Origin of the sequence: Leuconostoc sp. S50 (assembly GCF_016624925.1) — a bacterium.
Classification (GTDB): Bacteria; Bacillota; Bacilli; order Lactobacillales; family Lactobacillaceae; genus Leuconostoc; species Leuconostoc pseudomesenteroides.
The window spans coordinates 1-56,188 of sequence record NZ_JACVUE010000007.1 but is presented as its reverse complement, the minus strand read 5'-3'; the positions used below and the strand labels follow the sequence as shown (position 1 = coordinate 56,188).

General features: G+C 37.5%; 68 protein-coding genes and 1 pseudogene. 18 read left to right on the top strand and 51 right to left on the bottom strand.

What is annotated here, in order from left to right:
- Window positions 1-29 precede the first annotated feature (29 nt).
- Together IAE53_RS07125 and IAE53_RS07120 are read right to left on the bottom strand one after the other, a co-directional pair.
- Window positions 30-380, bottom strand: a complete 351-nt coding sequence (locus IAE53_RS07125; RefSeq protein WP_147651523.1) for a type II toxin-antitoxin system PemK/MazF family toxin — start codon at window positions 378-380, stop codon at window positions 30-32.
- Entirely contained in the window at window positions 370-597 is a 228-nt protein-coding gene (locus tag IAE53_RS07120; RefSeq protein ID WP_147651525.1) for an antitoxin of toxin-antitoxin stability system, read from the bottom strand. The genes IAE53_RS07125 and IAE53_RS07120 overlap by 11 nt, the downstream gene beginning before the upstream one ends.
- A gap of 353 nt (window positions 598-950) precedes the next feature.
- Between IAE53_RS07120 and IAE53_RS07115 the strand changes: the two genes are divergently transcribed.
- Entirely contained in the window at window positions 951-1,520 is a 570-nt protein-coding gene (locus tag IAE53_RS07115) for a hypothetical protein (RefSeq protein WP_200136157.1), read from the top strand.
- A gap of 478 nt (window positions 1,521-1,998) precedes the next feature.
- On the opposite strand, the gene IAE53_RS07110 is transcribed toward IAE53_RS07115, so the two are convergent.
- The 11 genes from IAE53_RS07110 to IAE53_RS07060 all read right to left on the bottom strand — a co-directional run bounded on the left by IAE53_RS07110 (window position 1,999) and on the right by IAE53_RS07060 (window position 9,926).
- Complete coding sequence (locus tag IAE53_RS07110) at window positions 1,999-2,295, bottom strand: hypothetical protein (RefSeq protein WP_200136158.1); 297 nt, start codon at window positions 2,293-2,295, stop codon at window positions 1,999-2,001.
- A complete protein-coding gene (locus IAE53_RS07105; protein ID WP_200136159.1) occupies window positions 2,288-2,875 on the bottom strand; it encodes a hypothetical protein in 588 nt (195 codons plus the stop codon). Before IAE53_RS07105 ends, IAE53_RS07110 begins: the two co-directional genes overlap by 8 nt.
- The gene (locus IAE53_RS07100) at window positions 2,875-3,480 is read right to left on the bottom strand and encodes a hypothetical protein (RefSeq protein ID WP_200136160.1); all 606 of its coding nucleotides are present in this window, start codon (window positions 3,478-3,480) and stop codon (window positions 2,875-2,877) included. The genes IAE53_RS07105 and IAE53_RS07100 overlap by 1 nt, the downstream gene beginning before the upstream one ends.
- A gap of 4 nt (window positions 3,481-3,484) precedes the next feature.
- Window positions 3,485-3,904, bottom strand: a complete 420-nt coding sequence (locus tag IAE53_RS07095) for a thioredoxin family protein (RefSeq protein WP_200136161.1) — start codon at window positions 3,902-3,904, stop codon at window positions 3,485-3,487.
- 4 nt (window positions 3,905-3,908) lie between these two features.
- Window positions 3,909-5,153, bottom strand: a complete 1,245-nt coding sequence (locus tag IAE53_RS07090) for a phage tail tip lysozyme (RefSeq protein WP_200136162.1) — start codon at window positions 5,151-5,153, stop codon at window positions 3,909-3,911.
- A gap of 12 nt (window positions 5,154-5,165) precedes the next feature.
- Complete coding sequence (locus tag IAE53_RS07085) at window positions 5,166-5,414, bottom strand: hypothetical protein (RefSeq protein WP_200136163.1); 249 nt, start codon at window positions 5,412-5,414, stop codon at window positions 5,166-5,168.
- A 311-nt stretch (window positions 5,415-5,725) separates the two neighbouring features.
- Window positions 5,726-6,163 (bottom strand): hypothetical protein, encoded by a 438-nt coding sequence (locus IAE53_RS07080; RefSeq protein WP_200136164.1) that lies wholly within the window; start codon window positions 6,161-6,163, stop codon window positions 5,726-5,728.
- Window positions 6,160-6,597, bottom strand: coding sequence for a hypothetical protein (locus IAE53_RS07075; protein ID WP_200136165.1), 438 nt, complete (start codon window positions 6,595-6,597; stop codon window positions 6,160-6,162). The genes IAE53_RS07080 and IAE53_RS07075 overlap by 4 nt, the downstream gene beginning before the upstream one ends.
- Before the next feature lie 351 nt (window positions 6,598-6,948).
- Window positions 6,949-8,919 (bottom strand): type IV secretion system protein VirB4, encoded by a 1,971-nt coding sequence (locus IAE53_RS07070; RefSeq protein ID WP_200136166.1) that lies wholly within the window; start codon window positions 8,917-8,919, stop codon window positions 6,949-6,951.
- Window positions 8,916-9,569 carry a hypothetical protein gene (locus IAE53_RS07065; protein ID WP_200136167.1) on the bottom strand — a complete coding sequence of 218 codons (654 nt, stop codon included), beginning with the start codon at window positions 9,567-9,569 and terminating at the stop codon, window positions 8,916-8,918. Before IAE53_RS07065 ends, IAE53_RS07070 begins: the two co-directional genes overlap by 4 nt.
- Window positions 9,570-9,926, bottom strand: a complete 357-nt coding sequence (locus tag IAE53_RS07060) for a hypothetical protein (protein ID WP_200136168.1) — start codon at window positions 9,924-9,926, stop codon at window positions 9,570-9,572.
- Window positions 9,927-10,265: 339 nt separating this feature from the next.
- On the opposite strand from IAE53_RS07060, the gene IAE53_RS07055 reads away from it, so the two are divergent.
- Genes IAE53_RS07055 through IAE53_RS07045 form a run of 3 tightly spaced genes read left to right on the top strand, consistent with a single transcriptional unit; the run spans window position 10,266 to window position 12,185 of the window.
- Entirely contained in the window at window positions 10,266-11,051 is a 786-nt protein-coding gene (locus tag IAE53_RS07055; protein ID WP_200136169.1) for a ParA family protein, read from the top strand.
- The gene (locus tag IAE53_RS07050) at window positions 11,041-11,922 is read left to right on the top strand and encodes a Fic family protein (RefSeq protein ID WP_200136170.1); all 882 of its coding nucleotides are present in this window, start codon (window positions 11,041-11,043) and stop codon (window positions 11,920-11,922) included. Before IAE53_RS07055 ends, IAE53_RS07050 begins: the two co-directional genes overlap by 11 nt.
- A complete protein-coding gene (locus tag IAE53_RS07045; RefSeq protein ID WP_200136171.1) occupies window positions 11,919-12,185 on the top strand; it encodes a hypothetical protein in 267 nt (88 codons plus the stop codon). The genes IAE53_RS07050 and IAE53_RS07045 overlap by 4 nt, the downstream gene beginning before the upstream one ends.
- Window positions 12,186-12,264: 79 nt before the next feature.
- Here the strand turns inward: IAE53_RS07045 and IAE53_RS07040 are convergent, their stop codons facing one another.
- From IAE53_RS07040 to IAE53_RS11425, 3 genes are read right to left on the bottom strand one after another with little or no spacing between them, the layout of a single operon-like run.
- On the bottom strand, window positions 12,265-14,535 hold the full coding sequence (locus IAE53_RS07040) for a DEAD/DEAH box helicase (RefSeq protein WP_200136172.1): 2,271 nt from the start codon (window positions 14,533-14,535) through the stop codon (window positions 12,265-12,267).
- A complete protein-coding gene (locus tag IAE53_RS07035; RefSeq protein WP_200136173.1) occupies window positions 14,532-16,271 on the bottom strand; it encodes a site-specific DNA-methyltransferase in 1,740 nt (579 codons plus the stop codon). The genes IAE53_RS07040 and IAE53_RS07035 overlap by 4 nt, the downstream gene beginning before the upstream one ends.
- Window positions 16,272-16,445: a hypothetical protein gene (locus tag IAE53_RS11425; RefSeq protein WP_234456354.1), complete on the bottom strand. Its 174-nt coding sequence runs from the start codon at window positions 16,443-16,445 to the stop codon at window positions 16,272-16,274.
- 397 nt (window positions 16,446-16,842) lie between these two features.
- Here IAE53_RS11425 and IAE53_RS07025 point away from each other — a divergent pair, with 397 nt between their 5' ends.
- Entirely contained in the window at window positions 16,843-17,415 is a 573-nt protein-coding gene (locus IAE53_RS07025; protein WP_200136174.1) for a TetR/AcrR family transcriptional regulator, read from the top strand.
- A 150-nt stretch (window positions 17,416-17,565) separates the two neighbouring features.
- Here the strand turns inward: IAE53_RS07025 and IAE53_RS07020 are convergent, their stop codons facing one another.
- The 6 genes from IAE53_RS07020 to IAE53_RS06995 are packed head-to-tail and all read right to left on the bottom strand — an operon-like array spanning window position 17,566 to window position 27,703.
- Complete coding sequence (locus tag IAE53_RS07020; protein WP_200136175.1) at window positions 17,566-19,758, bottom strand: pLS20_p028 family conjugation system transmembrane protein; 2,193 nt, start codon at window positions 19,756-19,758, stop codon at window positions 17,566-17,568.
- A gap of 13 nt (window positions 19,759-19,771) precedes the next feature.
- Entirely contained in the window at window positions 19,772-22,798 is a 3,027-nt protein-coding gene (locus tag IAE53_RS07015; protein ID WP_200136176.1) for a type IV secretory system conjugative DNA transfer family protein, read from the bottom strand.
- Entirely contained in the window at window positions 22,788-24,680 is a 1,893-nt protein-coding gene (locus tag IAE53_RS07010; RefSeq protein WP_200136177.1) for an AAA family ATPase, read from the bottom strand. The genes IAE53_RS07015 and IAE53_RS07010 overlap by 11 nt, the downstream gene beginning before the upstream one ends.
- Entirely contained in the window at window positions 24,658-25,194 is a 537-nt protein-coding gene (locus tag IAE53_RS07005; RefSeq protein ID WP_200136178.1) for a hypothetical protein, read from the bottom strand. Before IAE53_RS07005 ends, IAE53_RS07010 begins: the two co-directional genes overlap by 23 nt.
- A gap of 12 nt (window positions 25,195-25,206) precedes the next feature.
- Entirely contained in the window at window positions 25,207-27,450 is a 2,244-nt protein-coding gene (locus IAE53_RS07000) for an ArdC-like ssDNA-binding domain-containing protein (RefSeq protein WP_200136179.1), read from the bottom strand.
- Entirely contained in the window at window positions 27,428-27,703 is a 276-nt protein-coding gene (locus IAE53_RS06995; protein WP_200136180.1) for a hypothetical protein, read from the bottom strand. Before IAE53_RS06995 ends, IAE53_RS07000 begins: the two co-directional genes overlap by 23 nt.
- A gap of 500 nt (window positions 27,704-28,203) precedes the next feature.
- Between IAE53_RS06995 and IAE53_RS06990 the strand changes: the two genes are divergently transcribed.
- The 8 genes from IAE53_RS06990 to IAE53_RS06955 all read left to right on the top strand — a co-directional run bounded on the left by IAE53_RS06990 (window position 28,204) and on the right by IAE53_RS06955 (window position 32,067).
- Window positions 28,204-28,578 (top strand): single-stranded DNA-binding protein, encoded by a 375-nt coding sequence (locus IAE53_RS06990; protein WP_200136181.1) that lies wholly within the window; start codon window positions 28,204-28,206, stop codon window positions 28,576-28,578.
- A gap of 149 nt (window positions 28,579-28,727) precedes the next feature.
- A complete protein-coding gene (locus tag IAE53_RS06985) occupies window positions 28,728-28,892 on the top strand; it encodes a DpnD/PcfM family protein (protein WP_200136182.1) in 165 nt (54 codons plus the stop codon).
- Window positions 28,849-29,169, top strand: coding sequence for a hypothetical protein (locus IAE53_RS06980; protein ID WP_200136183.1), 321 nt, complete (start codon window positions 28,849-28,851; stop codon window positions 29,167-29,169). The genes IAE53_RS06985 and IAE53_RS06980 overlap by 44 nt, the downstream gene beginning before the upstream one ends.
- Before the next feature lie 46 nt (window positions 29,170-29,215).
- The gene (locus tag IAE53_RS06975) at window positions 29,216-29,497 is read left to right on the top strand and encodes a type II toxin-antitoxin system RelB/DinJ family antitoxin (protein ID WP_200136184.1); all 282 of its coding nucleotides are present in this window, start codon (window positions 29,216-29,218) and stop codon (window positions 29,495-29,497) included.
- Window positions 29,497-29,814, top strand: a complete 318-nt coding sequence (locus IAE53_RS06970) for a hypothetical protein (protein ID WP_200136185.1) — start codon at window positions 29,497-29,499, stop codon at window positions 29,812-29,814. Before IAE53_RS06975 ends, IAE53_RS06970 begins: the two co-directional genes overlap by 1 nt.
- Before the next feature lie 235 nt (window positions 29,815-30,049).
- Window positions 30,050-30,490 carry a hypothetical protein gene (locus IAE53_RS06965; protein ID WP_200136186.1) on the top strand — a complete coding sequence of 147 codons (441 nt, stop codon included), beginning with the start codon at window positions 30,050-30,052 and terminating at the stop codon, window positions 30,488-30,490.
- 16 nt (window positions 30,491-30,506) lie between these two features.
- A complete protein-coding gene (locus IAE53_RS06960; RefSeq protein ID WP_200136187.1) occupies window positions 30,507-31,283 on the top strand; it encodes a DUF1828 domain-containing protein in 777 nt (258 codons plus the stop codon).
- Window positions 31,284-31,722: 439 nt separating this feature from the next.
- Window positions 31,723-32,067: a hypothetical protein gene (locus IAE53_RS06955; RefSeq protein WP_200136188.1), complete on the top strand. Its 345-nt coding sequence runs from the start codon at window positions 31,723-31,725 to the stop codon at window positions 32,065-32,067.
- On the opposite strand, the gene IAE53_RS06950 is transcribed toward IAE53_RS06955, so the two are convergent.
- Entirely contained in the window at window positions 31,982-32,482 is a 501-nt protein-coding gene (locus IAE53_RS06950; protein WP_200554209.1) for a hypothetical protein, read from the bottom strand. The genes IAE53_RS06955 and IAE53_RS06950 overlap by 86 nt on opposite strands.
- Window positions 32,483-33,657: 1,175 nt before the next feature.
- Here IAE53_RS06950 and IAE53_RS06945 point away from each other — a divergent pair.
- The 3 genes from IAE53_RS06945 (at window position 33,658) to IAE53_RS06940 (ending at window position 37,032) form a co-directional block, all read left to right on the top strand.
- Window positions 33,658-36,453 carry an SEC10/PgrA surface exclusion domain-containing protein gene (locus tag IAE53_RS06945; RefSeq protein ID WP_200136190.1) on the top strand — a complete coding sequence of 932 codons (2,796 nt, stop codon included), beginning with the start codon at window positions 33,658-33,660 and terminating at the stop codon, window positions 36,451-36,453.
- Window positions 36,446-36,571 carry a hypothetical protein gene (locus IAE53_RS11560; RefSeq protein ID WP_255527360.1) on the top strand — a complete coding sequence of 42 codons (126 nt, stop codon included), beginning with the start codon at window positions 36,446-36,448 and terminating at the stop codon, window positions 36,569-36,571. The genes IAE53_RS06945 and IAE53_RS11560 overlap by 8 nt, the downstream gene beginning before the upstream one ends.
- Before the next feature lie 173 nt (window positions 36,572-36,744).
- Window positions 36,745-37,032, top strand: coding sequence for a hypothetical protein (locus tag IAE53_RS06940; protein ID WP_200136191.1), 288 nt, complete (start codon window positions 36,745-36,747; stop codon window positions 37,030-37,032).
- Window positions 37,033-37,395: 363 nt separating this feature from the next.
- On the opposite strand, the gene IAE53_RS06935 is transcribed toward IAE53_RS06940, so the two are convergent.
- From IAE53_RS06935 to IAE53_RS06850, 19 genes are all read right to left on the bottom strand, one after another.
- Window positions 37,396-37,809, bottom strand: a complete 414-nt coding sequence (locus tag IAE53_RS06935) for a hypothetical protein (RefSeq protein ID WP_200136192.1) — start codon at window positions 37,807-37,809, stop codon at window positions 37,396-37,398.
- Window positions 37,810-37,968: 159 nt separating this feature from the next.
- Window positions 37,969-38,859: a hypothetical protein gene (locus tag IAE53_RS11555; RefSeq protein ID WP_200136196.1), complete on the bottom strand. Its 891-nt coding sequence runs from the start codon at window positions 38,857-38,859 to the stop codon at window positions 37,969-37,971.
- A gap of 2 nt (window positions 38,860-38,861) precedes the next feature.
- Window positions 38,862-39,431 carry a relaxase MobL gene (gene mobL / locus IAE53_RS11550; RefSeq protein ID WP_200136193.1) on the bottom strand — a complete coding sequence of 190 codons (570 nt, stop codon included), beginning with the start codon at window positions 39,429-39,431 and terminating at the stop codon, window positions 38,862-38,864.
- Entirely contained in the window at window positions 39,424-39,729 is a 306-nt protein-coding gene (locus tag IAE53_RS06920) for a hypothetical protein (protein WP_188353558.1), read from the bottom strand. Before IAE53_RS06920 ends, mobL begins: the two co-directional genes overlap by 8 nt.
- Before the next feature lie 3 nt (window positions 39,730-39,732).
- Window positions 39,733-40,422: a hypothetical protein gene (locus tag IAE53_RS06915; protein WP_188353557.1), complete on the bottom strand. Its 690-nt coding sequence runs from the start codon at window positions 40,420-40,422 to the stop codon at window positions 39,733-39,735.
- 202 nt (window positions 40,423-40,624) lie between these two features.
- A complete protein-coding gene (locus IAE53_RS06910) occupies window positions 40,625-41,056 on the bottom strand; it encodes a hypothetical protein (RefSeq protein ID WP_188353556.1) in 432 nt (143 codons plus the stop codon).
- A gap of 210 nt (window positions 41,057-41,266) precedes the next feature.
- Window positions 41,267-42,259 (bottom strand): hypothetical protein, encoded by a 993-nt coding sequence (locus IAE53_RS06905; RefSeq protein WP_200136194.1) that lies wholly within the window; start codon window positions 42,257-42,259, stop codon window positions 41,267-41,269.
- Window position 42,260: 1 nt separating this feature from the next.
- Window positions 42,261-42,686 (bottom strand): single-stranded DNA-binding protein, encoded by a 426-nt coding sequence (locus tag IAE53_RS06900; RefSeq protein ID WP_188353643.1) that lies wholly within the window; start codon window positions 42,684-42,686, stop codon window positions 42,261-42,263.
- A 17-nt stretch (window positions 42,687-42,703) separates the two neighbouring features.
- A complete protein-coding gene (locus IAE53_RS06895) occupies window positions 42,704-42,868 on the bottom strand; it encodes a hypothetical protein (protein ID WP_188353642.1) in 165 nt (54 codons plus the stop codon).
- On the bottom strand, window positions 42,846-43,115 hold the full coding sequence (locus tag IAE53_RS06890; RefSeq protein ID WP_188353641.1) for a hypothetical protein: 270 nt from the start codon (window positions 43,113-43,115) through the stop codon (window positions 42,846-42,848). Before IAE53_RS06890 ends, IAE53_RS06895 begins: the two co-directional genes overlap by 23 nt.
- A 38-nt stretch (window positions 43,116-43,153) precedes the next feature.
- Window positions 43,154-43,414: a hypothetical protein gene (locus IAE53_RS06885; protein WP_188353640.1), complete on the bottom strand. Its 261-nt coding sequence runs from the start codon at window positions 43,412-43,414 to the stop codon at window positions 43,154-43,156.
- Window positions 43,377-43,568 (bottom strand): hypothetical protein, encoded by a 192-nt coding sequence (locus tag IAE53_RS06880; protein WP_188353639.1) that lies wholly within the window; start codon window positions 43,566-43,568, stop codon window positions 43,377-43,379. Before IAE53_RS06880 ends, IAE53_RS06885 begins: the two co-directional genes overlap by 38 nt.
- Window positions 43,569-43,583: 15 nt before the next feature.
- On the bottom strand, window positions 43,584-44,645 hold the full coding sequence (locus tag IAE53_RS06875) for a replication initiator protein A (protein ID WP_188353638.1): 1,062 nt from the start codon (window positions 44,643-44,645) through the stop codon (window positions 43,584-43,586).
- Window positions 44,646-44,676: 31 nt separating this feature from the next.
- Entirely contained in the window at window positions 44,677-44,916 is a 240-nt protein-coding gene (locus IAE53_RS06870; protein ID WP_188353637.1) for a helix-turn-helix transcriptional regulator, read from the bottom strand.
- Between the two features lie 212 nt (window positions 44,917-45,128).
- Window positions 45,129-45,422 carry a hypothetical protein gene (locus tag IAE53_RS06865; protein ID WP_233610693.1) on the bottom strand — a complete coding sequence of 98 codons (294 nt, stop codon included), beginning with the start codon at window positions 45,420-45,422 and terminating at the stop codon, window positions 45,129-45,131.
- Between the two features lie 10 nt (window positions 45,423-45,432).
- Complete coding sequence (locus IAE53_RS11415) at window positions 45,433-45,891, bottom strand: hypothetical protein (protein WP_233610695.1); 459 nt, start codon at window positions 45,889-45,891, stop codon at window positions 45,433-45,435.
- Window positions 45,891-47,561, bottom strand: a complete 1,671-nt coding sequence (locus IAE53_RS06860; RefSeq protein WP_233610696.1) for a hypothetical protein — start codon at window positions 47,559-47,561, stop codon at window positions 45,891-45,893. Before IAE53_RS06860 ends, IAE53_RS11415 begins: the two co-directional genes overlap by 1 nt.
- Before the next feature lie 14 nt (window positions 47,562-47,575).
- A complete protein-coding gene (locus tag IAE53_RS06855; RefSeq protein WP_233610697.1) occupies window positions 47,576-47,869 on the bottom strand; it encodes a hypothetical protein in 294 nt (97 codons plus the stop codon).
- A 422-nt stretch (window positions 47,870-48,291) separates the two neighbouring features.
- Window positions 48,292-49,107: a hypothetical protein gene (locus IAE53_RS06850; protein ID WP_200136195.1), complete on the bottom strand. Its 816-nt coding sequence runs from the start codon at window positions 49,105-49,107 to the stop codon at window positions 48,292-48,294.
- A gap of 391 nt (window positions 49,108-49,498) precedes the next feature.
- Here IAE53_RS06850 and IAE53_RS06845 point away from each other — a divergent pair, with 391 nt between their 5' ends.
- Window positions 49,499-50,014 carry a nucleoside 2-deoxyribosyltransferase gene (locus IAE53_RS06845; protein ID WP_147651527.1) on the top strand — a complete coding sequence of 172 codons (516 nt, stop codon included), beginning with the start codon at window positions 49,499-49,501 and terminating at the stop codon, window positions 50,012-50,014.
- A gap of 78 nt (window positions 50,015-50,092) precedes the next feature.
- On the opposite strand, the gene IAE53_RS06840 is transcribed toward IAE53_RS06845, so the two are convergent.
- From IAE53_RS06840 to IAE53_RS06810, 7 genes are all read right to left on the bottom strand, one after another.
- Entirely contained in the window at window positions 50,093-50,728 is a 636-nt protein-coding gene (locus IAE53_RS06840) for a YitT family protein (protein WP_147651528.1), read from the bottom strand.
- Window positions 50,729-50,859: 131 nt separating this feature from the next.
- On the bottom strand, window positions 50,860-51,426 hold the full coding sequence (locus IAE53_RS06835) for a hypothetical protein (RefSeq protein ID WP_233610698.1): 567 nt from the start codon (window positions 51,424-51,426) through the stop codon (window positions 50,860-50,862).
- A gap of 33 nt (window positions 51,427-51,459) precedes the next feature.
- A complete protein-coding gene (locus tag IAE53_RS06830) occupies window positions 51,460-51,768 on the bottom strand; it encodes a hypothetical protein (protein ID WP_233610699.1) in 309 nt (102 codons plus the stop codon).
- A 121-nt stretch (window positions 51,769-51,889) separates the two neighbouring features.
- Window positions 51,890-52,045: a hypothetical protein gene (locus tag IAE53_RS06825; RefSeq protein WP_370568037.1), complete on the bottom strand. Its 156-nt coding sequence runs from the start codon at window positions 52,043-52,045 to the stop codon at window positions 51,890-51,892.
- 26 nt (window positions 52,046-52,071) lie between these two features.
- Window positions 52,072-53,016 (bottom strand): NADP-dependent oxidoreductase, encoded by a 945-nt coding sequence (locus tag IAE53_RS06820; RefSeq protein ID WP_147651530.1) that lies wholly within the window; start codon window positions 53,014-53,016, stop codon window positions 52,072-52,074.
- 10 nt (window positions 53,017-53,026) lie between these two features.
- A complete protein-coding gene (locus tag IAE53_RS06815; protein WP_147651532.1) occupies window positions 53,027-54,370 on the bottom strand; it encodes an NAD(P)/FAD-dependent oxidoreductase in 1,344 nt (447 codons plus the stop codon).
- Window positions 54,357-54,839, bottom strand: a complete 483-nt coding sequence (locus IAE53_RS06810; protein WP_010294468.1) for a MarR family winged helix-turn-helix transcriptional regulator — start codon at window positions 54,837-54,839, stop codon at window positions 54,357-54,359. The genes IAE53_RS06815 and IAE53_RS06810 overlap by 14 nt, the downstream gene beginning before the upstream one ends.
- Window positions 54,840-55,148: 309 nt before the next feature.
- Between IAE53_RS06810 and IAE53_RS06805 the strand changes: the two genes are divergently transcribed.
- On the top strand, window positions 55,149-55,406 hold the full coding sequence (locus tag IAE53_RS06805; RefSeq protein WP_031941341.1) for a hypothetical protein: 258 nt from the start codon (window positions 55,149-55,151) through the stop codon (window positions 55,404-55,406).
- 120 nt (window positions 55,407-55,526) lie between these two features.
- Here IAE53_RS06805 and IAE53_RS06800 read toward each other — a convergent pair whose 3' ends face one another.
- A complete protein-coding gene (locus tag IAE53_RS06800; protein ID WP_139968702.1) occupies window positions 55,527-55,847 on the bottom strand; it encodes a MazG nucleotide pyrophosphohydrolase domain-containing protein in 321 nt (106 codons plus the stop codon).
- Between the two features lie 16 nt (window positions 55,848-55,863).
- Window positions 55,864-56,118, bottom strand: a pseudogene (locus IAE53_RS06795) (hypothetical protein).
- Window positions 56,119-56,188 lie beyond the last annotated feature (70 nt).

Genomic DNA, 56,188 nt, shown 5'->3' with positions numbered 1-56,188 from the left:
TCTTTCATTAAATTTAGTAAATATTAGATCTATTGGCTGACTATTTGATCATGACGAAGAACGACTTCAGCAAATGTCGCATCATCTATTAAACCACCTGCAAACTGAACATTTCGTCCCTTAATAGAAAAAGTATGAAACTGCAAAGGGTTAATATATCCTTCAATATCGAAATTTGTTTTGATGGGAATAAATAGCTCTTGCAGCCTATTGTTAGCCGCATGAGTTATGGGTGATACTGCCACTAAACCTGTTAATCTAGAATAACCAGAATTGCTTAAAACAACAGCTGGATGCCGACCACGTATTTCATTGAGTTTCGATGGTTGAAAATCAACCCAAACAACGTCTTGACGTTCAGGCACATAGTTAGAACTCATCGTTTAATAAGTCCCCGTTATTGAGTGTCTCTGCCAGTTCAGTCGCATGCTCTTTAATAAATTTTTCGTCATGAAAGGGGTTAGCCCGTTTTGGCGTATACACAATCGAGCCATTTCTACCCGAAAAGACTTCGAACTCAGTTGTCGTGTGTTGAATTGTTTTTGGAACAGTGAGTACTTCTGATGTTCCTACTTTACGAATTTTAATGATTGGCATATTCTGACCTCCTATATATATTATATGTATATACGTTATTTAAGTCAAATTCAACGTTTGCTAATTCCTCATAATTATCTTATGACGATTAATATATCATTTAATTTTGATCTTTCATTAAATTGATAAAAATAGCAATGAAATGTTGCTATCTTTGAATTTAAACAGTCCCTAGAGTATAATGATTTTAAAGTAAAAAAAAGAACGATGTGTCGTTCCTACTTTGGCGAGCTGGAACACATCGAACTAAAAATAATTTTTTAATTTGTACTGTAATTATAACTAAATTTAGTCTAAAATACAAATCAAAATAATTTGCTTAGCTCCTGCACATCGGTGTGAAGGAGCTTTTTATGTCAAAATTACCTTTGAAAGTCAAAACCGGTCTAATACTAGCACTTATCATTAGTACCTATTCACTGTTTTACCTCTTTTTAATTAAGTATCCAGAACAATTTGACAAATATATAACCGTTATATTTTTTTATCCCATTGGGATAATAACAATTTATTCAGTTGTCTATACTATTCTTAATAGCAATGCTTTAATTCAGAGCATTTCGATTGTTGTTTCAAGCCTACTAAATAGTTTTGTTTCCTCATTCCTTTCAATGATGACAATGATTATATGGGTAACATTTCAAGCACCTAATGCGTCAAAAGACAATCTATCTCATATTCATATATTGTATGGAAATTTTGTACCCGATTTCAAAAACAGTATGGGCGATTTAATCAATCAGCTTCAAATTGCAGGTTCACATGGATTATCGTATTTATCTTTGGGTCTTATTGTAGTGCCACAAGTTTTAATTTGTCTGCCAATTTTTTCGAATAGTTCAAAAAAAATAATAGTTTGGGAGTGCTTAATAACATTAGTTCTTGGAATTGCGCTATTTATCGCGCACTACTTCGCTTCATGAACCCCTCGTTAATGTTAAAAGGTATACTGTTGTGCTCATTAACAATTGTATAAAGATCATAAGAACAAAGGTGCCACTAAGTTTTTCAAAATTACTACAATTCAAAAATATAATTAAACTAATTTGAACAATTAACATTAACAAAAGAAATTTAGTGAGATGTTTTGACAAACACCATAGCAGTGACGACAGTGCCCCCACGGAGAGACAAGGCAACACAAAATATACAAACAGTAAACGTTGATTAAACAAATTTCCATGCTTTGTTGAAAAAATTATTCCCTGCATAAAAAATAGACTTATATACAGAATTTCTTTAGATGGTAACTGTGGATATGACTCCATTCGCTTAGAACAAAATGTTTTCATAATTCTCCTTCTTTTAGATTAAATGCCATCATATATCAAAACTAAAGTACTTGTTTTTGATGACATTGATCAATGATTTCACAAAGTGCAACTAATATTCTAAATATAATTACACCTTCTTGCTTTTTTTATACATCAAGAAATCCAAACATATCTTGCCTGCTATCAACAACCAAGCTATTGCGATTGGAAGCCAAAATAATATGTGCCAGGCCATGATTGAAATACGAATCGATTGGTGTATTTGTCCAGTAGTAATGTGCTCAATTTGTTCTACTTTCAACGAGGTGTCCATTGAAATGATCGTTAGAGCAATCATGAAGTAAATTGTGGCCGCTATTACAGAACAATAGCCAACAAAACTGATGATGTATTTTTTAATTAATTGAAGGTGTTTCTTATTCATCGTGTTCTCCTTGTGTGTCACCGGTGACAACAAACTCGCCCTGCCGATCTAGTTGAGTAATTAATTTGCTGCTGGGATTGTAGGCAACGTCATAGATATACTTTGTAGTGGCTGATTGTTGTCCGTTATTGTTAGAGTTAATTCTTACAACGGCTTTGCCAGCAACATTATCCTGATCAGCGACAGACGGCAAGAAAACTACTGAGTCAAACGACACCATGACCCCAGTTTGTGCCACCGTTTTATGAGAATCGGCTTGTAAATCAAGCGCATGCTGATACACATTGGCGGTTACTAACGGTTTTAATGTGGCACGTTTTGCATCAATGGCCGCTTGATCGTTAAAAGTCCAATCTATCATAAACACCTTAGTTAGAGCATCATTGGCTTTCGTGACTAAAGGCTGTTTTTGTGTTGTCATCTGATTTAACTTGCTTTGATATTGATTATTTTTAGCTTCTAGTTTTTGATTCGCTAGTTGATATGGCTTGCTATTATGGCTGGCTGTAAGGCCTAGACCCCAGCAGATAAATCCAACGACAAAAACAAGCCACATCATTATTTTGATGAGAATTTTCATTAGGATTGGCACCCTTGATTAATTGGTTTGAAGCTGCCAATTTGCAGTCTTGTCACAGTTACTTTGCCATGCTGTTGATTCATTTCAACATAAACATTGATACTTTGTGACTTGGATCCTGTTTGATAGTTAATCGTGCCATATCCCTTAGCTATCCCATCTAGACTGACAGACCACTGAATGTCATCCTTGGTAAACAACCAGCTTGGCTTTTCATATTGAAAATCATAGCTGCTCATTTGATCAAAAAGCAATTGTTCAACTGCTTTATTGCTAAGACTTGTTCCAGTAATCTGATTCGCATTTAAATCGCTAATCACATGTTTTACAAATTGGTCTAAGGCTGATTGATAAGACTTCGGATCTGGCAACTCATTGATTGGCTGGGCCTGTGTATCATTGTACTGGTAGTAGAGCTTGATTTGATTTTGTTGTAAAGTATCAACTTTTTTCATATTGGCATTTAATGTCTGATTAGTTTGCAACATGTAGTTAGCGCCAGTTAGCGTAAAAATTAATAACGCCCCGCCCACAAGAGGAAACACCCAACGATGCTTTAAAATAATTTTTGTTTCTTCATCGTTTTGTACTTTTTTCAAAGTCATCCTTTCACCTACTTTCAACACTCAAAAGCTTGATAATGTTACGACGATCAAGGCCACTGTATGAGCCAACGATTTTACCCTTTTTTGACACCATGATAGTGGGAACATTGGTCACATTATACTGTTTGAAGTAATTGTGGGTTTTTGGATCAGCATAGTTCATCACAATATAATGCCGTTCGGGGTGTTGACGGATTGTTTTTGTGACCAATTTTTTTATGTTTTGACAATCAGAACAACCTGTTTTATGAAAAACTAAAATCTTAGTGCCATGATTGACGGTACGCATTTCCTGCGCCAAATTAACCGTGTCTGGGTAATCATTGGCATGTTGGTAATATAAGCCAACTAGTAGACTAATAATTGTTACTAGAGAAGTGCCTAACAAAATAACTCCTATTTTATTTTTTTTAATCAATTTCATCATCTTACTCCCATGTTAATTTTCCTGGACCTTTGGCAAAGGTATCACCAGACGCCTTATACTCGGCTTTGGTTATCACGCGGTAGTTATAAGTACATTTTTGGCCAATCGCATCGCCTGACATTTTCGCCATGTTTTGTTCGGAAACAAAAATGTCGCCATTTGCAAAAACATGTTCAACGATATAAGTGTGAACACTTGGAACAGATGAAATGGCTCCGGCACTTGGCACATTTGAAACACTTGTATGAAATGTTGCCCCAATATCAGCTGCTAACTGCTCTGCGTTATGACCAGTTGTCATCGTGTTATTACCCCAACCAGACCAGATTTTGGCTGCCATAGAAACTGAGTAATCAAAACATTGACCACCAACACGTAACCAATCACCTTTACTATTAGCCAATGACAAGACTTTATGAATATACTTACGGTACGCTAATGGCACTTGTTCAGGTTGCCAGGCACCTTTAATATCATCAGTACCAGTGCCATTTGTATCATCGGCCCCACCAGCACAATCGGATAGTAGGTTAGTTACACTATTCGCATTATCTGCCAATTGACTAATACCAGTTGAATCACTAGCATTGAGATCAATATGACCAGCAAAGTTTAACTCAAACACTTTTTTAATCGCGTTGGCGTTGGCCAAAACATCGGACACTTTGCGTTGCGAATCGCCTAAGCCAACCCCTTCAAATTTAACGTCCCAGGCGGCTGCGGAATCATCAATTGTCCCAGCAGATGCCAAACCCACTAAAGCAGCTTTATGACTTGAGTGGAGTTCACGATGTGCTAGATTCAGCTCTGCCTCAAGGTTTTTTTCAGTGGATCCAAACCGATTACCATTAACACCGCCAGCACCCCATTGAAAAATACCGACAACAGAACCAGCCGGATTAGTCGCCGTTGGATCCCAATTCAATTCCCGCCACCCAATGGCTAAAATAGCTGCAATGTTATCACCTGACAAGCCTTCTTTATCCTTAAAAAAGCTCACGGCTTTTAACATATTCTGATGCGCTTGCGAATGTTCGTCTTGCCAGTTCCCTGACACTTTACCAGTTGAAGTTAAATCGCTGACTTGTGAGCTACAATCGCCACCCTGACTACCACCAATAAGAATCATCAATAGTAACGTACTCACGATGAGCATAGGTACGATAATAACTGAAGCAATGCCAATCTTTTTAGCAATTTTAAAGCCACGTTTGGTTTCCAATCCATTAAGATACGCCTCAAGCATCTATCCGCCTCCTCACAATAATTTAACCAGGTAAAATAGCAACGTCAGTATCAGTAATATTCCAAAACCAATGCCCAGTAACAAAAAGGGTTTCCAGCTAAAAGGTTGAGCGGGCTTGTATTTTTGTCCTGGGTTACGGTCGTTATATTTTTCTGGATGATTTAATAGATCCAAATCCAACAATGCGCGTTGTCGAATATCGGCTGACTTATTATCCGCAATAGTTTTATCAATGCTCTTGATAGGATGCATCACGTTCATTATTTCTACCTCCGAAAGTATTTTTACTCATTTCAATGAGCTTAACTTCACTATAATGGGTCGACAAAAAAAGACCAAAACGCGCATAGTTGTGCTAATTTTGGTCTAAATGTGGAATACCTGGGTGTAAAATTAATAATATAAATAAGGAAAATCCATACACTTCTTCAAACTTTTTCAACCGTCCACTCCAATTTAAATTCGCCACCTTTCCGTGCAAAAAAGCAACTTCCTATTTTGAAGTTGCTTTCATGATCAATATTAAGTTTCCAAATACTTAGCGCCATTACTACGTAGCACGTATCATCTGGCTACCTATTATTTGACAATAATCCTACAATTACACCTGCTCCAATACCACCAACAATTAGGATTGCTCTTAACACTGGGACATTTATCAAATTCCAAATTATGATTAAAACCAAAATATTAATGACTAGAGATCCAATGAATAGCAAAACAAACCAGCGAGTAAACTCATTTTCTGAAGCAGCCGCAAAATACCATACGCCTAAGGAAATAACGATTATCAATAAAAGCAACGCCCCTAATGTATATTTAAAGGATGAGTATTGGTTAAACTGGACAATTTTAAAATATTCTGTTGGTTTTATTCGAGCAAATTTGATAGCGTTGTTTAATCTATGGAGACCCACAACATAGATAACCGAAACAAATAGAAAAATAATTTCAAATATTAACTTGCTAAAAAAGCTTACCTTTTGATCATCAGAAAATGTGTCCATCATTTAAGCTCCTCTTTTCGTTCACTTAAGACCGTTTTCATGACAGTTATTTGTGATTCTAAATCATTGATATATTTAATTGCCACTAACCATAAAACTAAAAGAGAAATCAAAATCAATACACCTATAAAAAGGGCAGACATTATCGCAACATGTTGGTTATTTTGCCCCAACTTCTGATTGCCTTTCGTGTGAAAAAACAAGCCGAAGACAAAAATAACCAAGTTACTTATTAATGTGACCAATGACGTACTTTTAGCCACTCCACTAATTCTAGTGAAGTATCGGAATCTTTTTTCCGCCACAGTCACCTTTGCTTCTAATTTAGTTATATCTGTTTTCTTGTACTCTGCTCTGCGTAACTCGGCTTGATGTTCAGCCCGCTTAGTGAAGCTAAAATAATATTTAATTAAATCAATTACTTTACTCTGATTCATTTAGAACCCTCCCATGCCCAACATCTATACTTTCATTATATCCTATCTGTCAGGTTAACTAGTATAATAGCCATTATACTTTTTACGTATCCCTTTTGACAAAAGGAACCGAATCATATTCACGTTCAGCAGATATTTTAAATAACTATATAAGCCACATAAAATTAAACAAAAATATTCAACATCCAGGCAAGCAGTAGCCCATTTAAAATTGATAATGATTCAACCACAAGGCCGTTAAAAATCAATAAAAGCTTGTGGCTTTTTGGTATCTTCCAAATTATCATCCATACAAAGAAGAGTATCATAAAGGTATTTGGAATCATTAAAAGCGTCAGTAACTCTCTCATATTACAAGCCACCTCCAAATAAATTTATTTCCCAATCTGTTAATTCAATGTGACCAAAAACGGATTGATCACCAATCAAAGCAATTAGCATATCCCCGCGCTGCATACCATTAGATGACAATTGTTTTCTCTGTGTAGGCGTAATCACCTCTTCTGGCACAACTTGACCCAATAGGTTTGCTTCTGTTTGTGGCAAATGCGTAATTTCAAGTTTATTAAAGCGACCAAAAAATGACCGATTTGCGCGTGAAAGTTCAGAGTCAACCATATTTCCTGTTGGCACAACGTTTTTCAAACTTGGAAAAATGGCGAAAATGCCAAAAAAATCTTTACCGTGTTGCGCCATCATGTTATCGCCAAATCTCATACCCAATGGGTTCTTGGCGTTAAAAATATCGTCTGCTTCATCCTGCAGCCACCAAAAATAATGTGGCCGAACTGGATTTTTAGTTGACCAACCGTTGGACTTGATTTCACCTGTTTTCATTCTTTGACGCTGGTGAATACCATTTTGGACAACGTAGCTTTCCATCAGTGATAGAATCGTAAAGTATTGGGCATTGTATAAGTTATTATCCAGTTTAGATAAACCAGAAGTATCAAAACGTACAATCTGTTCACTAGCTAAATCTGGGACAGTTGTCCCACCATTCACCATGTCCCCATACGTCTGATTTAAAGTATTAAACGTTGACACAATATTTTCTAACAACTGAACACGACTAGATGACCAACCTCTGGTATTGAGTTGTTGGGTTTGCAGGAAAGTAATGAAGTCTTCCATGATGGGATAGTCGTCATTAGCTAAACCAATCACACGCAATTGCGCCGGATGTTCTTTGGGATTTAGAGACCACATACGCTGCTCAATATAGAAATCATTGATGAGATCTAACAACATTTCGCGCTCTTTTTGACCCGCTTGTGGATTCAAAGTGCTATACCAAGTGACAATTTTGCTACGATGCTGCGAAAAACTTCTAATAACATCAATTCCCCCGTTGTTGTCTAATACAGTGCCATAAACCTGGAAAAGATTCACCCGATTTTCTGATCCATCCATAGTGATGCTCAAACCACCCATGAAGTCCACATAAGATTGATACTCACCAGATTTATCAAACACCCATAAATCATCACCCTTAGCCCAAAGTGACATGGCGGCCTTTTTGACAAATGATGATTTACCGTAGCGCATGCCACCAATGACTAAGTTATACGCAGTTAATTGATTTTTACCATCATAATAAGCAGGATCAAACATAATTTCACCGTCTTGAAAAGTGAGCCCCATATAGGCCCCAAATGGGTGGCTAATGAAAGTCTGGTTAAACCAATAACCCATTGCTAAGGCATAAGCTTTCATTGGAAAGCCTTTATCCCGAATTGATAAATTTTCAACTTTCATGGCGGGCTTAAAAAATTGTTGCCAGTGATTAAGCTGCTCTGAGTTATAAACTTTGAGTTTAAAATCATTGAAGTCACGTTGAACTTTACTAATTCGTTCACGCAAATGTTCCAGTGAACTATCATTGAGCATAATCCGAATGTAAACACGTTTGTAAACCTCATGCCCATTGCGCGCTTGGTTCAAGTCATTTAGGGTAACTTGTGCATCAGCACTGGCTTCGATTGCCTCGCCCTCATTGGTCATGTCACTATTTGCTTTAAGTTGTAAATTGTTATGAGCTGTTTCCAAAGCCTTTTCAATGGTTAAGCGATCTTCAGTCCCAATTTTAACGTCAATAATGGCATCTTCTTGATTCATTAAATTACGTAACCAGCCACGACCTTGAGCAGTTTTTGGAAAATTATAGACGCTAACAACGGCACTCACTTTGTTTAATTCCCAACTAATATATTGCGTGTGGAATTCTGTACCACCGATATTTTGTGTTTCTGCCAATAGACTTAAATCATAGCCTCGAGCTTTTAGGGCAGCTTGCATTTTAGCATTAGGACTTGTTCTCATAATCGTCGACCTCCAGTCAACATTTCTGCTGGATTATTAAGTTGATATAGAATCATTCGTTTCCGTTTCGCAGAAACTTCTTGTGCTTGAAAGGCTTGACCACCCTCTGTTAGAAACATTGTCCGATATTGATCTAATTTCTTAATTGAATCACCATAGATGAAAGCGGTATATTCCTGATGCGTAATTTTTTCCACCACATTGTTATCAGTCTCAATTTGCATCAAGACATATTGACGTTGTTGTAGTAATTGATCATAACGTGCCTGTGTCGCCACATCTCTTAATGCTTGATCAATTTCTGCTAAGCGACCTGACCAAGCTGCTTTTTGCGTTTTAGTATCTGCTGGTAATTGGCTGACAATGATGTCAAAGTCTGACACATAAATTGTTAAAAAACGATGAAATGATTCAATCACTGATTTATCAGAATTAGCCCCATCAGAAGAAATAAAATCAAGATCCTTGCCAGGAATGTTTAGCATATCAAGGTAGGTGTCATCTTGTAATACGATTGGATGATGTTTGTTGGTTTCTAAAATACGTTTATAAGGGATAATTTGCCAAATGGGCTCTTGTTGGCGCCGTGACCAAATCACTTTCATTTGTGAAAAGGTCACGTGGCGCTTTTTTTGTTTGGTTAAAGCCATTTATTTCTCCTTCCTTGCCATGCTTATTTGTGGCTGTTCAGTCAAAGCAACGACATCAGTTGCTGGTTGTGACTTGTTGGTAATTGAATTCATAATGGCAGTAAGCAGTTCCTTATAAATTAGCGCATTTGGGTTACTAGGGGCTGGTAGGATTAAATACACATACAAAACTGCCATTAACAGACCAAAGAGCAACCCTAACCAGCCCACATTATAAGGATAGGCATAATTAATCATCAAAACAGTTGGGAAAAACACAGCAGCCGCCACAGCTAACCGTTCCACAGTCATAAATAACCAGCGACTCACTTTCTTCCAAATATTGCGACCAGGTAAAACTTGTTCATAGTCATTCATTTTAAAATTCTCCTTTCAAGGTCTATGAGTCAATTATCAAACACCAACAAAAAAAGACCAAAACGCGCACTTTTTGGTCCTCATTGATCTAATACAACATATAAAATGTGTCATGTTGTATTAGATTCTATAATATAAAGTATGTTACATGTTATGTTTTATATTACAACACAAAGTATATTTACTATTATGTTGTTAAATATATTAGAAAACATGTTGTTAACCTTGTCGAATCTTGCTATACTGAAATTACTAAAGTTTCTTCTAAATCTTTAGTCAGTGTCTGGATTGGTGAAACCCGTTATTTCGTTTTGACAAACTACTAACAGGAGATTCATCATGACTAAAATTATTACATTCTCTGCTTCAAAAGGCGGCGTGGGTAAAACAACCATGACCTTCAATTTTGGTGCGTATTTAAACAAGCAAGGCTATTCAGTCTTATTAATTGATTCAGATTATCAAGGCAACCTGTCATCCACATACGGTGTTTACTCTTCAACTAATACCCTCTTTGATGTTTTCACAGGTGGTCAACCAAAAATCAGGCAGATTAATGATCAATTAAGTATATTACCGGCTAGCCCTAATTTAGATCAATTAGAAGCCCTACTCCAAGGTCGCAATAATCAGAATTTTTTGATGTTAATGTGGTTACAAGATCACGCTGAGCTAGTTAATCATTATGACTTTGTTTTAATCGATACGCATCCAGAATTTGGCACCTTAACTAAAAACATGATTGCCATCTCTGATCATGTGATTGTACCGCTAGAACCCAGTGAATATGGTTTTGTGCAATCTAAATCTCAGTTTGAAATTCGATTTAAGGAATTCCAGGCTGACGCTGTTGATATTCGTACGCGCGTCAGTTTAATTGATGCCCAGGTGCATTATTTAGCTAATCGAGTAAAATTCAATACTAGGTCTTCACGTGAATTTGCAAGTATCATCGCTGATCTTGACGACGTAGTGGCAACCATTTACGAACGGGAATTATTTAATGCCTCAACCATGTTAAAAACACCCATTTTCGAACTGAAAACCGACAATAAAAAAGCGCTCGCAGAAATTGAAAATGCATTTGTAAAACTATTAGAAAGTGTGAAAGCAGATGAGCTTTGATCTCAATATATTAACTGAAAAACTCAATAAAATGGACAGTTATCGTCCTCTTCATCAATTAGAAATTGATACAATCAATCAGCAGAAAAAAATGGAACATGTTTGGTCATCTAACAAAATTGAAGGTAGTACCTTAGAATATAGTGAGACTGAAGCTATTTTGATGCAGGGTGTTACGCTGCATGGTGTTCCTGTCAAAGACGTGTTAGAAACGCTTGATTTGAGTGAAGCCTATGATTACATGCGTGATTTGGCCACAGGCAATACTGAGATTACCGAAAACGTGATTAAAGATTTAAATCAGTTGGCAACCATGCAAACCCTTGACAAAAATAATCCTGATGGTTACCCAGGTGGCTATCGAAATGTCTCTGTTCGACCTGCCGGCGCCGAATTCAATCCTTATCCAGAACCATTTAAAATCAGAAAACAGATGGAAGATTTAATTTATTGGAATGAAACAGCGCAGCACAAACTACACCCAGTCCAATATGCCGCGGAATTACATTTACGTTTTGTGACCATTCACCCATTCTTAGATGGTAATGGTCGGACAGCACGTTTATTAATGGAGTTTGCCTTAACCAGGAACGGTTATCCTATCACCAATATTCAACCTGATCAACGTAGCCGCATTGATTATATGAATACGTTGTCAGACGCACAAAAAACAAATAATCCACAAGCATTCATTGATCTAGTAGCAGGATATGTCGATCGGGAATTGACTTCGCGAATTGGTATTTTACAATTAAGCGAGCAAAATCATAATGAAGCCAGGCCAACTTTAAAACCTACTGAAAACCGATTTAAGCATCATCAGCAAGCACAGAAAACCGACGATAATCAAAATAAAGGACGGACAAGATGATGGCCAACCCACTAAATCACCAAAACCAGATGTTTGATCAGGAAAGCGCTGATGAACAAATGTCAAATGCATTTGGTAAGACATCAGAAATTGTCAAAAACATCCAATTACCAAGTGCTGATAACCACGAGCGCAAACAAACAGTCACATATACCCTCCGTCCCTCAGTGAAAGAAGGCATTGAGAAGTTAGCTAAGCAACAAGGCTACAAGTCTGCAAGTGCATTTGTAGATGAATTACTAGGACAAATACTAACAAAATAAGAACCGTGGTCAGAAAATGACCATGGTTCTTATTTTGTTATTGAAATTGCTTTGTTTAGTAATTTGGTGATTGAACCCCTCATTCAGAAAAGAAAGTAAATAACTCTTCCAATGGACGCCAAGCAGGATTAGCACTCACATCATTACTCCACTGGGAATTATTAAATTTCAATCGATTAAGCCTTTTATCCTTCCGTACAAAAGCAAACTTAATATTTTCTCCCCATTCACTTCCAGCATAATTCCGAAGTGCATTAAATTTTTGCTCGGCATATGGATCAATATTTTCATCAACACCATCAGCTGATTGACCTCCTTTGGTTTCAATAATATATGTGATACCATCAACACCTTGTAAAATATAATCGGGGTAAAAGCCTTCTTTTTTAGCGCCATAAGCAATTGAAAAATATTGTTCTCCTCGATCCTTGGAACGATAAATCCATTTAACTGATTCTGATTCTTGTGCCCAACGTTCAAAATCTCTTTCTGGTTCAGATTGTTTTACCCAATTTTTAGTTGAATAACCCACATAGACGTTTTTAGTCAATAGATCATATTTGTCTAATTCGGTCATAGCATAAGCATCAACCGTTGGTAAAATAAATGGTACAACATCGGCACGACCCTCATTAACCTCGTTAAACAAATTCAACTGTTTAGCAAATTTACCACTATCCATTTCACGAGCATCATCTCGAATTTTCTTACGGTTATTAATAATAAATGCCATCAATTCAAGATTTTTCATTTTTAAGATTGGCGGGATCACAACGCCTGCTGCTCGGATACTAAATAATTCAACCAAAATATCATAAGCATCGGCAGGCTTATCAACGTGAAACGGTTTCATAATATCTTGTTCAGCATCAAGCAAGCGCAACCGATGTATATCTGAATTAACAGGTATTTTCACATTACGCGTTCCAAGACTTTTACTCATAGTGTCATTTACAAAGTCATCAGAAATAGATATTTGTTGATTGATTTCTGTGCCGAAGATATATCCAGATAATTTTAATGTATTTTTATTTTCGTCAACATCATTAGTCAATTTGTATTTTGTACTTAATTGCCCATAAAAATACTTCACTACTTCTTCATTAGTGATACCAGCGCTTGCGTTAGGCTTAATTGAAGCCAAACCAAAGTTAGGGGCCTCTGGATTGAGCTCATAAGTTACCAGCTTATGGCCGCCTTTACTGTTCATGATGTCTGCAAGGTAGTCTTGATCATCAGAATAAATAAAGCCACTGTCCAATAAACGGTTATCATAATGTTTGTGTTCTGGCATACGACGAATACGACCAATTGTCTGTAAGGTAAATGTTGCCTCTGTGTTCATCCGAAACTTAATCAATATCTTAGCTCGTGGTGCATCCCAACCAGTTGAAACCGCCTGCTTCATCATTAAATAATTAATCGGATTATTTTGCTGCTCTAATTGTTCAGTATTGATATGTTCATTGCTTAGCCAGCGTGAAATAGTTGGATTGTCACCATCTTTATGCTGTCCCAAACCATCGACTAAATACTGCTCAACTTTATTAATTAAGAAATCACGTTCTATCTTGTTAGATTTTTTCTCATCAGGAAATTGAATCAAAACTAGTGGATTAAGTTTAACGCCAATTGCTTGATATGCCAATTTAATTGATCGTCGTTTTTCATCTGCTAGATCCAAGAAAAATGGCACAGTATCTGATATGCTTTCGTCATCATGTACATTATCGTTTAATACAATTTGTCGCGTAATTAGTCCTGCAGCAATTGCATCTTCATCATTAATTGTAATCACATCATAATCTGGACCATTTGTCCGTGGGGTAGCACTAACACGGATAATTTTGTCAGCATTAAACTTTTCAATAATATCTTGGGCTTTGTTGGTCTGATCTCTATGCTCCTCATCAATAATAAGAGCAAAGTGTGTGCCAGCTTCCTGAGCATTTTTAATAATGTCATCCAGATTTTTGGTTTCCCCATCACGCACGGCGTTATTTTTTTTACTCTTAATTAATTCCCAGTTGATAAATGTTGCCACACCTGGCAAAAATCCTTGTAGTAATGCATCTGGTAATAACTGTGATGTAAGTTCAACTGCCTTTGTCGAAGCACTACGCCATGATTGTTCTTCTAGTTCGCCATTCCCTGGGGTTAGCCAAACAAAGGTATACTCATATGGGTTTGGATTGTTTTTAATGATGCGATCCATCAATGCAATCATCATCACAGTTTTTCCAGAACCAGTTGGAGCGTACAAAAGGCTCGTCTTTTTTGTAGACTTAAAAAACTTATCCATCAAGATATTAACAGCATTTTCTTGAAATGGAAATAATTGATAACTCATAGTCCCTGCTCCCGTAATTCTTTGCTAAAATAACTTTCTGGAATGTCATAAATAGTCACACCTGTTTGATTGTATTTTGTAACCTGTTCTTGCGTTAACATGCTATGAACTTGAGCTCGCATATAAACCTTTGTTAGGCCTTTTAACTCAATACTTCCAGCCTCGGTTAAGGTTGTAACAATTCTTATTGAAGAACTACTTAAATCAACGCCCCATTGTAATTCAACAAGTGTTTTTACATTATCAAGCAGCTCATTTTCAATATCTTCATCGTCTTTTGATATAAAGGCCGTTTTGAAGTATTTTAAATTCATTGGATGCGCTTCATATTTATCGGTTCCAGAAGAGACGTTTTTCATACGTACGTACGTTACTTCCTCAGCAATATTATTCTCATTATTGGTAGCAAGAATAAATTTACGGTGTCCGCCATCTTCAGCGTTTAACTCTGTAACTGCTTGGCCCGTTGTACCTGAACCCGCAAAGAAATCAAGAACAGTTACTGTATTAGGCTTATCAATAATATTAATCAAATATTTAATTAGTCCAACAGGTTTAGAAAACGAGAAACTTAGATTTAATTTATTGACTTCTTTAGTTCCCTGAGAGTTCACAAAATCATAAATAACATCTTCTGGGTGCTTAGTTGCCCCATCTTCATTGTCTGCATAAACTTTAGGATATATGTTCCACTTGGATTTGTTCCCATTTTCATCGATAAGTGGGGACCTATTTGTGGCTTTAGTAAAAATAAGTTGCTCTTTTTGCTTTTGATAGCTTGCTTCAGACCATCTCCAAACGCCATCAGTTTTCAACGGCAACACTTTTGCTCCATCTTTATTTTCCAACGGCATGGTTTCTCCTGGTGGAATAATGAAAGATCCATCTGGGGCTTCTATGAAGTACCTCTGATTTGGTCGCGAATCTAATGATGGTTGATATAAGGAAGCTCCTGATTTTTTGTATTTACGACCTGTCCCTTTCTCGATTTTATTATAATCATTTATGTTAAATTTTTTTAGTATTTTAAATTCTGGTTGCTTAAAAACATCAACCGCATAAGCCAAAACATAATCCTTTGTTGGTCGAAATTGGTTTCCTTTATCTGATGTTCTCTTTGCAATTCTCGGAATCACTGCTAATCTATTTTGACGACCAAAAATTTCATCTACAAGCATCGTTAATTCTGCCTGTTCATCATCACCAATACTTAAAAATAAAATTCCCTCTGAATTTAGCAATCTTTTTGCAAGAGTCAATCTAGAATTCATAAAAGATAACCACTTTGAATGTTTAAATTCATCATCAGCCCCCACAAACGTATCATTATATTTAAAATCATTATTACCAGTGTTATAGGGTGGATCAATATAAATAATATCAATTGAGTTAGCATGTGTTTTCTCAAGCAAGTGCAAGCTGTGTAAATTATCACCTTCCAAAATAAAATTGTAATTGATGTTATCTAAATCATCTTTAATCTTTTTACTTTTATCCTCAACAAAAATAGGAATTTTAGTGTTCATCTCTTCTTCGACTTTTTCAGCATGTTCTTCCCAAACAAGGCCATACCGTTTGCTATTTAAAAGACGTTGAACCTCTTCAAGCTCAACAATATCTGATTGATTTTTATTTTTATCTTTACGTGCGTCATCAAGTAACTTACCAATGTAAGCAAGCGCACGTTTTTTTTCATTGGCTTTTGGCCGCTCATTAAAAATTTCATTAACCATCATTTATGCCACCGTCTTTGATGACACAACAAAAGCATCCTTACTGATTCGATTAAGAGTCAATAAAAATGCTTTTAAATAGTTGACAAATAAAACACCGGCTACATAATTAGCTGTGCTGTGCTGTGCTGTGCTGTGCTGTGCTGTGCTGTGCTGTGCTGTGCTGTGCTGTCGCATTGTGAACCGCTCCTTCTTATTTGTCAAGTAGTTTTACTTTAATTTTAAATTAATGTGACGTTTAATTGATACACTAAAAAATTTATATTCAAGACCATCCAACCAATCAGTTATGCGTATACTAGTATCAGCCTTCATAATCTCAAAATTTATTTTATCACAAAACACGGCTGACATTGTCCCGATTTCCTTATACATGCGCGATTGGTATCAATATACTTCTCAAACTATGAACAATACAAATTAAATATCATCAAATTGGTTTTTTGCAAGTTTTATTGTAGAATAAGTAACATTATCTGCCATAAACGAGTTTAAATTGATAATTCAATCTTTAAATAATAATCAATAATATTATCTTGTGGTATTAAGAAAAAGACGCGAGTCTGTGGGTAACATGCAAAACATAATAACTAATAACAAGACAAAAAATAGAATACTTAAAGCAGTAGTTGATTTACTTCCCAACCGGTCCCTAGCAAAAATAACAGTAGCGGAAATTTCTAGAACTGCCAATATTAATCGCAAAACATTTTACAAGTATTTTGATACGCCGACACAAGTAATATTGATTCATTTACAAGATCAAATCTTATCCGATTTGCTAAATAATTTAGGTCAATCTCCAGCAGGGAAGGCGCCATTAGATATTACCAATCATAAACAAACAGAAATAGTTTTGACAGTTCTCAATCGTTATCGCAGTGCCATCAAATCAATTTATCACGCTACCGATGGCTTAAATTTTGAACTTTTTGATGACTTTTTAACGAGACTACGACGCGATTGGTTGCCTTTTAAAAACTGTCAGTCAGCAGAAGAAAAATTTATGTCTGATATTTTCAGCGAAATGGCTATTAAATTGTTGACTGAATGGCTGGTGGCTGATCAACCCTTACCAATTTCGCTACTGCTAAAGCGCGCTGATTACTATTCCCACACTTCAATTTCAGATTTAAGCATCAAGTGATCTCAACTTGTTGACTAAATATTTGTAACAATGATTTAAATAAAAAAAGCAAAGAATGCAAATAAAGAATAACTTTATGATGTGAGCTTAAATTTAAAAGTGAGGTAGATTTCTCTATCTCACTTAGTTAATGCTAGCTAAAAAATTAGGTTACTTTTTAGTTATGTTTTTAGCAAAATCATCAATATCGAACTCACCAGTTTTTTTACTCTGTGCCGAAGCAGTTGGTTTATTACTATTCTGCACTTTATCAGTTTTTTCAACAGATTTAGCAGGGGTTACCGCTTTATGAGTCGATTGTGTTGTATTTTGTGACGTTACAGTCGACTTTGCTGGCTGTGAAACTGAATTTGTACCTGGTTTCGGACTTTGAATATCGCTTGATACGTTACCCTTAGTCTTGGACTGGTTAGATGACTGACCACCATTGTTCAACTTTGATAATGATTGGGCAGCCTGATTACCTCCCATGCCTACCTGAGCATTTGAAGTTTGAATTGGTCCAACAGATGGTTTTGTGTGGCGAGAATTAAAGGAGTTGATGGACTGCTTACCAGCAGTAAAGCCGGCGCCAACATTTTGTCCATATTGTTTTAGTCCTTTATCCCAGACTGCTTGTTTGACACCACTGCCTGCTGCTTTTCCAGCAGAAGCGGTTGTCTTAATTGGATGAGCTAAAGTTTGACCGACTCGGCCAACACCAGCTGCTATATGAGCTGTGTTCCGGCGATGTGACTTGCCCTTTGGTAAAACTTTGCCATCTTGCAAACGATCCGTATCCACCTTGCCGTTCTTTTTCAGAGGCAAGCCTTCAGAACTTGTGCCACCGAGGCCACCAGTTGGATTTGAATTTTGACTGTCGCTGATGCCACCATTACCATCGGCGCCATTTCCCATCGCAGCTTGTACTTTCTTTTGTTTGGTTTTACCTGTAACAGCGCCAACACCTTTACCAATTAGTGATTGTCCACCAGCCAATCCTTTAGCGACGATATTTCCGGCCATTTGGGCACCCATAACTGTGGCCATCGCATTATGTTGCGTACTAGTACCTGTCCATTCTTCAATCAGCTGAAACCCAGTCATCACGCCTTTTCCACCAGCCACTAAGGCTGCAATCGCTAATACGGTGTACGGCCACATACCAAGTGTTAAACCATTAATGGTATCAAAAGCAAACTGCGTCCAAGCAAAGAACAAGGTTAGGCCAACGGGTAAGAGAACAGCTCCTGTCAGTTGCCCCTCAATGAGTTGTAGGACCTGCTGGGCACGTTTACCTTTGGTGCCATCACGCATAACAAAGAAACCAACAGTACCAACGTACATCGCAATACGATACATCGCTAAAAACAGTGAAATAATGGCACCAAAGACAACGACAATATAGACGATTTCACCACCAATGATGCCCAACCAATTTGTCTTAATCACCGGATAATCTTCCTGAAAGGTCTTGCCTGTGGCCCACGAGGCCTTGTCTAAGTCAACGACTTTATCGTTAGCATAATCCCATTTTTGTGTGAATACTTTCTTGGCTATATCATTTAGACCAGTGGCATATCCATCTTTGGCACCAATACCGAAGACGCCATCTGTTTGTCCATCGCTCATGACATTATGATACACAGAAGATGTAATGAGTTGTTTATAAAATTTATCAGTTTTAGCATCATCACCATCACGGCTCTTGACGTATTTAGCATAATCAAAATCATTTTTGGCTAAATCAGGTAAATAAACTGATTCGTTACGCCATAGTTGATCAATTGGACTATAATTTTTCACTTGTTGACCATTAGGGTTCATCACAAAAGACGCAGTTGCGGGAACTATCTGCGTAAAGATACTTAGTAGCCAGGGTAAGATGGCAATTAAGCCAACCGACATGACAATTCCTTTCGGCCATTCACGTCCCTTAGCCCCATTAGACACTGCAAAACGAATCCATTGCAACACCATCATTAAAGCCAGCGCAATAAAACCAATGTCAAACAATAACGCACCAATTTTCAATAAGCCCCACTGTTGGGCAACCGTATTAGCTGCCGCACTGGAATGACCAGTAAAAATAGTCGTAAAATCAAATAATGCAAAGGCATGCGTATACGCCTCAAAAACACCTTGTGCCAAGTAATAAAATAATAAGGCAATACCGTGTAAAATTAGCATCAGCACAGTAATGACCAGGTGAGGATACACTGGCATATAATTTTTCACACTATCCCAAAAAGCAACTTTACTGCTATCATAACTTGCTGCTGCAACATTTGGAATTAAAATCAAACTGCTAATCCATAATGTTGTCAGTGCCAATATTCCCTGGCGCCATTTTTGTTTAATCATATTCATTCCTTTCCTAAAGTATTCGAATAATTTCCCACATCGCTTTTAAATCTCCGCCTAAAAGTTCGATAATCATGCGATTTGTATTGTTCGCATAGTTATCAAAGAACGTGTCGTTGTTCAGTTGGGCATAAGCAGGTTTCTGTTTTTCGTTTTTACTACGCGGAAAATTTTGCTTAATCATTTGTTCCACCGTCTTACGCTTTTTCTTATCGGCAATATCTTCTTGTGTCAAAAATGGTGTGTCATCAGCGACAAATGCTTCCTTCCAAGCAAGGTAAGCTTCCTCTTCCTGTTTTTGCAAAGGGGTCAATTCAGTTGCATGAGCACTTTGAGCCACAGCAATTTGTTCCTGAATCATTTGATTATCCGGAGCGGATAATTGACCAGATGTGTCGTGATATAAATCACCGCTATCGGTTTGAATTTGGTCTGCCAACAACTGATAATATGGTGTAAAATCTTGATACAAATCTTGATAAGATAACTGATTATGCTTAGCTGACAAGGCTAGGTCCGCCGTATAATACTTCAAAGTAAATTGATCACCGAGTAATTTAAAAGCAAATGGTAAAGTCAAACTGCCGGTCGCAAAAATAGGAAATGCCCGCACCTTATTAAATTTCCGATCTTGCCTTTTAACTGTGCGAATTGAAATTAACTCATTATCCATCAATTCAGACAACTCTTTTGCATCCATTAAGCGGCGCTTCTCAACATGTACTTGACGATTTCCGGATACCCAGTCTTTTTCTTCCACACCGACTTGCGAGGTGATTGATTCAGTCTGAACTTCAATTTCACCTAACTTTTTAGACAGAGCTTCATTGGTTCTCTCATCGTTAGTCAAGACATGGAACCAATTACCTGTATTGCCGATAATTTCTTGTGTTTCATATTCAGAATAATGTAAGCGAGGTTGATCAATCGTTTGAATGTAAATATCCACTAATTGATGATAGGTTAGACCACGGGTCAAGATGTTATTAAACCCTGGAATACGTGGATACATTGAAAATTCGTTGAGTTTATAAAAAATCCATTTGTTCAGTTCACGTTGCGTAATACGACTAGCAATATTGGTATTAGCAGAATAAACTTGGGCAATAAACAAACTGGCCAGCATGGCAAACAAGTCATTATCTTGTGGGGTAATCACAAAGATGGCCATTGGTCGTTCAGAATAACGAATCGATACTGCTACCTGGCCATATTTAAGCTTTGCCTCAATACTTTTCACCACTACTTTCAAAATTGGCTTTTTCGAGTACCTATCAAATTTTGGCTTACCAAGTTTAACTTGCTGTCTCTTTGTACCTGTTATCTTGACTTTATCATGGCGGATGTGTTGTGGATTAGTTGGATTATCAAAACTTGCTTCAATTAACCATTCGTTATCCAAAAAGCGCCGAATCGGAATTTGAATGCCACCGTATTGATTGACCTTTAGCTTATCCTCACCAGTTTGTTTATCAATATCAGCTCTAATTTGCTCCACTTCATGCTGATGTTGATCTAACACCCGCAAAGTAACTGCCGCGCCAGCATAACGCTTATCAAAGCTAAGTTTGATCATCCGCGGGAAACCAATGTCGGTTAACGTGATCGAATTCAGTGACGTTAAACGGGCAATATTTTCATCTGCAAACAACGTCAACCGATTTAAGACCGTAAAAAGAATCGAGGTTTTCGTGTCTCCAGAGGATCCCAAGTATTGCCCCGCATTCAATAAAATCATGTTATTAATGGGTGTCATGGGTAACTGTTTAATCATTGAGAAATATTTTGTTAAACCATCACCCTCTTTATCTGTGAATGCACTCATTGAGTTAATAAACTGCACGGTATTTGGTAAAGTCACTAAACGCGGGTTATCTTCTTCAAGCGCTAGTTTTAACAACACTAGCATAATTGCCTGAATGGTGGATTCCGCAGCACTATCCCAAATATCTTTACCGTTACCATTGGCATTGTCTGTATTACCGATAATCTGAACAATTGAATTAATTTCAATGGCAGCCTGTGGTAAGTTCCCCTGCATCGCATAATCTAACGCAATTTGTAACGGATTCCATGAATCCGATTCGCTAGGATCCATGATATTAATCATTCGGACATCATAACCTGCTTCGCGTAAAGCCTTATAACTCATCTTGGCATCTTCGTTTTTAGCGTCAGTATCTACAATGTTCCACTGCTCTTCGGAGCGACGAATAATGTCAATTAAAGGATACCCTAACATTTGATCCTTACCTGAGCGGCTAATCCCTGATGTCATCGCATGAGTATTTGATGTATCTACCCAATAAAAGCCTTCAAAACCACCTTTGACAGTTTGTTGATGAATAAAATAACGGTGCAACCAAGAAATTTTGTTTGTCATGTTTTGCAGCAGGGTACGTAATTTGATATACCTTGTTGGCCAGACACGTTCATTCATGCCTAAAGGACGTTTTAGCCACTGCCAGAGAAACAAAATTGGGTGAATCGTCGCAAAACGGCGATCATAACCTGAAATATGAGCAACAGGATGTCCCGGGGCACCCTGATAAAACTTGTTACGATCTGGCACCAATTTATAGGTTTGTTCGATTTCTTCGATTGTCGCAAAACGATTAGTATTTCGCGTAATATCACCAAAGACTTGTGACCAGTCATAGACACGTCGCCCCACAAAGCGATACATCAAATAAAGCCACAACAACAACATACCCAGTTTAATGGGTAATCCTGCATTGACCCATACCTGGAAAGTGTTGCTTGGATTGCCATTCATCAACAGTAAATTCAGCAATGTCTCTCCACTAATAGGTGACCAAGTATAGGTTCGATAGGCTTGCGCCAGCATTCCACCTAACGTACGGATAACAATCCAAGCTGTATTAGCAATCACAGCAGCATATAGCACTGCTGCTGTCAGAATAAGGGTCATTACAATTGCATATGTGATTCTAAACCACAATTGCCCACGCCACCGAATATAAGATTGTTTATTGAAATCCCGTTCGCTTTGATAATCGTGTTTTTTTCTAAATATCATTTAATTCACCTTTCTCATTTTTAAGTGGTGATAATTGATTAAAAATTGGCTTCCAGGAGCCATATGGACTCGTCTTGGTTGGTGCTTCACCTAAAGCCCGAAAGACAAAGACTGTTTGAACCGTTGGCTTTTTCCGTGCCTGTAATATAATGCGACCTAGTGGCGCAGTAATATACTTGTTGATAGTTGCATCAAGTGATCGCACCCCACGACTCGGTTTATAACCAACATCTGCAATATATTCAGCAATTGGATGCACAGGTAGCTGTTTGTTGTCATCGGTCCATTCAAACCCTAAGTCAAACGTATCGATGTAGTGGCTAACGTCTTCCGATTGCCATACTAGATTAAATCCCTGCTTCTGTAACCGCTTATTGACTTGGTTGAGCTTTAAATCCGTAATTTTCACCATTTCAGGCATGGTTAAAATGTGGAAGATAATGATTTTATTTGTTCGCGAAATAAATTCAGCCCGCATACCGGCGTTAATCAATGCTAATTCAAATGTTGTATTGAAATTATCCATACGCCGGTTGTCATTGAGGTATTCTTGTGACTTATCAAAGAGGTTAATCACAGCTTTAGAACCGGCATTCGTAGTCATTAGAATCAAGACATCCGCAAAATTAACGCCCCGTCCTGCCTTGTTTGATAGATGGCCATAATCCATGACTTGTAAGAGCAAATCTAAAATTTCTGGATCTGCTTTTTCAATTTCATCTAACAATACAACTGAATAAGGTGAATGACGTACCTGTTGGGTCAAACGTTGTTGAAACATAGCGTATGATTGGTCTAATTGTTTATATTCAGACATATCAAAACGTAACAGATTCTTCTCAGTACCAAAATAATACCTCGCTAAAGCGCGCGCTGATTCTGTTTTTCCTACGCCAGGTGTGCCTGCAAGAATCATGGAAACTGGTGTTTTGTCGTTCCGCAATCCTGCTGCTTTCTCAATGATTAAATCGACCATATCATCAATCGCCTCATCTTGGCCAATTACCTGTGCTTTCATATTATCCGCTAAGCGTTCTAATCGTTCATCCGCACTTGATATCGTGATTCTTTCTGGAATGTTAAAATCAAATGCCAAAATATGAGCCAAATGTCTCATGGTTAATTCATGATCCCCGTGAATTTTAGCGTAAGCGGTCGCTGAATCATACAATGAAATTGCTTTACGGGGTAAGAATTGATCAGGTATATAGCGAACCGATAGCTCAACCACTCGCTGATCTAGTTCATCAGGTAACACTAGGTCATAATCTTGCGAAAATTTTGGTTTAATCTGGTGAATGATATTGACTGTTTGCAGCACACTTAATTCTGGAATAGCAATCAAATCAAAGCGCGACATTAAGGCCCCATCACCTTCAATATACTGATGAAACTCCTCAGTGGTGGTTGCCCCAATGATTTGAAGTTTGTCGCGTGACAAGGCCGGTTTAATAATTTGTCCTGCTGCTTGATAGTCACCGGCGTTAATCTGATGAATTTCATCAATGAACCCCACGTATTGATCAGCGTGCGTTGTTAATTCTGTAATGATTTGTTGAAACTTGTAATCATATGTTTCACCATCAGTGATTGACATTAAATTAGCCAAACTAATTTGAATGATTTGGCGATCATGCCAGGCATTATCTTGTTCGAGCATCTTTAACGCTAAGGCTTCTACTAATTGTGTTTTCCCCACACCAAACGGGCCAATCAGTAAGGGAGAATTTAGCGTCACTTTATTTAAGGATGTCCACAACCGCTCCATTTCGGCATCACGGTTGTAAGCAACATGCTGACTAGGATTAGCTTGGACAATTTGACTGATATTCACGGTATAACGGTCTATATAAGGTGTTTCAGAGTATGTCTCCTCGCTCATTGGTATGCTCACTTTCATCTTGTTTATCAATATTTGCCAAAGGATCGCCATTGTCGGTTGATGTTGTGGCTGCCTCTTTAACTTCTTCTTTTCGAGCTGTTATTAGGTCACGTTCCAAACCTGGTTCATTTTGAATTGCTTTGATAGTGGCATCGACTTGAGCTTGTAAATCACTCATATTTAAAGCGTCTTGTGTCAACGTTTCATGTTGAAAGTTGGCTAGTTCTGGTAATTCATCCACGGCGACAAATTCACCATTGGGATTGTAAATATTTTGTACAATCGGCTGTATTGTGCCATCTATTTGTTTGACTTGCTTGACAACAATCGCTACTTCTACACCTAATGCTGGATCTCCCGTTGGGGTTAACTGGTCATAACGCATCGGGTCAACTGTCAAGGCCAAGGCCGTTTGGTCGTCCTCTGAATTTTTTGGCATAAACGAGAGGACAATTACGTCCACTGTTTTAGTGATAGCGGTAATTGTGCCGTATAACGTCTCTTCTTGATTCATCTTGATCTCCTTCTATCTTGTTAGCGTTGCTTTAGCGGCTACTTCTTGAACTTTCGCCTGTTTAACGCCCTGCGCTAAGGCGCTCGTTTGTTTTTTTACTGCACCATTTTCTAAATTATGAGATAGATAACGTTGCACATCTGTGGCCGCATCAACTACCTGCGACAAAATTTTGCCTGTGTCCGCGACGCTTGGCATTTTTTTCAAATTATCTGTCCAACTGGACATATAGCGAATGGAATCTGGTCCAGGATCAATCCCTAAATTTTTAGTCACGACATAACTGGTCATTTCTGCTTGTAATTCCTTGATTTCCTTTGGATAATCTGCTTTACTCATCAAGCCATGGAGTTTAGCATGCGCAATTTCATGCGCCAGCACATGTACTTTATCTGTCATTGGTAAATCAGTTCGCAAGTAAATGCGTTTATCTTTAGAATCTGACATTTGTGCAAACATACCTTTTGCTTGCCCTTGCCAGGTTTGGGGCCGCTGCGTTAATAACGTGTCACCCTTAGCATCAGAATGTAGCGTAATACCCAATTCACCAACATATTTTGTCAGTGCTTGGTAGGCATTATCAATATGTTGGGGACTTTGATCAGTCTGCAGATCAATTGGCCGATTGGGCAATAATTTTGGTAACTGTTCTTGGGTTGCGTTTGTCTGACGAACATCAAAAACAGTTTCAACTGGATAATGCTGAATCTCTAATGTTTCTAATTGCTTAGCTTTAGCGGCTTGCTTTTGGGCATCTGTTGCATCACGCCACATGACGCGTTCACCATTTTCAGTAATAATGGTCACTAGTTTGGTCGGTGCACCAAAAATCTTGAGACCTTTTTCACCCTTATTAATCTGAATGCCTTGTTGAGCCCACTGACGATAACCTTTAACCAAAGTGGCATCTGGCCGCTGTAATTTGATTAGCAATGAATTACGAGACGAGTAATTTAAGCCAGTTGAGATGAAATCCAAGAGATTTTTGAGTTCTTTGGGATCATCATGAAATTTGCCAACTTGCGCCATTGCCTCTTTAACAATTTTGATATTCTTTTCGCGGTTAATTTTACTGCGCTCTGCTTTATTTACCCAGGCCGTTTCTTTTTTCCCCTTATGTTTGGCTTGATTTGTCGCAACTTGATTTTGATCCTTTAAATTAATGATCGGTGTCTGAGACTTTTGCTTTGTTTGCTTTTCTTCTAGATCTGCCAATTGATTACGGCGCGTGATTGCCCCATCATTGGTCATAACTTCTTGACCACTTTCACCAGCTTTAAGTTGTTCATTCCAGTCTTTATAGCCATTAATAGGCAGGATACGCGAATAGACAATGCCTTCAAATTGTAGTTCTGGCATAGCTTCAAAACCGGCTAAATCGTTGTCAAAGGCATATTGAATTTTTTTTGGCATGGCTTCTTGATCAAATTTTAAACGTTCAGCCAAAAATTCATAAACTTTTCGGCCATTAGTGCCACTAACCGACAGTAAGGTCGTATTATCTTTTGCCAATTGCACATGATTTTGTTGGGCATAACTCAATAAATCAATTGGTGATTCAAACGCAATCAAAGTATCCTGACCGGTCCCAAAGGCCAAATTAAATCCATGTGTTGAATCACTGCCGGCCATAATTTGTTTTGTTGTGCCACGCTTACCATGTAATGCCTTGTCAATCTCAGTTCCTTGACGGTCAGCGCCAACGATTTTTCCGCTGCCATCTTTCCAAGCAAATAGCACCGGTTCTGGATTCAAGCGCTTGGTGAGATCACCTGGCACCCTAAATTGTGACCCTTCAAAGATTAAACCTTGGTTGATGCAGAACTCTACCAACTTAGGATTTAAACCACGCTCTTGCACCAAATAATTTTTAGCGCGCACGGTGTCTTTTGCTTTAAAAATTTTGTTCCAATCAAATGATTCTTTGGACTTCTGATGCTTGTATTGATTCACATCAATGTTGGCGCCTTTAATTTCTCGAGCGTATGCAAAACGCCGCGCCAAAGCTTCTTTCATAACCCCAGGTTTTGTTTCGTCGCCTAGTTCATAATTAGCAATGAAAGAGACCAGATCACCTTTGACATTGCGCGAGTTCCAAAAGTATTGGTTACGATTCGTACGAATAACCAACGAGTCATGATCAACTAAGCGCAATTCATTAGCTGACACTCTCACATAATCAATTCCGCGCCAGTCCAGATAGCCTTGAATCGGTAAACTTTTAAGAACCGCTTTATCGTGTTGACTCAATGCCATGATGTGCTCCCCCATTATTTTGCGGTGTATCAATGGTTAGATCACCTATCTTTAATAAAGCGTCTTCCATTGATTTAGTGCCCAATTGCGCCATCACTTGACGCCCAAGTTCAGCCTGTTGCTGCATCTCAAGATCCGCAATTAACGATTTTGTTTGCTTTTGTTTGAGCCGTATTTCCTGAATTTCCGCGTCAAACTTCGCCAACTCTGTTTGCGCACTTTTGATTTGTTGTGCAATTGATTTTTTTGCCATAATGATTCCTCCATTGTTTAATAACTTCATTATCAAACCCCAACAAAAAAAGACCAAAACGCGCACAATTGTGTCCTTTTGATCCATCTAATATTTTTAAGAAAGTACCGTGATAGTGTTTAGTCAATAAAAGACAGCGCCCCAGGCCCCCTGACACAACTTGACAGGCGTGCAAAATCGCACACCAGTCAAGTCATTGGGGGATCAACACCAAAGCGCTTGACCAACCTGTTTGAATAACAGTTATGTCAAGCGCTTTTTGCGCTAACGCTAAGCAAACAAGTTTGCTCTTTGGCTCAATCCATTTCTTTTTTACTTTTGTGACTCCCTAACAATAACACGTCACTGGCTTAAATTTGCAAGGCCAAGCCTCCGGTTGCTTCGCAAGCCCTGCAAAACGCCATCAACGTGTTCTTGAACGTCCGTTCACAACGCAATAAAAAATAAATGGCTTAGCCAAAAACCAACAGAAAAATGTTGTGACGGATAGGAGAATAAACATGAATCAAGTACAATTAATCGGTCGTCTAACGAGAGATGTTGATTTGCGCTATACACAATCTGGTAAAGCAGTGGCAACTTTCACTTTAGCTATTGACCGTCCGTTCAGACGTGATGGTGATGAACGAGTTGCCGATTTTATTCCAGTTGTCATGTGGGGAAAAGCTGCAGAAAATATTACTGCTCTGACACTCAAAGGACATCGCATCGCTATCATTGGTAGTTTACAAAGCCGTTCTTATATGGATAAAAATGATACAAAACATTATGTCATCGAAGTAAACGGTAATGCCTTTGAACTACTTGAAAATAAAAAAGGTTCAACTCAAAATGAGGCTGACTTAGGCCTCACCGAAGATGATTTACCTTACTGAGAAAGGATTACGAGGAAATAAATCATGTTATTAATACTAGATAGCTTACTTATTCTTGGCGCAGTAGCCATAGTTTGTTTAGTTGAACACCTTGAAACTTTGGGTTATTTTGATTAAACATTAACAAGATTGCAATACAAGGAGAAAAAATGACTTATACAATTGAAGTAACAGCAACTTTAACGCGTTGGGTTGATGTTGAGGCCGATGATTTCTTTGATGCACGTGACCAGGTACAACAACAATACTATGAAGGGAAGATTCCATTAGATGACAATGACTTATCGACCACAGAGTTTAACTGTGTCCCTTAAAATTAAATATTCTTCACATGGTATCGCTATCTATCCCAATTTAGCTAGGGATATGTTATCAGACAAAAAGTGGCGTCACCGTCTCGAACGTCGCTTTTTATTCATCACAAACTCTCAGGAAAAAGTTTCCGAACAATATTCCGATTGGTACTTTGGTTACTTGATTGATGCCTATATTAAAACACACTATCAGGTTTCCAACATCACCTATTCATCATCCATTTCTAGTGAACTATTAGCGAAGTTGCAAAAAGCGCAAACAAAAAAGTGTCATTAAATGGCACAAAATGGTATAATCAAGTAAAAGAATGGAGGTAGTGATAATGTCAGAAATGGTAAAGCGCCGTATTCAATACACTCTTGACCAAGGTGTCGCTGAAAGTGCTGAATATATCTTGTCAAAAGCAGGTATTACACCAGCCACCCTTATGAGCATGATGTATGCTCAAATCAATAAAACAGGACAAATTCCGGTCACGCCACAAGCACGTCCTGAAGACATTGCCACCGCGAAATTAATTAACGCTAGTTACAATCTACCTAGCGTATCGGTGGATAATCAAAAAGCACTTGATGATTTTTTGGAAGATGATGGCGGCTATTGATGGAAAAACAATTATATTGGGCATATGTTAGTTTCACTGAGGTTTCCGGTGGAAAAACTCGCCCTGTTCTGTACTTACGTCAAACTGACTATGATTACATTGTGTTTCGTTTGACTTCGAAATTTGATAACAAATCTGATTTTATCAAAAGTAAATACGTTGCAATTTTAGACTGGCAACAAGCAGGCCTTTCTAAACCTTCATGGATTGATACTGTCAAAACGTATCAACTACCTATTGATAAAACTAAGTTGTCTTATATTGGTCAATTATCAAGCGCCGACTTAGTGCGCTTGATAGATAGCATATACAAATAATTGCTAATTGAAATAATCCATTGCTCTAGCACATATCACACTCCCTTAAAATTCAATTTTGCTACTTGTGGTTGTTGTCAACCTATTACCACCATTAACCTTAAAGGTTAATTCCAAAATAACTTTGTAAAGAATTATGTGGTCTGGGATAAATTCAATGAGAATTTTGTATTTAATTGGCTTATTTTTTTATATGAAAGTATAATTAAGTGAGCAAAATTTTGAGGTAAAAGGTATGACTAGCTTACAGAATCTGTTGTTTGATAAGTTGAAATCATTGGCTAAATTAGTTGTTAATAATGAAATCCATGTCCCTAGTTTTTCTAATGAAACTCGTACAGACTTGGAAGCCCAGGTTAATGACAATATTCGATTTGAATTAATTATTAATCGTAAAGGGCATCGTAATAAGAATATATTCTCTTTAGTGTTTTTAAGCCCTAGGTATGACAATAAGATTATGACGCGTTTGGACTATTCTGGAACAAGCCATAAAGGGGTTGAAACGCCACATGTCCATATTTATGATGAAAAACATGATTTTGGCAAAAATGCTTTGCCTTTAAGTGCCCTATCGGCCGATGATATTAAAACTTACATGGATGCACTTGATTGGTTTTTAAATGACAACAATGTGGTTCATGATAATGTAAAAATTTCAGAAAATTTGACTTAGAGAGGAGGCTGCACCCATGACTAATTCGACAGAAATGCTTTTGACAGACTATCTGAACTGGTTAAAAAAGAATTATAGAATTAAACATTTGGAATCTTCAGATCAAATTGTAACACCTTTTGTTAATGCAATTAACGATAACATTAATATATATGTTGATAAAGTGACTAATCAGGAATTTTTGTTGAGTGATGATGGTGAAACTTTGAATGACCTTTCTTTAAATGGAATTGAGTTAACCAATACCCGAATAAAACTAATTGAACGTATTTTACTTGGTTCTGGAGTTGATCTGAAAAAAGATGAGTTAGTTACTAAAGGATATAATTCACAATTTTCAGAAAAGAAACATGCCTTATTGCAAACAATCTTAAGAGTTAATGATTTGATGATGACTCGTAGGAACAATGTCGTAAACCTTTTTTACGATGAAGTCAGTGCTTTTCTACATGAGAATAAAGTATTTGGTACTAATCGTGCAAAATTTACCGGTATTTCAGGATTAGATTATAAAATTGATTACACTATTCCTGCTAAAGAAAACAAGCCTGAAATTTTTGTCCAATTTTGCAACCATTTGGCGTTTAGCGAAATTACTAATTCGGCTTTCATTTTTGAAGATATTCAAAATCAAAGAGAATTGGAATTGCCTGGTTCTGCATCGTTAAGCAAAATTATTGCTAATGACAGTGAAAATAAGATATCTAGTAAAGTATATAAAGTTGCTGAGTCAAAAAATATTGAAATTTTGCCATACTCAAAAAAAGAAGAAATTATCGCAGCATTGTCTTAACATCAAAAAGTTTATGTTTTAAGATTAACTAAGTCAGCATGATTTGCTGGCTTTTCTTTTTGACAAAATGTATACACCCCCAGGCCCCCGAACATGGCTTGACCAGCGTGCAACATCGCACACTTGTCAAGCCATTGGGGGATCAATACCAAAGCCCTTGACGGACCTGTTTGAATAACAGATCAATCAAGGGCTTTTATGCGCTAACGCTAAGCAAACAAGTTTGCTGTTTGGCTAACACCATTTCTTTTTTGCTTTTGTGACTTCCTGACAATAACACGCCGTTGGCTTAAATTTGCAAGGCCAAGCCTCCGGTTGCTACGCAAGCCCTGCAAACCACCATCAACGTGTTCTTGAACGTCCGTTCACAACGCAATAAAAAATAAATGGCCCAGCCAAAAGCCAACAGAAAAATGTTGTGACAGGAAAGAGGTTTATTATGAACATTACACTATCAAAAACCCAACTTATTTCACGTAACAACATTACCAATCAAGAACAGGTATATGGTACTGCAGATGTCTTGCGTTTTAAATTTGATAGCACTGTACATAGTGCACAGATGGTTGAAATGAATGTAATTTATGTGCTTGAAACTATGTATATCAATGACAACCTTTACTTCCCTTCAAATGGGGCATGGGTTAGTGTCAAAAACTTTGGCAGTAAAGAGGCCGAGTTCATATTTGTCTTCACTTCTACAAAGGAAAATCATGATATTGCACAGCTGACACAACAACTTCAGGAAGCGATTGAACATCAGCTAGTGCCTGATTGGGCTTAATCAGCAGTTCCCCGCCCCAATTTTTAGCAGCAATATGATACTTTGGACAATCAAATTCAATGTGATCATTCATAAATCCTGAGCGCATATTAAACCATAAAACTTGTGGATTCAATAATTCAAATTGCCAAACGCTACTGATTAGTTCTTTTGTGAATGGGCTGCCTTTTCCAACTCTTCCCATAACATAATTGTCACCTTGCAGTTTGCCACAATGAGAACAAATATTACTAAGTAAAGTGGCGTCTCGCATGTGAGAATAACGGTAGTCTATCGACCATGTTTCCTTAAATTGTCGCTTAAGACTTTTGGGAATAAAGGGTTCAAATTCACTAATTGGAATTACTGCAAAATTGCCAATACGATTAGCCAAATCTTGATATTCCAAATCATCGCCATAATCTAAATCAGCCATATTATAGCTATCTAAAAGGATACCTTTAACATGTGTCAATTGGTGACATGAGTAGCACTCAAATGGTGCCGAAATTAATTGAAAAAAATTGGAAATTAACAAATTACCCGGTAGCCATCTTTTCATTAGCATAAGATGGCTAAGGTTTGAAAACATCCAGTCGTCCCCTTGCTTGAATGCGCCCAATTTTTCAACTCGTTGTTGATCCCTATCATTTACAATCAACTTAAATCCCCTACTTACCATACTATTTACACCCTCCTATTTTCAAAAATATTGTATCAAATCATCGTTACGAATTCTATACACCCAGACCCGCTCTGCAAAAAGAAAGTCCCAAACTATTCTATGAAGCCTTGTTGGCTCTTGACATGGGATTTAAACCAAGCACTGTCACACCAAGTCAATATCAAGCAATGGAATAAACGTTTAATCAGTACACTGAGAATAAGCCAAAACACATGCTTGATAATTGTTACACGGAATTGTTTGACAATGTGGTAGAAAACGGATTGTCATTTACCATTGACAACACAAAATAATTTTGGAAGTGATCTGAAACACGGTCACTTTACCTTGGTAAGCCCCCGACCCCACTGGTAGATTGAAGCGCCCGCACAAGCCGGCGTTCCTTTCAATCGTGGGGAGCAAAGAGCATCGGCTATCGCCTCAGTTCCTATCGTCACATCCAACTTGAAATTGCTGATATTTCTTATTTGCCTACCAAACAATACCACGCTGCTGGCTTAAATTTGCAAGGCCATGCCTCCGGTTGCTACGCAAGCCCTGCAAAACGCCATCATCGCAGTCTTGCATGTTCGTCAAAACGAAATAACATCACCAATTTAAAGTCAGATAATTCCGACAGAGAATTGAGAATAGATCGGAGGTTGGTATTTTAAAAATAAAGACATTGGTTCTAATAAATAATGTTTGAAAGTGCTTTTATATCAGCAAATTCCAAATATTAGGACATTCCATTGGTTTTATTAGAACTAAAATAAAAATTGGGGACTCAATGAGACAAATGAGCATGTTTGCCCATTAGGCCCTGAGTAATCATTATTTAGAATCAAGCTTACCTTTTAACAATAGGCAAGCGTACATACAGGCAACGTGGCTGGCCTTATAGATCGCAAAAATTTCATCACTCGGAAGAGAGTTAGGAGAATATTATGCATAAGAAAATGTACAAATCAGGAAAAAATTGGTTGGTTGCAGGAATCGCAGCCACGGCCGTAACAGCAACTTTGGCTAATACTTCAACAACAACCGTACACGCCGATAGTATGTCGAATGCTACCAAACAAGCGAATAATAACCAGACAACAGCAAATGATGTTGCCAACGCCAAATCAACTGTCGATACAGCTCAGCAGCATCAGCAACAAGCTCAGTCTGCAGTTAGTCAAGCAACAACAAAGCTCAATGATACCAAGCAAGCACTGAAGACGGCGCAAGCTAACAAAGACCAAGCCACACCAGAAAACATCGCGGCTACCAGTGCCGCTGTTGATACTGCAAATAATGTCACTATTCCAGCAGACAAAAACGCTGTCGCTACTGCTACTCAAGAGCAAGACAAGGCACAAAGCGATGCACAAACAGCTAACGATAAAGTTAAAGAAGCACAAACTGATGTTGATTCACAACAAAAAGTTGTTGATCAAGCACATCAAGACGTTGAGAATACAAATGCTCAAACGGCCGCAGATGACTTAAATAAAGCAAATCAAGCTGTCAGCAAAGATCAAGTAGCGGTGCAAAATGATCAACAAACTATTGACTCTACTAGTAAACAAATACCCGATCAACAAGCGGCTGTGACAGCAGCTAATGAAGCAGTTAATGCTGCTCAAAGTTCAGTTGAAGTAGCACAAAGTGATGCTAACAAAGCTAGTGAAAATAAAACTTCAGCAGAGTCCAACGTTAAAGACGATCAGCAAGTCGTGACAACAGCAACTAAGAGTGCAGAAACTGCTACGACTAATTTAAATACGGCTCAAACGCAATTCGATCAGCATAATCAATTTGACCGTAATGCTGCTAAAACAATTCTTGGATCTGGTTCTTACTCACCAAGTGAAATTCTCGAAGGCACACTTGAAAATGAAACTCAGTTACCAAACAAATTAGTTATGCCACAAATTTATCAACAAGGAATTCAAAATGGCCAATCTACAACTATTCAACTTTATTGCAATGACGGAAAAGTTATTAACTATACGGTCCCACTGAATGGTTCAGGTTATGTAGATCCTTTCTATCAGGTACGTGTTGCAAAAGATAATTCCCCTAAATTAAAGTTCAATCAGGATGGTGTATTAGATGCCGTACAGGCACAAGAATTAACCGCATACGCCCTTGAACTGATTAATTCAGTTCGTGTACCACTTGGGTTACCTGCCTTGAAAATGAATAGCTTAACCGTTCAGGCTGGTCAAGCAATGGCCTTAGATCGTGCAAAAACGAACACTAGCAACCCCCATGTTGATGCTCAGAAGGATATTGATGGCATAATTGGTGAAAACGGATTTGGTCAGAATGCAAGTATGTTTTCTGTCACTGCGGGCGTGGACGAAACCGGATGGGATAGTGCCAATAATACAATGCTATTCGCTAAGGCAAATCTTGTTAATACAATCATTAGTATGATATGGAATGATTTCACTTCTAATAACGGGCATACAAAGAATTTCTTAAATGGCTATGACCCAGCTGCTGGATACCAACCATCAACCTATATGTCTCTATCAATTACCTCACCTGATTTGCAGCAAGCAGCCGGTGGATATAATGTCGCTTTTAACCTCTACACAGATGGTTCTAAAATCAAAAGCTTCCCTGACCTGCCAGTTAACGATACAACAGCAGGTGTTGAAGATACAGTTGCCATCCAATTACAAAATGCCGTAACCAAAGCCAAATCAACTAATCAAGAAGCGATCACTGATTTGCATAACGCTGAAAACAAATTAGCTCAGGATCAAGTAATTCTTGAAACTGCTAACACTAATTACAACACTGCTAATCAGATGCTCACTGCAGCGCAAAAAGATTTAACCAGTAAGCAAAGTGTATTACAATCAGCACAAAAAGGCTTGTCAACTAGTCAACAAGCTTTGCAACAAGCTCAATCATCATTGACAGATAATGCAGCACAATTATCAAACGATCAAGCAACACAAAGTCACGCACAAGCTGTTGTGGATAATTTAGACAGTGCCTTAAAAGAAAAAATAGCACTTCTCAACTCCGCCGAAACTAAATTAAATAATCTAACAAAGGTTCTTAATGAGGCGAAAAATGATTACGAAAATAAACAAGCAATTCTTAAAGTAGCAAACAACAAGCTGAGCGATGCCAAAGCTAATTTGGCAAACGACTTGAAAAGCTTGGCTACGCTTCAAGAAAAGTTAAGCACACTAACCAACGCCGATAGTTTGTTAGCTACCGCCAAAAGCAATTTGGCCTCTGCAAAATCTCAATTTGATCAAGCCAATGCAGCATTAGAATCAGCCACCTCAGAATTGGCAACCGCACAAGCTAAATATAACACGATTAAAATGGACTATGACGCCGAATTGGCTGTTCAAAAGGAAACTCTAGCCATTGAAGCACAAAAAGAGGCTCACAAAGCTAATAAGGGCCAAAAAAGCAGTGTTTCATTAAGCCATGATAACGATGCGCAGCCCGTCACTCAAAATGGAACTAACCAGTATGCTGAATTGAGTAATATGAACACTATAAGCCCAAAGATTCGGCCAGCTGCAGCAACAACCAGTCAAGTTCAAGCATCATCAGTTTTTGCCAGTTCAGCAAACAGCCTTTTGACTCGCTTACCTCAAACTGGTGAACAAAACAACAATTTGTGGCTTTCAATTATTAGTGGCTTGCTAAGTTTGGCTGCACTATTTGGCATCCGTAAGCACCACCACGCAGCTCATTTAAGAGATGCTAGTCATGTCTAAGTTAGTTAAGTACCAATATCAAAATGAGTACGCTTGGCCATTTGTGGCAATGGTCTTACCCATCTACCCAATTGTCTACTTAACTGAAGAAGATGTTCACGACCTCTTTATTTGGTAATGATCAATAAAAAAACCGGTTTTTACCGGTGTACATAATCATAGCAATGTGGCTGGCTTTGTAGATCACCAACAGGATCCAAACTTTCTCACATAAAATATTTCTTCTCCTATTCACATGAAATTTGGCAAAGAATCCTGTTGAAATACATATCATTTGGAGGATATAACATCATGGGCATACTATTCAGCTGGCTGGGAATCGCTGCTTTAATTATTTTATTTATTTTTACTGTTGCCATCATAATCATCGCTGGGCTGGCTATATTAGCTTATTGGTGGATCATATTACCAGTGTTTTGGATAGTCGCCCAATCTATTTCTGATGGCTGGACAGGGTTTTGGAGAGCCTTAATTGAAATTCTTTTAGCCTTTATTTTGTTTATCATAGTCTTTATCGGCGTTCCTGTTCTGATTGGAAAAATACATAACAGAATTAAAGAAAAGGCAAATCACAACTAAAACTGAATTGAGCAATCATGTAAATAATGTATGAATTTATAGCTATAAATATATCAACTAACCAAGATAGTCTAAATGGCTTGCCTTAGAACTCAATAAAAATTTTTACAATTATACATCCTCGTTAAAAGCCATAATCTCAAGCAAAAATAGTAACATTATGCAAAGAAGTTCAACCACATTAATATTTCTAAAACTTTTAACTATAGTATCAAAACTATTGAGTCCTGATTCAATAATTTATGTCTAATTCAATTTTTTTTTTTAATATTATTTCGATTTGTGTTTTCAAAATGAAAGTGTCTGCAAGAGAAGTATTAAATGAAAGTTGCATCCGCAAATCATTAAGTAGATTTTCTGAGTTTACATTCCTTGTCTCATAGCGTGATAACTATTCCAAACCTCGGCTGAAACAATGTAGACTTCACCCGAACTTCGTGTAAGAGCAACATAAAGCTGATTTCTAGTTTTATTACCTAATGTGCTCGCATTCCAATCATCATCGAAAATATTTTTTAAACTATCCGTTAATACCACTATGATTTTGCTGTACGTATCACCTTTAGAATATGACCAATTGACAGTATCGTAACTTGATTTATTAAGGAAATTCAAGCTATTGATTGGATAATAAAGTATTTTTGCACTTGTCAACAAGTCATTATTTAACTGTGCTGGATCTTGAATCAGTTTTAAAGTATCATGCTTTTGTGCATTAGGTGACTCTATGTTAGTACTAAAATCAATGTTAAATTTTTTTTGTATGAATGTGGCCACATCTGGAGTAACACGCCATGATTCATTTAAACTAACTGTGTCTAATTTAAATATATGGCCAAAAACTTTTTTTAATAGCGTGCTGAGTTCTTCTACGTTTTGTATACTGCTTAATTTACTTGTAGAAGTATTCGTTGTTTGACTTACACCATAAGTAATTTATATATGCTGAGATTGTGCTTCGGAAACTGCTTCCTCGTATTCCTGTTGTTCAGTTGCACGTCTCATTGAACGTTGTGCCCGTGAATCCACACGAATGTCATTTTTAATTATCTTAGCTGCTTGATTAATTGTTTTAGGCAACATTGGTACTTGATGCTGTGCTGTCAGTCGTAGATCATTAGGTATAATTTTTTTCTGTTGGCCAATAGTACCTTTTTTAGTGGAGATTATTTTGCTATTATGACCAACCAAATCTTTTAATTCATTGATTCGTGGTAGTTGTGTCTCACCATCCGAACTTGTTTTTGACCATTCATTCAAACGACGATAGATTTTATTGGCAACATCTTTTCGGAACTGAGCTTCACGTCCATAGGCCCACGATTTCTTTTTATCGTGTAATATTCCTTTATCGTATTCATCCAGATAATCTTTTTCAGCAATTTTTTTTGTAAAATCATCGTACTCATCCGAAAAAGTATTTGTAGTCAGCCGGTCAATTAATGTGTTAACAGCTGTATGTGCATGAAACATTTTGGACTTTGGATTTAATGCCAGCATGTTTTCATTTCCTACTTGCCATTGGCCAGACACGGACCTTGGTAAATTACGGTAAATATTTTGAATGTCTTTTTCAAATTTATCAGTTGTTAAGGCATGACTGGCAACTTTAGCAGCTAATGTTCGTTCAAGGTGTGTCACTTGCTTGATGACATCCTGACGTTGTTGAATTTCTGGTTGTGTCAGTAATTGATTGATAAACTGACGTTGAACTGCGCTAATGGTTTTAAATTTAATCACACCTTTGGGTTGCCCATCATATTGACCTCCATGCACAAGCATCTCTGAACGAGTTTCTGGACTGATTTTAGCAGCCCACAAATGCATATTTAAATGATCCGTATCTTGATGAATAACCCCAAACCAGACCAGACCAGATCATTCTTGTTCTCTGCTAACGGCAATGAAAACCCTCTATTCATAAATTTATCGACAATATTTTGTTCAGCTTTTTTCAATCGCGCTTGATCGATTATTTTTGTTACTGGGTCGTACAAACCATGATTTTTTAAGAAATCTCCCCGCAATGAAAATGCCATTTCATATAAATTATTGCCATTATTTTGTGCCATTGCCAGTTGTTGCTTTAATACTGAAATATCGTGGTTATCCATATTTAACTTATCGCTATTAAACGTGGGAAATGTTTCAGTCACAGCTGATGCTCGAGTTGCATAACCAATGTAGTTCAATTGATTCTTTAGTTCCGGAAAATCCGTAACAGGCGCATCGTTTGTTTGGTCAGTTTTTTGTTTCGCAGTCGCATAATTAACTAAATTTTCGTAGCGTAACCCAGCTGCGTTGGCAGATTTCGCCGTCACAAATTTAGTAGGATTAATAACAGATGCCGTTTTAGCTTCGCCCATTTTAAATGTCGCTTTTTTTCCAGTTTTAACCATGGTGTTCTTCCAATTTCCTGATTTTTTTGATGACTTGATTCAGATTCTTAAATTTTGAATGCTCCATGTGTTCGTATACGTAGGCAGTGGTAGGACTAATGTCAAGTAATCTGGCAATGTCGTATTTAGAAAGGTGATAGTCCCAATAAAGATGGTAAGCTAACTCCTTCAACCAAAATTTTTTCTGCCGGCAAAGGTGTTTAACCGTTATCTTATACTTATCAGGGTGATGCCACTCTTCTTCATCTAGTCGTCGCATAATCTCAGCAAGTGATTTCTCGGTTTGATGATTTGACATCCGTCAACTCCTGTTTTGCTTTTTTAATAGCGCTTTTTCACGTCCAACCATCTTTTTAAACGCTGTATAAAGTTCTGCTACGCCATTATTGTGAATCGAGGGCTGCGAGAAAATATTGGTCATTAGCTCACCTTGCTCTTCAGCCATTGCTGGGATCAACGGTTCATCTTCATAATCTGGTGACACACGCCGGCCATAAAAATGGGTCATCGCTGTATTAAACGTCAGTTGATCATCAATATCTTTTAACTTACGTTCGATATTAGCTAATTGGCCATTTCTATACCGCATGTTTTTCACTCGGTCGGCTAATTCATTGGCATTTAATAAACTATTTTCGGATTGCAACGCGATATTCTCAACAAAGAAATGAAGGGCAAATTTATAAATTGTACTGCGCCCTTTTTGACCCGTGATTGCCGTGGGGTGTTTGTCTAACCACTGCTGCATTTGTTGCATATACCATTCTTCGTCACGTGAGTTTTTAATGCCCGTCATTTGGTATGAATGGATAGTTTGAACTGAATCAAAAGTAAGCCCAGCTAATAAATCATTGATATACAAAATTTCGTTTTTGACGGACTGCGGTACTTCCTCAGGTAAAACATCCGCGTATTTGTTTTGCAGTATTTTCAAACGTTTATTTAAAGACATCGCTGCTTCTCTTTGAACTTGAATGGCACTTTTTACCATAATGATGTTACCTCCTATTGCCGGAACCATTTAAAAAAATTCGTCACATTATTTTGAATTTGTTGCCAAACATTGCCTACCCAAAGACCAATATTTTGTCGATGCATGATAATCATCATAAGCACCAAAATCAAACTTGTTATGAGGAATAAAATGGTCCATTTCTCCATTCTATGTTTACGATAGTTTTTCATAATCTGCCCTAAAGAATATCTTTAAATTCATCGTAGTCTGGCGACGCATCATCATCTGTTTGCATTTGATTTTTCGTGAGAATCGCGTTTGTGGCATCGTCAAAATCATCGTCCTTTAAAATGCCACGATCATACTGCCAATAATTCCATATCTCAGTGCGATAGGTCGTAATTTGTTTCAGTAATTCTGTCATAGCTTCACCCAATGCTAGTGTATTTAATTCATTAGCCTTAGCCACACTATTAACTGATTCGATCAAATCATCTAGTTCGTCGTGCAGCCCATTGGCATATTTTTTCTTTTCTAATCTGTCGGCGTAATCGTTCAAAACATCTAACAATAAATCGTTTCTTGAGATGTTTAATTCAGTTGCGCGTTGATCGAATTCAGTAATTATCTCCTTAGAAATGTTACGTACATCAATTTTAGTTGTTTCCATAATGTTCTCCTAAAAAATATTTCCCACCAGTGCAAACAGGTTAAGGGAAACTGCCGGCACGTCTGTGCCTTTTCCCGTCGTACGGGAGTTTAAGTTGCCTGCACATTGGGCATTGGGTTAAACCAATGTTTAACCTTGATTTAACTATTGTTTAACCTTTTTATTGTGCTAAAATTAACCCTTTTTTCAGGGCTAATTGGTTCTCTTCTTTTATAGATTGCGTACTTTTGGTAATGTTATTTTGTTACTTTGAATTGCTGATTTGGTTTTCAGTAAATCGCTTTTGTCAGCCTTTGCTTTAGTGATATTTTGTTGGGCAGCAGTAATTCCTGACTGCGCTTCTTGAATGTTGTCTTGCACTTTTTGAATGGATTGAGTTAATGAATTTTCACTATCATCACCACTCTTTTGTAACTGATTTTGATAGGTTTGCAAGGTGGAAAGTGATTGCTTAATCGCTTGGTTTAATTTTTTCATCGATGCTTGATTAATCTTAATCAATTTATTTTCCAAGGAAATTTTGTGATCATATTCTTGCAACGCGAGTTGCTTTTGACTAACCATTTTCAACACATTGTTAGTAGCCACCTTATCGCGATTAATCACAAAAGTTGCATTCGATTTTGGGGCTGCTGATGTACTCTTCTTTGCAGACGATAGTGCAGCGGTATTATCAGGATTTGTAATTTGACTAGGATCAATTTGCTTGTCTGAAATTGAAACAAACACTGCATTAAATCCTCTTGCCAAATGATTGAAGCGTACAATCACTGTATTATCAGAAGTTGGAATGACTTGTCCATTAACATGTGATCCACCGTGCTCAGCAACAGCTTGAAAATTAAAATCACTGACATTTACTAGGCTATCTGTATTACCATTATTATCATCAGACAAACTAAAATTTAATTGTAAAACACCTTGTTTGGCATTGAATTCGCGTTGCGTTAATGTCGCTGATTTAGCCTGTGTCCCAACTGTCATTTGCTGATTCAATGGCGTTGAATCAAAGTGAGAAGGACGCGGTAACATTAAATTTAAAATGGTGACACCAATCGCTAATCCTAAGATGCTCAAGCCAATGTTTCTAATCCATGCTCGTTGGTTTTCGATGTAACGGTCATGAATTTTTCGACGGCACAAGCGCACACGTTGTAATAAGTTTGGTCTTGAGATTGGACGTTTAGATGCGTAGTTTTGCATGTTACCCACCCACAATTTCCATACCCGCAAATGGATCAATACCGCCAACTTCATTTCCGACTGACATGTTGCCTTCAATGACCGAATCATTGGAAACGCTGGTATTATTTTCTACTTTCTTGGTTCTATAAATTTGAAAATTTGAAATGACATTTTGTTGACGATACTTTTTCTCACCAGTGATGGCATCGGAATAAGTGCTTGATTGCATGTTAAACTCTACTTCAACTACCATGCCTTTTTCAGTGACCAAACGTTTTAATAATTCCGCTGTTTTGTTAAAAGCAACATACGAAATAAAATCAACTGTCTCTTTACTAGACCCCTTAACTGCCAAATTCAAATAGGCAACTGGCGTTTGTTTTGAACCGGCTAATTTAAATTGAACTGGCTTCGTTGAACGACCAATGTGGTGATTAATTTGCATGCTGAAATCCTCCTAAATTATCGGTAAATTTTGTTCAATACTGCTAACGCTGGTGCTAATTTCAGCTTTAGATCTTGCAGTAATGCGTCATGATTAGCACGTTTAAACCACCTCGGATTTTGATAAAGTGGTGATACTTCTTCATCATCTGAAAATAAACTAAGCTGCAAATATTGTGCCATTACCATAACCTCGCTTAATACGACAAGTTACCTCATGAAAAGGTAAATGATGACGTTGCATTAACCGTTGAATATGTTCTAGTTCCAGAGGAATCGTTTGATAAATCCACACAGCAGTAATTTGATCTTGTCTTGTCATATAATCAATAATTTTATGGTGTAACTCACCGTCAGTTCGACCGATTAACAAAATTTTTTCTCGTCTAAAATCAACTGCCAAATAAACAATTTGATGATAACAACTCATTTTTATTCTCCTTCAAGATATGCCTACACTAGATTGGTTCAGCCTACCAACAGCGGTAAAAAGTGATGCGTTTGATGATCTATTAAGACATTAATCAATCGAGCCGCTGCTTTATCAGTGATATTCCACCGATTGGCTACAAACCTTTCAAGTGCTTGCGCATCTTTAAATTGTTTAAGATCATGGTCACATAACCAGTCAGAGATTTGGATGGCAATCTCTGGTTTAGGTAAACGCGTATATTTATCTAACGTCGTAAACTCATTTTGATACAATTTCATGTATGTTTTTAGAATCATTTTTCCTCTCCCCGACAGCGCTTGGTAAACTTTTTTCTTTTTGAACAAATTGTTGCTCATCAGCATTACTAGCAACAACCATCATTGACAGTGTCAACATGCCCAAGGATGATCCCAGAATAAAAAAAGCCAAGTCATTTAAAATTGTTAACATTATTTCCCCTTTGTATCAATTAAAATATTGCTGTGTGGTCACTTGTGTTAAAATTCGACCCTTCAACCCTTGCGCAAAGTACGCACTGAAAAGACGATGATCAGCTAAATGATCCCGCATAAAATTCAACTGTTGACCAACGCATTTTGTAAGTAACTTTGGTATAGCCCTGTCACCATCTAAAATGGCAGCTAAATTTAATACATCATTACCCTGCTCTTTCAACAAACATAAATGCCTATATTCTGCATCAATGGCTGCAACGACTTTACTTGCTAAAACAGGCTCATTCTCTATCAAATCTGTAACTAATCTCACAGCAGAACCAATGTCATAGTTGGAACCGATAATATGATTAATTTGTCGTTTCGCTAGGACAATAACATCGTTTTCTGGTGTACACTGATTTTCACCATCAGTATTTCCATTGTTTTTACATCCAGTAAAGTCAGTCCCTTTCGCTATTTCAGATAATTCCAAATTCTTGATAATTGGTTGATCTATTTTTGAAGAACAACAAGTTTGACTTTCATCATCATCATTATTATTTTTCAGTTTATCTATATCAGTTTTACTACTCTCAGTCTTTATTGCGGTCACATTATGACCCTCCGGGCGGTCATTTTTTGACCATCCGGAGGGTCGTTTTCCGACCCGCCTTGATGTATCCACTTTTTGTTGGGTGGTCGTATTGTGACCGTCCGGTTCTGACAGCGTTTTAAGCGTTAAATCCAATTGTCCAATATACAAACGACTGGGTTTATTTAAACCTTGTGCACAGGATTTGAGCAAATTTGCATTAACTAATTCGCGGCGCGTTTTCTTAGCTTTGGTTTCACCTATATTAAGTAATTTACATAACTCTCCAATAGTCATATAAATATACACATGCCCGACTGAATCGAACCACTGATTACTTAATGACAAGTTAAAACGATCTTTCATAAACATGTAAGCCATCTTCGCCTCATTGGAAAGCTCGTAATATTTGCTACATGGATCAGATAGAATCATTGGATATTGTTTGAATTGATTGTTCTGTACTTCGTGAACATCAAAATAATCAAAATTTAACATTAAAAAGCCTCTTTCTCATTACATGTTTTATTTAATTATTTGAACTCTGCTTCATGTCAAATTCGGCAGCTTCTTTAATGAGTGTCGAATAATCAATGCCATATAATTTATAAATGGCCACAATGTCATTTTCTGATAAACGTGGTCTTATGCCCGTTTCAATTGAACTCCAGCGTTGATATTTAACATTTGTCATTCGTTCCAAATCTGCTTGTGTCCATCCGTGACGGTATCTTAGTTCACGTAAATATTTTCCAATTACTGATGACATATTTTTCTCCTGTTACATATGATAAATTAGGGTTAAGACAAAAAATAAAACCTGCAATGATAGCAGGTTCATTTTTAACATAACTTCAAGTGTCTGGATTGATGTTATATTGCTAAAAAAAAGCAAAAAAATAAACCCGAAACAACAGGTTAAAAACACGACTGTGACGTGATTTGTTAAACTATCGTTCGGATTCATTCTGATATATTCAACTAGCCGATATGACGCCGTTTATAAGCCGTCACTTGTTTGACTTGACTTGCATTGACAACAGGCTGTGTTTTGGCTTTTGCAATTGCCTTATGACTAGCTTTTTGGACACTTTGAGCTGTTTGCCACTGGGTATGATTACCATAAATTACAGCACCCGTGATGATTAAGATGCCTATCAAGGCTAATAACAGTGTTTTAAAAATTGGATGATACTTTTTGGACCGATGATAATTTGGACGTCTGGGTTGCGCGGTCTCTCGACGACGCTTGACTTGATCTATATTGATAGCCATAGTTCACCACCTAATTATCAAACGGGACAACATAATCATAGCCATCATGATGAACTGTGATTGTTTTGTCTTGAACTGACACGACTTTAGCTGTGACTGTTTGACCGTTGATTGTGGCATCCACATCTTCACCGACATGGTAGCGATCAGCTAAAGTTGAAGAACTGTTAGCTTGTGAGCTTGATGAGCTTGATTGACTACTTGAAGCACTAACCTTTGAAGAAGAACCAGCCTCAGATGATTCAGGTGCTAAAGTTACGGTTGCGTTGCCTTCGTTGTGACTACTCGCAGAGACTGCTTTTGATGATTGTGTGGCGCTATCTGTTTTGTGTTGGGCCACTGCATAACCACCAAAGCCCGCACCACCAATAGCCAGAACAGCCAAGACACCAATCGTCGCTGATTGCCAAGCACTTGTTTTCTTTTGTTCAACTTGAGGTTGCTTCATTTGCGCTGCTAACAAAGTCATCAATTGGTGGTTAGTTTCATCATGTGATGTTGTCTTGGGGCATTTTGAAGCATTTGTAACTGTTGACGAAGTTGGGAAACCTCATCACTATTGACAGCATCTTTACCTTTTAATTGTTGCTCGAGGTTTAGATTAGTTTGCTTCAAAATCTGGACTTGTTGCTCAAGTTCACTGAGGTTACCAGCATGAGTTTTAGCACTCTCTAACTCAGTGGCACTGATCATTGCTTTTTCATGCTCTGATTGATATTGTGCGCGCTTGTGACTGATGTCTTCTTCCAGCTTTTGATGCATGTCTAGCAAGGATTGTGTGTTTTGAGCTAATAACTCATCACGCAAAGCTTTAAGACTGGTTAGAGTCTCTGTTTGCGCTTGGGACGTCACTTCTGAGACCTGATCGTCTACTGTGGCTTGAAGATTACTTTGCAAGTCTTTAGAACGTTCTATAAACCAGTTATCCAGCTCTTGATTAACAGATACTTTCAAAGCCTCTAAGTCGCCTACAAAGTCACTCTTGAGCGTTTTGAGTGTATTATCATGACGCGCATTCTCATCTTCAACAGCCGTGCGATAACCTGCCTCACGAGCTTGGTGTGCTTGCGCATAACGGGTTTCAAACTCAGTAGACCGTTCTTCTTTCATTTGTGCATCAACTGTCTCAGCAACATTAGTGTCACGCAACTGTTCAACTGCTGCTTTTGTCTTTGCTTGTTGTTGCTTTAACAGGTCGGACATGGCTTTGCGTATCTTTTGCGTGTAAATGTTGCTGGTATCATTCAAAAAGTCATTTGCTTTGGCTTTGTCTGCGTTCAAACGGCTGACCACGTAATCGGGGTGTTCCGCAGGTAAATCAGCTTTGACATCACTCATTTCAAAAGCATTTGGTGCCAGGTTGACACGATCAATTAACTTCTGTGTGGGATCACTTTCGGTCATGATACCCTCTGCGTTGTCTTGAGTCGGAATAACAGCTTGAACAGTTGGCTTCACTGTTTCATCACGTGAAGGCTGCTTTGGCTGTTCAACTATCTTAGGAATAGCAGGTACAGTCTTTACGACCTTTTCCTGTGATTGGTCACTAGTTTCATTGTCAACAGCTTGAACCACTGGTGGCTTTATTTCAATCGTTGTGCGTTGGAACTTATTAGGCTCAACTGTTAGGACTTCACCAGTTTCACGCGCTTGTCTAAACTGTTCCTCAGAAGGTAAATCTGGCAAATCATTTGATGACAGACTGCCATCAGCAATGACGGCATCCATCAGCGGTTGTAAGGCTTCAACAATAATGTCATAAGTCATATCTTCATCTTGACGAATTTCTGTGTCGTTGAAAATATGATCAGCGGTACTAACAACAATGTTTTCAAACCCTGCTGTTAGTGTCGCTCTTTCCCAACTTAATCCGGTTGGTTCAGCACGACCCTTTTCATTGGTGATAAAGTAGACGACATTGCCTAAACGAACATCATGATCACCTGCCCGCACCACATCATTGACTAAACCAGCAGCGAATTGTTGTAGGCCTGACAGTGATACATTCGGCCAGCTTTCATTTACCCCACTTTTTTCTGCCAGGTCTTGAATCACCTCATCATTGAGATCAATTTCAGTTTGTTCAACGCGGGCAAAAAATGGATCACCGATACTAGTTTGTTTTTTCTTTCCAAACATCTCTCACCCCCCGTTTAGAATGGCCAGTTGATGACGTTTCGGCCACCAGCAGTTGTGGCAGTTTGCCAAATCCATGTCAGCAATAGTCCAGTCAAAGCACCCCCACCAATACCGAACATGGCGTGCATTAGCTTGCTGTTACTCTTTTGCGCCATCTGTTCATTACCAGTAGCACGCATGATGAAACCAATCAATAAGCAAATAGCGCCAACAACGATCAACACAATATAAAGAATTGTGATGACCTTTGAACCACTTGTTTTGGCAGCATCACCAATGTCCGCTGAGGCAACAGTCGGTAGCCACATTGGTAATGAAGCAACCAATCCCGCTAATGTTTGTTGTAAGCGTGAAATCGGACGACGCTCCCATAGAAACTTGTTATGTGCATTTTACTTTTTCATTCAAAAAGTCCTCCTTTTTTTTTTGTTGTGTTATCAACACACGCACAGAATAACAAGAATCAAAAAATTGTCATAAAGGTAAATGGTTTTTCCTGAGGCAAACAAAAAAGCCCATCCAATTGGACGGGTTTACTTAATTTATAAAATCTAATCCACTTTATTGCCTTCTGAGTACTAAAATGGTGTGTTAACAAAGTGAAATACATAAATTTTCTAATCATTCAAGCCAAATAATTTAAAAGTTTTTTGCACTAATAATTGCTCTTATACTAAAAAATGGACTTTTTTAGTATAAGAGCATATTGAAGGTATTTGATTATTTTACATTACCACTTTTGCCCACTGTGGTCAGTTATTATGTCCACAAATATTTGAGGAAGTTCAGTGGTGCCTTCCAAAGAGTTGCCCTTATAGATGCCATAAACTGTTAGGTTATCTCCTTCAACAATTGGTTGATTCAGTGTATTTAAAATAATTAGTATTTGTTTGTTAGGATCTCCTGGAACAGACATGATAACCTTATTATCACTATTTATTGATAACACATCTCCAGACAATTGGATTTTTTGCCCGAAGTAATCGGCGGAATTATTTAATAATTGAGTGTATGTAATGTCTGATCTGTATTCACTATCACTATCATTATTGGAAGCAGAAGAAGACGAAGAAGAATTTTGATTATTGTTCGAGCTATCGACAGGACCGGTTTTCATAGATGATGTAGACGATTTAGATGATGTAGATGATGAATTCGTGCTAACACTATCGCTGATTGAATCATTGATATTTGATATTGCACTTGAGGTGATTGAATCATTTGAATGATCTGAACTCTTATTCTTTGGTTTTTCTGGTGATCCTTTTGACGAGTTGACAGATGGTATTGAAGAACTAGTCTCTGATGCCTTACTAATAGGAGTATTGCTTTGGATAGTACTTTGGTTGTGCATCTCGTTACTTGGTCTAAACTGCGATATTTCAGCTTTGCTAATTGATTTACTAACAGCGTGACGTAAAACATAAGCATACTTTTTCTGAGAGTCGGCTGCTATATGTGCCAAAAAAGCGCTGACCAAGATGCATATAGAAATGATGACTGTCCACAGTATGATGGGTTTTGAATGAAATAATTTTTTAAACATATTAATGTTCCTTGTATATCAATATTTGTCAAAATTTAAGTTGAAAACAAACTAATACAACATCCTGTTCATAATGTATCATATAGAAATAACAAAACTACTATAATAGTGTGACACTTTATTTATAATCTCAATTGCATCTCACTCAAATGTTGTCTCATTAATTGAATAAGAATAGTCCAATTTACTGGCTTTTGAGCAGTTTCAGATGCTATTATGAAGAGAAAAAGTCTCTGTTTGATGTCACAAAATATTACAACAAAAGTTTGTTGTTTATTGGTTCACATTTACTTACTGCAAAATAAGACTAGGTATCGGATAACCACTATCAGAATTGTTTTAATATATGCTATCATTTATTTGAGCCAAAAAAGAAAAGGAAAACCATCTTATGACACTGATTAATGAATTACACGACATAGCTGAAACAGCTGAACACCATGAAGGTAAAACAATCTATTTAGCTGGAGGTTGGTTTAACCCACTTCAAGAAAAAATTTTGAAAGATTCTTTCAGCTCCTTAATCAAAAATACGACCGTAGCTCATGTTCATGTGCCCTTACTTCACCAGTACCAAGGATCAAATCCGATTGTAGATGGTGAATTCAATCCTGATCAGGAATGGGCTACTGCCACTTTTGATGATGATGTTAATGCGATAGACAATGCCGACATTGTTGTTGCTTTACTTGACGCAAAAGATCAAGATACTGGTACAATCTGGGAAATGGGATACGCTTACGCAACTCATAAACCTGTCGTTGTATTAACAGTCGGTGATACTTTTGAGCATCCCATTAATCTGATGCCGGCTCAAGGAGCAATTCATCATCTCGAAAACAATGATTTAGAAACATTTGATTTCTATGAAATCAACAAACGTTTCTATGTTGGAAAAACAATCTAAAAACCTTAACCAATCGAAATTTCTGGTTAAGGTTTTTTTCATATCATTTCACGGTGAAATTATGTTTTTGGGTTGGAACTAGTTAAATTTGATCAAAATATTTTTAAAAAAGAAACGCCAACTTTGTACGAAGTATCCTGTCGTGAATGCTATAATAAATGTTCCAATTCCCAATGGTCCACCAAATACAAGTGCTAATGTAAAGAAAAGCAAGTCTTGCATAGACCTAGTTAATCGATAACTAATCCAACCCTTTTTTTCAAATGACAGGGCGACAGCATCGTAAGGAGAAACCCCTAGATTGACGCTTGTGTATAGACTAATGCCTAATGAAAAAAGAACCATACCAAAAACAAACAAAATAATAATTTCTAGGATAGAACTCTTATTAAATGTGTGAAAAATTATCCTACTCAATATTGGCGTAAGATAGCCAACAATGTATCCTGGTAATGACATATTAATTAAAGTACCAATGCCAAATTGACTGCGATCAAAAATGCAAATAGTCAGAAATAAAATCACGTTAAAGATTAGTTGATAGTTTCCTAAGTACCAATTAAAAGTATTTGATATACCGATATCAGCGGCTGTCGCGGGGTCTATTCCCAGACTCGATAAGCGAAAAAATACGATACCCAGTGCTATTATACTTGTACCAACAACAGATAAACAAAGGCGAATGAAAATTGAAAGTGAGTCATTCTTAAACATTTCTTCTCCTTTTTTTACTAATTATAAGAGAAGTCTAAACGTTTAATACATCATTGTCAATTTATATCTATGTCATAAGTATCTTTCTACGCAGATTAATTTTTAATTGATCTTTTCAATTTTTATCTAGTTTATAGCACGCTACTATCACTTTGTAATTGATAAGTCCCAATCCGATCTAATTGTGTCACAAGATTTGTTTTAGTATTGCAGGTCACATTATAGACAAAACGTGTGGTGGCATCTGCCGAGTCCTTGAGGTGGCTTTTAACAAAAACAATTACCTTCCCCTTCGCTTCTGTGGCACTTGCTGAGGTGGGTAAGAAATCCATGTGATCATAGGTCATTACCACACCTGTCTGTGTAATCATTTTATCGGGATCAGCCTTGAAATCTAAACTATTATTGACGACCTCCTGAGTCACATAAGGTGTCATCTGTTTGGCTTTAGCATCAAATTCCTTTTGAGAGGCAATTGTCCAATCTAGGGTAAACAGTTTATCTAGCAAGGTAGAGGCTGCAGAAACATTCGGTTGCTTTGAATCTAGTACCGTACCGACCTTTGATTTCTTCTTGATGAGTTTGCTTTGTTGCACGGCTAGTTCATTTGAGGCACTTTGATGCGTTTTAATAGCGACTTGAGTAGCTAACCAAAAGCCTAGTCCAGCAGCCACCATCAACACTGGAATAGCCCACAATAAGGCTATTTTTTTTATTTACTTTTGACATGGTTATTTCCTTCCTGAGGTATCTTTTACAGCACCCGTTTGGAGTTCTGTAATTTTGCCATTTTCAATGTGCATCAATAGTGTTGTGCTGGTTTCCTCTTTGCCTAATTTATATTTAACCGTCCCAAATCCTAGACCTGAGCCATCGGCTGCTTTGGAATAGACAATATCATTGCTTTCTAAATGAAAAGTTGGCACACCTTCATCCACATCACCACCAAACGTTGCCCCTAGAAAAGCTGACACAACGTCATCCGTTGCCACACTACTTTTAGCATCTGATTTATTTAACTTTGGTAAGATGGCAAACATTTCTTTGAGGAAAGTATTGCCAATCTTTTCAATGTTTTGGGTATCTCGAATATCAGCGGTTTTAACCTTATCAAGTTGTTTAGCTTGAACACTATACTGACTTGACTTAGCTTTTGTTGCCTTAATTTGCTAATAAAGTTTTGACTCCTGGTAATTTCACAAAAGCTTCTTCCAATTCAAATGTTTTAGCCTGCTCGCCCGATGAGCCAAACATTTCTAAAATCATGATACCAATGGCCTCGATAGCCACGAAAATAACTAAAATAGTTCCAATCATACATTTCTCCTTAGTGATTTAAAAATTTAAGCTTTATCTTTTATTTTAACAACTACTTTCCCACGGGCATGATGTGTTTCAATACGTTTTTGGGCAGATTGAATTCCGTCGGTAGTAAACGGATAAGTACTGTCTAGTACGACTTTCAAATGATTACTCTCAATTTCGTTAGCTAATAACGCTAAATCCTCACCATTAGGCTGTAACCAACCTGCCATGACGTGCTTATCCGATATTGCTTTTTGATCATCAGTTAATGAACTTGAGATTGTCACAAAATGTCCGCCGCTCCTCAGTATGCTAACACCACGTTCAATATCGCCTACGGTATCAAGCACAGCATCATAATTAGACAGTACTTCATCAATGTTATTTCTGTGATAGTCAATCACTAAATCAGCGCCTAATGATTCAACAAATTCACTGTTATTAGCACTCGCAGTAGTAGCAACGAAAGCACCCATTTGTTTGGCTAATTGAATCGCAAAAATTCCGACTCCTCCTGCACCACCTTGAATCAATATTTTTTGTCCTGCTTGCAAATTAAGTTGCCTCAACATTTGCAAAGCTGTTAAGCCTGCCAAAGGGACCGCAGCGGCCTGTTCAAAATTAATATTGCTAGGTTTTAAAGCTAACTTGTCAGCTTTAACAGCAGTATATTCTGCGTAGGACCCGTTTAAACCAAGAGGATCAATATCTGGACGAGCAAAAACTTCATCTCCTATATTAAAATCTGTTACTTGATCTCCGATGGCAACAATTTTACCAGCTACATCCCATCCCAAAATTACTGGAAATTGCCAGTTAAACATTGATTGAAGTAGACCTTGACGTGCTTTGTAATCAATGGGATTGATACTCGTAGCCACGTTTTCAACTAAAACTTCATCATTATTGACAACAGGTTTATTGGTATTCGTAATTTCAAGTTGTGTAACATCACCATATTCTTTTATAATCGCTGCTTTCACTAATTCTCTCCTAGGCTAAATAATTGGCAATCAGGGGCAATATAATTCCAGAATGAGTTGGAAAGGCAAAAATTTGGCCATGTATGTCACGGGAAGTATACTTATTATTAATAACTGGAACCAGTGCATTAACAACCTCTGGCGCGAAATCACCAATTAGAGACGCGCCCACTAATTGTTTGTCTTGGTCAATTACAAGCTTAATTTTTGCTTTAACGTCATTCAATGTTTGAAAGCGAATGAGTTGACCATAAGGAATTTCCTGAATCCGTAATCTTTCATCGTTTTTCGCATCATCAACTGAAATCCCCACTTGAGCCAGTCGTGGAAGTGTAAACGCAATAGACGGTACTACGGGGTATTTAATGGGATCTGAATCACCCGATAATTTTTTTGCAATATACTGTGATTCAAAGGTAGCAGTGGGTGTGAGACGTGGTATAGCTTTCGCAATGACATCGCCACTTGCATAAATATTAGGATTAGAAGTTCTAAGATAGTCATCGACAACAACACCACCCTTATTATATTCAACACCCGCTGCCTTCAAACCTAAATTATCAATGTTAGGAACGCGTCCTGTTGTGTCCATCACATAGTCAGCATTATATCTTTTACCTTGAGCTGTCTCGACCAAATATTTTTGCTTTTCATCAAGTGAAACATGAGATACACGTTGTCCAAAATCAAAATGTATGCCCCTATCAATCATATCTTCTACAACTTCTTGAGAATATTCTCTATCAAAACCAGATAATGCATGATCACCATATTCAATAACGGTTACTTGACTGCCAGCAGCACGAGCAATTGAAGCAAATTCCATTGCGATATAGCCTCCACCAATAAACACAATTGAATTTGGCATTTCAGGCAATTCTAAAAATTCGGTGCTATCATGTAGCAATTCAGCTCCTGGAATTGCTAATTTTGCGGGCTTTTGACCTGTAGCAATCACGAACTTATCTGCTTGATATACTACATGATTAACTATTAATGTTTGTTGACCAGTAAACTCAGCGTGACCTGCAATAATGTCAATACCATCTACCGAAAGCATGCGCGCCAGGCCGTCAGACAATGGGTCAATCACTTGGTGCTTATATGCCATCAATTCTGGCCAAATAATATTTGGTGTATCGTTAATACCTATACCATGATAGTGATGCAAATGATGAATTAGTTCTGCTGGTCCATCCAATAAAATTTTAGCGTTACACCCAAAGTTTGTGCAAGTCCCAGCCACTTTATTTTCTTCTATCAAGGCAACTTTTTTGCCTTCACGTGCTAAGGTTTGTGCACCGTGCCATGCTGCATGTCCGCTACCAATAAAAATCACATCATAATTCGTCATTAATTTTCTCCTCTATTTTATTATTGTGCGATAAAATCATTGCCCGTAATGTCTTGTTCAAAGACTCATTTTCGGTAATCATTGAAATTACAGATTTTTCGCTAGCCACCACTAGTTCATCTCGGACAACTGCAACATCTGACAGTATGTGCTCAAAAACTGGGCGTTTCGATTCAGATATTTTTAAATATTTTACACGTTTATCCAATTCACTAGGGACTTTTATGAGCCACTCTTTATTAACTAATCTTTCAATAACGGGTGTTAATGTATTACTGGACAACTCTAACTCCTCGCCAATATCCATCAACTTCGCTTTTTCTTTCTTATAGATAATGAGCAATGACATATATTGTAAATAAGATAACTCATAACCCCCTAACAGTTCTGCATACAAGCGATGAAAATAACGATTTGTATTATATATCGATAAACACAGTTCGTCATATAATTGTCCTTTTTTAATCATGACTAACTCCTCTGGAAATAATTATATCGTACGCGACATAATTATTCAATATAAATTTTATTTACAGAAATTATTTTACAAGAAGGAAAACAATTATGAATCGAATTACTAAAGCTATTACGGATCTTGCCACAGATGTTTTCAGATTATTGTTTTATTAATGGTTATCCAACCACAGTTGATTGTCATGTCTGCACTTTCCACAAGCAATCGCATTTTGGTATTAAGAATCTATTGAATTATCCCTCAGTGATGAAGAATCCTTTTTCACTTTGTCTCACACAACTGTCTGATTAGGAGGATAAAATCATGTTAATTTTTTGTTTATGTTTATTAGCAATGTTTCTATTTTGGCTATTTGGCCACATCATTGGCACCATCCTGTATTTGAGTATCCTATTTGTTGGTCATTTGATTTCGTATTGGTACTTTTATTTACCACTAATTATTTTGATAAGTCTAGCTATTGCTTCTGGCATCAAAAGTATCTTAGCGATGCTGGTGCTAATTATTCTGTCACTTGCCTTAGCACTAATGATATATTGGCCGCGTCATCACAATTCATAACAAAATAAAAAGCCCTGAATAATCAGAGCTTTTACCGAACTATAACATTCGGTACCCAGCGGTTAAGCGCGTTGTAAATGCCACTGGTATCATTTATGCCTATTATTATAGCATGAATTCTTAGTCTTCATGAAAGCGCTTTTTTAATTTGGTTTCACTTTGCACAATTAGTTCGTCGACATCTAACTGATATTTATCACTCAAAATCAAAACCTGGTCTAAAACATCGGCTAATTCTTCTTTGAGATGCTCATTAAGCTCCTTAGGTGTTTGTGATGTTTCACCGGGATGATCACGCCCCAGTTCAATGGCTCGCACTGTTTGTGCCAGCTCACCAACTTCTTCCATCAAAAAATTGAGTCGGATAAAGGGTGAATACTGATACCATTCACGTTGTTTATAAAAATTTATTAGCCATTGTCTATGTTCATCAATTATCATTTGTAACTCCCTTTGTTTAAATATTAGTGTTAACTGTTAAGCCCGTTTCTTTGCGTATTTTAGCAATGATTTCAGGTATCTGTTCTCTTTACTCACTGTCTAAGCGAGCTATTTGTTGTGAGTGTGTTGCTTTGCCAATTTTATAGTATTCAAAGAAAATATTGACCTTCTTTGAGTATATCTGATCGACCACCCTTACTTCATAGATTGTGTTAGGTTGCTTAGCAAACATCTTTTGAATATCAACAATGATAGCATCAATTTGATTCATTCTTCTTTCACCACCGCTCTATGCTCTTATACTAAAAAAATGGACTATTTTTATTCAGTCCGTAAAATGA

Coding starts and splice junctions, on each gene's coding strand:
- IAE53_RS07085 (WP_200136163.1), bottom strand. CDS start 5,414: ATGAACGTGATGCATCCTATCAAGAGCATTGATAAAACTATTGCGGAT.
- IAE53_RS06945 (WP_200136190.1), top strand. CDS start 33,658: ATGCATAAGAAAATGTACAAATCAGGAAAAAATTGGTTGGTTGCAGGA.
- IAE53_RS07035 (WP_200136173.1), bottom strand. CDS start 16,271: ATGATGGTTAATGAAATTTTTAATGAGCGGCCAAAAGCCAATGAAAAA.
- IAE53_RS11415 (WP_233610695.1), bottom strand. CDS start 45,891: ATGACTTTGTTAGCAGCGCAAATGAAGCAACCTCAAGTTGAACAAAAG.
- IAE53_RS07050 (WP_200136170.1), top strand. CDS start 11,041: ATGAGCTTTGATCTCAATATATTAACTGAAAAACTCAATAAAATGGAC.
- IAE53_RS06915 (WP_188353557.1), bottom strand. CDS start 40,422: ATGGTAAAAAGTGCCATTCAAGTTCAAAGAGAAGCAGCGATGTCTTTA.
- IAE53_RS06860 (WP_233610696.1), bottom strand. CDS start 47,561: ATGTTTGGAAAGAAAAAACAAACTAGTATCGGTGATCCATTTTTTGCC.
- IAE53_RS07025 (WP_200136174.1), top strand. CDS start 16,843: ATGCAAAACATAATAACTAATAACAAGACAAAAAATAGAATACTTAAA.
- IAE53_RS06990 (WP_200136181.1), top strand. CDS start 28,204: ATGAATCAAGTACAATTAATCGGTCGTCTAACGAGAGATGTTGATTTG.
- IAE53_RS07095 (WP_200136161.1), bottom strand. CDS start 3,904: ATGAAATTGATTAAAAAAAATAAAATAGGAGTTATTTTGTTAGGCACT.
- IAE53_RS06965 (WP_200136186.1), top strand. CDS start 30,050: ATGACTAGCTTACAGAATCTGTTGTTTGATAAGTTGAAATCATTGGCT.
- IAE53_RS07040 (WP_200136172.1), bottom strand. CDS start 14,535: ATGAGTTATCAATTATTTCCATTTCAAGAAAATGCTGTTAATATCTTG.
- IAE53_RS07120 (WP_147651525.1), bottom strand. CDS start 597: ATGCCAATCATTAAAATTCGTAAAGTAGGAACATCAGAAGTACTCACT.
- IAE53_RS07125 (WP_147651523.1), bottom strand. CDS start 380: ATGAGTTCTAACTATGTGCCTGAACGTCAAGACGTTGTTTGGGTTGAT.
- IAE53_RS06985 (WP_200136182.1), top strand. CDS start 28,728: ATGACTTATACAATTGAAGTAACAGCAACTTTAACGCGTTGGGTTGAT.
- IAE53_RS07010 (WP_200136177.1), bottom strand. CDS start 24,680: ATGAGCGAGGAGACATACTCTGAAACACCTTATATAGACCGTTATACC.
- IAE53_RS06880 (WP_188353639.1), bottom strand. CDS start 43,568: ATGTTAACAATTTTAAATGACTTGGCTTTTTTTATTCTGGGATCATCC.
- IAE53_RS06890 (WP_188353641.1), bottom strand. CDS start 43,115: ATGAGTTGTTATCATCAAATTGTTTATTTGGCAGTTGATTTTAGACGA.
- IAE53_RS07110 (WP_200136158.1), bottom strand. CDS start 2,295: ATGAATAAGAAACACCTTCAATTAATTAAAAAATACATCATCAGTTTT.
- IAE53_RS06950 (WP_200554209.1), bottom strand. CDS start 32,482: ATGGCTGATTTAGATTATGGCGATGATTTGGAATATCAAGATTTGGCT.
- IAE53_RS06960 (WP_200136187.1), top strand. CDS start 30,507: ATGACTAATTCGACAGAAATGCTTTTGACAGACTATCTGAACTGGTTA.
- IAE53_RS07020 (WP_200136175.1), bottom strand. CDS start 19,758: ATGATTAAACAAAAATGGCGCCAGGGAATATTGGCACTGACAACATTA.
- IAE53_RS06920 (WP_188353558.1), bottom strand. CDS start 39,729: ATGTCAAATCATCAAACCGAGAAATCACTTGCTGAGATTATGCGACGA.
- IAE53_RS06940 (WP_200136191.1), top strand. CDS start 36,745: ATGGGCATACTATTCAGCTGGCTGGGAATCGCTGCTTTAATTATTTTA.
- IAE53_RS11425 (WP_234456354.1), bottom strand. CDS start 16,445: ATGCGACAGCACAGCACAGCACAGCACAGCACAGCACAGCACAGCACA.
- mobL (WP_200136193.1), bottom strand. CDS start 39,431: ATGGTTAAAACTGGAAAAAAAGCGACATTTAAAATGGGCGAAGCTAAA.
- IAE53_RS06825 (WP_370568037.1), bottom strand. CDS start 52,045: ATGATTGGAACTATTTTAGTTATTTTCGTGGCTATCGAGGCCATTGGT.
- IAE53_RS06845 (WP_147651527.1), top strand. CDS start 49,499: ATGACACTGATTAATGAATTACACGACATAGCTGAAACAGCTGAACAC.
- IAE53_RS06885 (WP_188353640.1), bottom strand. CDS start 43,414: ATGATTCTAAAAACATACATGAAATTGTATCAAAATGAGTTTACGACG.
- IAE53_RS06805 (WP_031941341.1), top strand. CDS start 55,149: ATGTTAATTTTTTGTTTATGTTTATTAGCAATGTTTCTATTTTGGCTA.
- IAE53_RS06855 (WP_233610697.1), bottom strand. CDS start 47,869: ATGTGGCTACCGACTGTTGCCTCAGCGGACATTGGTGATGCTGCCAAA.
- IAE53_RS07055 (WP_200136169.1), top strand. CDS start 10,266: ATGACTAAAATTATTACATTCTCTGCTTCAAAAGGCGGCGTGGGTAAA.
- IAE53_RS06870 (WP_188353637.1), bottom strand. CDS start 44,916: ATGTCATCAGTAATTGGAAAATATTTACGTGAACTAAGATACCGTCAC.
- IAE53_RS06875 (WP_188353638.1), bottom strand. CDS start 44,645: ATGTTAAATTTTGATTATTTTGATGTTCACGAAGTACAGAACAATCAA.
- IAE53_RS06895 (WP_188353642.1), bottom strand. CDS start 42,868: ATGGCACAATATTTGCAGCTTAGTTTATTTTCAGATGATGAAGAAGTA.
- IAE53_RS07065 (WP_200136167.1), bottom strand. CDS start 9,569: ATGGCTTTAACCAAACAAAAAAAGCGCCACGTGACCTTTTCACAAATG.
- IAE53_RS11555 (WP_200136196.1), bottom strand. CDS start 38,859: ATGCATTTGTGGGCTGCTAAAATCAGTCCAGAAACTCGTTCAGAGATG.
- IAE53_RS06810 (WP_010294468.1), bottom strand. CDS start 54,839: ATGATTAAAAAAGGACAATTATATGACGAACTGTGTTTATCGATATAT.
- IAE53_RS06800 (WP_139968702.1), bottom strand. CDS start 55,847: ATGATAATTGATGAACATAGACAATGGCTAATAAATTTTTATAAACAA.
- IAE53_RS06905 (WP_200136194.1), bottom strand. CDS start 42,259: ATGCAAAACTACGCATCTAAACGTCCAATCTCAAGACCAAACTTATTA.
- IAE53_RS07075 (WP_200136165.1), bottom strand. CDS start 6,597: ATGAATCAGAGTAAAGTAATTGATTTAATTAAATATTATTTTAGCTTC.
- IAE53_RS06980 (WP_200136183.1), top strand. CDS start 28,849: ATGACAATGACTTATCGACCACAGAGTTTAACTGTGTCCCTTAAAATT.
- IAE53_RS07105 (WP_200136159.1), bottom strand. CDS start 2,875: ATGAAAATTCTCATCAAAATAATGATGTGGCTTGTTTTTGTCGTTGGA.
- IAE53_RS06850 (WP_200136195.1), bottom strand. CDS start 49,107: ATGTTTAAAAAATTATTTCATTCAAAACCCATCATACTGTGGACAGTC.
- IAE53_RS06865 (WP_233610693.1), bottom strand. CDS start 45,422: ATGGCTATCAATATAGATCAAGTCAAGCGTCGTCGAGAGACCGCGCAA.
- IAE53_RS06955 (WP_200136188.1), top strand. CDS start 31,723: ATGAACATTACACTATCAAAAACCCAACTTATTTCACGTAACAACATT.
- IAE53_RS06975 (WP_200136184.1), top strand. CDS start 29,216: ATGTCAGAAATGGTAAAGCGCCGTATTCAATACACTCTTGACCAAGGT.
- IAE53_RS07115 (WP_200136157.1), top strand. CDS start 951: ATGTCAAAATTACCTTTGAAAGTCAAAACCGGTCTAATACTAGCACTT.
- IAE53_RS07080 (WP_200136164.1), bottom strand. CDS start 6,163: ATGATGGACACATTTTCTGATGATCAAAAGGTAAGCTTTTTTAGCAAG.
- IAE53_RS07100 (WP_200136160.1), bottom strand. CDS start 3,480: ATGACTTTGAAAAAAGTACAAAACGATGAAGAAACAAAAATTATTTTA.
- IAE53_RS06815 (WP_147651532.1), bottom strand. CDS start 54,370: ATGACGAATTATGATGTGATTTTTATTGGTAGCGGACATGCAGCATGG.
- IAE53_RS07005 (WP_200136178.1), bottom strand. CDS start 25,194: ATGAATCAAGAAGAGACGTTATACGGCACAATTACCGCTATCACTAAA.
- IAE53_RS06830 (WP_233610699.1), bottom strand. CDS start 51,768: ATGTTTGCCATCTTACCAAAGTTAAATAAATCAGATGCTAAAAGTAGT.
- IAE53_RS06970 (WP_200136185.1), top strand. CDS start 29,497: ATGGAAAAACAATTATATTGGGCATATGTTAGTTTCACTGAGGTTTCC.
- IAE53_RS07015 (WP_200136176.1), bottom strand. CDS start 22,798: ATGATATTTAGAAAAAAACACGATTATCAAAGCGAACGGGATTTCAAT.
- IAE53_RS07060 (WP_200136168.1), bottom strand. CDS start 9,926: ATGAATGACTATGAACAAGTTTTACCTGGTCGCAATATTTGGAAGAAA.
- IAE53_RS07090 (WP_200136162.1), bottom strand. CDS start 5,153: ATGCTTGAGGCGTATCTTAATGGATTGGAAACCAAACGTGGCTTTAAA.
- IAE53_RS07000 (WP_200136179.1), bottom strand. CDS start 27,450: ATGGCATTGAGTCAACACGATAAAGCGGTTCTTAAAAGTTTACCGATT.
- IAE53_RS06840 (WP_147651528.1), bottom strand. CDS start 50,728: ATGTTTAAGAATGACTCACTTTCAATTTTCATTCGCCTTTGTTTATCT.
- IAE53_RS11560 (WP_255527360.1), top strand. CDS start 36,446: ATGTCTAAGTTAGTTAAGTACCAATATCAAAATGAGTACGCTTGGCCA.
- IAE53_RS06995 (WP_200136180.1), bottom strand. CDS start 27,703: ATGGCAAAAAAATCAATTGCACAACAAATCAAAAGTGCGCAAACAGAG.
- IAE53_RS07070 (WP_200136166.1), bottom strand. CDS start 8,919: ATGAGAACAAGTCCTAATGCTAAAATGCAAGCTGCCCTAAAAGCTCGA.
- IAE53_RS06910 (WP_188353556.1), bottom strand. CDS start 41,056: ATGGAAACAACTAAAATTGATGTACGTAACATTTCTAAGGAGATAATT.
- IAE53_RS06900 (WP_188353643.1), bottom strand. CDS start 42,686: ATGCAAATTAATCACCACATTGGTCGTTCAACGAAGCCAGTTCAATTT.
- IAE53_RS07045 (WP_200136171.1), top strand. CDS start 11,919: ATGATGGCCAACCCACTAAATCACCAAAACCAGATGTTTGATCAGGAA.